This is a genomic window from Paenibacillus campinasensis, from assembly GCF_002272015.1.
In the GTDB taxonomy this organism is placed as follows: Bacteria; Bacillota; Bacilli; order Paenibacillales; family Paenibacillaceae; genus Paenibacillus_AQ; species Paenibacillus_AQ campinasensis.
The window spans coordinates 1-57,671 of the sequence record NZ_NPBY01000038.1 but is presented as its reverse complement, the minus strand read 5'-3'; the positions used below and the strand labels follow the sequence as shown (position 1 = coordinate 57,671).

43 protein-coding genes and 2 CRISPR repeat arrays are annotated in these 57,671 nt (G+C 46.2%); of the genes, 34 read left to right on the top strand and 9 right to left on the bottom strand.

Features of this window, described 5'->3' with window-relative positions:
* Nucleotides 1-243 precede the first annotated feature (243 nt).
* The 8 genes from rlmD to CHH67_RS12175 all read left to right on the top strand — a co-directional run bounded on the left by rlmD (nt 244) and on the right by CHH67_RS12175 (nt 12,753).
* Nucleotides 244-1,629 (top strand): 23S rRNA (uracil(1939)-C(5))-methyltransferase RlmD, encoded by a 1,386-nt coding sequence (rlmD, locus tag CHH67_RS12210; protein ID WP_179292114.1) that lies wholly within the window; start codon nt 244-246, stop codon nt 1,627-1,629.
* A gap of 286 nt (nt 1,630-1,915) precedes the next feature.
* Entirely contained in the window at nt 1,916-3,061 is a 1,146-nt protein-coding gene (locus tag CHH67_RS12205) for an endospore germination permease (protein WP_007131025.1), read from the top strand.
* Nucleotides 3,058-4,590, top strand: a complete 1,533-nt coding sequence (locus tag CHH67_RS12200; RefSeq protein WP_244152739.1) for a spore germination protein — start codon at nt 3,058-3,060, stop codon at nt 4,588-4,590. Before CHH67_RS12205 ends, CHH67_RS12200 begins: the two co-directional genes overlap by 4 nt.
* Nucleotides 4,587-5,723: a Ger(x)C family spore germination protein gene (locus CHH67_RS12195; protein ID WP_007131027.1), complete on the top strand. Its 1,137-nt coding sequence runs from the start codon at nt 4,587-4,589 to the stop codon at nt 5,721-5,723. The genes CHH67_RS12200 and CHH67_RS12195 overlap by 4 nt, the downstream gene beginning before the upstream one ends.
* Before the next feature lie 441 nt (nt 5,724-6,164).
* Nucleotides 6,165-7,856: a DUF262 domain-containing protein gene (locus CHH67_RS12190; RefSeq protein ID WP_095265462.1), complete on the top strand. Its 1,692-nt coding sequence runs from the start codon at nt 6,165-6,167 to the stop codon at nt 7,854-7,856.
* A 165-nt stretch (nt 7,857-8,021) separates the two neighbouring features.
* On the top strand, nt 8,022-9,857 hold the full coding sequence (locus tag CHH67_RS12185; RefSeq protein WP_095265461.1) for a site-specific DNA-methyltransferase: 1,836 nt from the start codon (nt 8,022-8,024) through the stop codon (nt 9,855-9,857).
* The gene (locus tag CHH67_RS12180; RefSeq protein ID WP_218832018.1) at nt 9,854-12,070 is read left to right on the top strand and encodes a DEAD/DEAH box helicase; all 2,217 of its coding nucleotides are present in this window, start codon (nt 9,854-9,856) and stop codon (nt 12,068-12,070) included. Before CHH67_RS12185 ends, CHH67_RS12180 begins: the two co-directional genes overlap by 4 nt.
* 371 nt (nt 12,071-12,441) lie before the next feature.
* Nucleotides 12,442-12,753, top strand: coding sequence for a hypothetical protein (locus CHH67_RS12175; protein ID WP_095265460.1), 312 nt, complete (start codon nt 12,442-12,444; stop codon nt 12,751-12,753).
* Between the two features lie 5 nt (nt 12,754-12,758).
* Here the strand turns inward: CHH67_RS12175 and CHH67_RS12170 are convergent, their stop codons facing one another.
* Nucleotides 12,759-13,043: a helix-turn-helix domain-containing protein gene (locus CHH67_RS12170; protein WP_095265459.1), complete on the bottom strand. Its 285-nt coding sequence runs from the start codon at nt 13,041-13,043 to the stop codon at nt 12,759-12,761.
* Nucleotides 13,044-13,195: 152 nt separating this feature from the next.
* Between CHH67_RS12170 and CHH67_RS12165 the strand changes: the two genes are divergently transcribed.
* The 3 genes from CHH67_RS12165 to CHH67_RS12150 all read left to right on the top strand — a co-directional run bounded on the left by CHH67_RS12165 (nt 13,196) and on the right by CHH67_RS12150 (nt 18,262).
* Complete coding sequence (locus CHH67_RS12165) at nt 13,196-14,725, top strand: stalk domain-containing protein (RefSeq protein WP_179292109.1); 1,530 nt, start codon at nt 13,196-13,198, stop codon at nt 14,723-14,725.
* A 1,594-nt stretch (nt 14,726-16,319) separates the two neighbouring features.
* Nucleotides 16,320-17,240: a hypothetical protein gene (locus CHH67_RS12155; RefSeq protein ID WP_095265456.1), complete on the top strand. Its 921-nt coding sequence runs from the start codon at nt 16,320-16,322 to the stop codon at nt 17,238-17,240.
* Nucleotides 17,237-18,262, top strand: coding sequence for a toprim domain-containing protein (locus tag CHH67_RS12150; protein ID WP_095265455.1), 1,026 nt, complete (start codon nt 17,237-17,239; stop codon nt 18,260-18,262). The genes CHH67_RS12155 and CHH67_RS12150 overlap by 4 nt, the downstream gene beginning before the upstream one ends.
* Nucleotides 18,263-18,305: 43 nt before the next feature.
* Here the strand turns inward: CHH67_RS12150 and CHH67_RS12145 are convergent, their stop codons facing one another.
* Both CHH67_RS12145 and CHH67_RS12140 read right to left on the bottom strand, forming a co-directional pair.
* Complete coding sequence (locus CHH67_RS12145; protein WP_095265454.1) at nt 18,306-19,211, bottom strand: DNA adenine methylase; 906 nt, start codon at nt 19,209-19,211, stop codon at nt 18,306-18,308.
* Nucleotides 19,204-19,944 (bottom strand): hypothetical protein, encoded by a 741-nt coding sequence (locus CHH67_RS12140; protein WP_095265453.1) that lies wholly within the window; start codon nt 19,942-19,944, stop codon nt 19,204-19,206. Before CHH67_RS12140 ends, CHH67_RS12145 begins: the two co-directional genes overlap by 8 nt.
* Before the next feature lie 702 nt (nt 19,945-20,646).
* On the opposite strand from CHH67_RS12140, the gene CHH67_RS12135 reads away from it, so the two are divergent.
* The 4 genes from CHH67_RS12135 to CHH67_RS12120 all read left to right on the top strand — a co-directional run bounded on the left by CHH67_RS12135 (nt 20,647) and on the right by CHH67_RS12120 (nt 25,750).
* The gene (locus CHH67_RS12135; protein WP_095265452.1) at nt 20,647-21,321 is read left to right on the top strand and encodes a hypothetical protein; all 675 of its coding nucleotides are present in this window, start codon (nt 20,647-20,649) and stop codon (nt 21,319-21,321) included.
* A gap of 258 nt (nt 21,322-21,579) precedes the next feature.
* Complete coding sequence (locus CHH67_RS12130; RefSeq protein WP_095265451.1) at nt 21,580-22,401, top strand: hypothetical protein; 822 nt, start codon at nt 21,580-21,582, stop codon at nt 22,399-22,401.
* Nucleotides 22,402-22,971: 570 nt separating this feature from the next.
* Nucleotides 22,972-23,589, top strand: a complete 618-nt coding sequence (locus tag CHH67_RS12125) for a recombinase family protein (RefSeq protein WP_095265450.1) — start codon at nt 22,972-22,974, stop codon at nt 23,587-23,589.
* Nucleotides 23,590-24,217: 628 nt separating this feature from the next.
* Nucleotides 24,218-25,750 carry a recombinase family protein gene (locus CHH67_RS12120; RefSeq protein WP_218832017.1) on the top strand — a complete coding sequence of 511 codons (1,533 nt, stop codon included), beginning with the start codon at nt 24,218-24,220 and terminating at the stop codon, nt 25,748-25,750.
* Between the two features lie 351 nt (nt 25,751-26,101).
* Here CHH67_RS12120 and CHH67_RS12115 read toward each other — a convergent pair whose 3' ends face one another.
* On the bottom strand, nt 26,102-26,851 hold the full coding sequence (locus tag CHH67_RS12115; RefSeq protein ID WP_095265449.1) for a class I SAM-dependent methyltransferase: 750 nt from the start codon (nt 26,849-26,851) through the stop codon (nt 26,102-26,104).
* Nucleotides 26,852-27,252: 401 nt separating this feature from the next.
* On the opposite strand from CHH67_RS12115, the gene CHH67_RS12110 reads away from it, so the two are divergent.
* The 3 genes from CHH67_RS12110 (at nt 27,253) to CHH67_RS12100 (ending at nt 30,638) form a co-directional block, all read left to right on the top strand.
* Nucleotides 27,253-27,822, top strand: a complete 570-nt coding sequence (locus tag CHH67_RS12110) for a GNAT family N-acetyltransferase (RefSeq protein ID WP_176475464.1) — start codon at nt 27,253-27,255, stop codon at nt 27,820-27,822.
* Nucleotides 27,823-28,020: 198 nt separating this feature from the next.
* A complete protein-coding gene (locus tag CHH67_RS27050) occupies nt 28,021-29,817 on the top strand; it encodes a flagellin N-terminal helical domain-containing protein (RefSeq protein ID WP_095265447.1) in 1,797 nt (598 codons plus the stop codon).
* 374 nt (nt 29,818-30,191) lie between these two features.
* Nucleotides 30,192-30,638, top strand: a complete 447-nt coding sequence (locus tag CHH67_RS12100) for a WapI family immunity protein (RefSeq protein WP_095265446.1) — start codon at nt 30,192-30,194, stop codon at nt 30,636-30,638.
* A 57-nt stretch (nt 30,639-30,695) separates the two neighbouring features.
* Here the strand turns inward: CHH67_RS12100 and CHH67_RS12095 are convergent, their stop codons facing one another.
* A complete protein-coding gene (locus tag CHH67_RS12095; protein WP_095265445.1) occupies nt 30,696-31,475 on the bottom strand; it encodes a hypothetical protein in 780 nt (259 codons plus the stop codon).
* Nucleotides 31,476-31,683: 208 nt separating this feature from the next.
* On the opposite strand from CHH67_RS12095, the gene CHH67_RS12090 reads away from it, so the two are divergent.
* Both CHH67_RS12090 and CHH67_RS12085 read left to right on the top strand, forming a co-directional pair.
* Nucleotides 31,684-32,232: a delta-aminolevulinic acid dehydratase gene (locus tag CHH67_RS12090; protein ID WP_095265444.1), complete on the top strand. Its 549-nt coding sequence runs from the start codon at nt 31,684-31,686 to the stop codon at nt 32,230-32,232.
* A gap of 110 nt (nt 32,233-32,342) precedes the next feature.
* Nucleotides 32,343-32,813, top strand: coding sequence for a DinB family protein (locus tag CHH67_RS12085; RefSeq protein ID WP_095265443.1), 471 nt, complete (start codon nt 32,343-32,345; stop codon nt 32,811-32,813).
* A gap of 131 nt (nt 32,814-32,944) precedes the next feature.
* Here CHH67_RS12085 and CHH67_RS12080 read toward each other — a convergent pair whose 3' ends face one another.
* On the bottom strand, nt 32,945-35,803 hold the full coding sequence (locus tag CHH67_RS12080) for a DEAD/DEAH box helicase family protein (protein ID WP_179292108.1): 2,859 nt from the start codon (nt 35,801-35,803) through the stop codon (nt 32,945-32,947).
* Between the two features lie 251 nt (nt 35,804-36,054).
* Nucleotides 36,055-36,963: a CRISPR direct-repeat array (repeat unit 32 nt; unit sequence GTCGCACTCTATACGGGTGCGTGGATTGAAAT).
* Between the two features lie 339 nt (nt 36,964-37,302).
* On the opposite strand from CHH67_RS12080, the gene CHH67_RS12075 reads away from it, so the two are divergent.
* From CHH67_RS12075 to CHH67_RS12035, 9 genes are all read left to right on the top strand, one after another.
* A complete protein-coding gene (locus tag CHH67_RS12075) occupies nt 37,303-39,720 on the top strand; it encodes a CRISPR-associated helicase/endonuclease Cas3 (protein ID WP_095265441.1) in 2,418 nt (805 codons plus the stop codon).
* 241 nt (nt 39,721-39,961) lie between these two features.
* The gene (gene cas5c, locus CHH67_RS12070; protein ID WP_095265440.1) at nt 39,962-40,675 is read left to right on the top strand and encodes a type I-C CRISPR-associated protein Cas5c; all 714 of its coding nucleotides are present in this window, start codon (nt 39,962-39,964) and stop codon (nt 40,673-40,675) included.
* Between the two features lies 1 nt (nt 40,676).
* Nucleotides 40,677-42,560 (top strand): type I-C CRISPR-associated protein Cas8c/Csd1, encoded by a 1,884-nt coding sequence (gene cas8c / locus CHH67_RS12065; RefSeq protein WP_095265439.1) that lies wholly within the window; start codon nt 40,677-40,679, stop codon nt 42,558-42,560.
* Nucleotides 42,557-43,408 (top strand): type I-C CRISPR-associated protein Cas7/Csd2, encoded by an 852-nt coding sequence (gene cas7c, locus CHH67_RS12060; RefSeq protein WP_095265438.1) that lies wholly within the window; start codon nt 42,557-42,559, stop codon nt 43,406-43,408. Before cas8c ends, cas7c begins: the two co-directional genes overlap by 4 nt.
* Complete coding sequence (gene cas4 / locus CHH67_RS12055; RefSeq protein WP_095265437.1) at nt 43,398-44,057, top strand: CRISPR-associated protein Cas4; 660 nt, start codon at nt 43,398-43,400, stop codon at nt 44,055-44,057. The genes cas7c and cas4 overlap by 11 nt, the downstream gene beginning before the upstream one ends.
* Complete coding sequence (gene cas1c, locus CHH67_RS12050; protein WP_095265436.1) at nt 44,054-45,085, top strand: type I-C CRISPR-associated endonuclease Cas1c; 1,032 nt, start codon at nt 44,054-44,056, stop codon at nt 45,083-45,085. The genes cas4 and cas1c overlap by 4 nt, the downstream gene beginning before the upstream one ends.
* Before the next feature lie 10 nt (nt 45,086-45,095).
* Nucleotides 45,096-45,386, top strand: a complete 291-nt coding sequence (cas2, locus tag CHH67_RS12045) for a CRISPR-associated endonuclease Cas2 (RefSeq protein ID WP_095265435.1) — start codon at nt 45,096-45,098, stop codon at nt 45,384-45,386.
* 169 nt (nt 45,387-45,555) lie between these two features.
* A CRISPR array of direct repeats spans nt 45,556-46,874; the repeat unit is 32 nt; unit sequence GTCGCTCTCCATGTGAGAGCGTGGATTGAAAT.
* 532 nt (nt 46,875-47,406) lie between these two features.
* A complete protein-coding gene (locus CHH67_RS12040; protein WP_095265434.1) occupies nt 47,407-49,395 on the top strand; it encodes a flavocytochrome c in 1,989 nt (662 codons plus the stop codon).
* Nucleotides 49,396-49,620: 225 nt separating this feature from the next.
* Nucleotides 49,621-50,127 (top strand): hypothetical protein, encoded by a 507-nt coding sequence (locus CHH67_RS12035; RefSeq protein ID WP_095265433.1) that lies wholly within the window; start codon nt 49,621-49,623, stop codon nt 50,125-50,127.
* Nucleotides 50,128-50,195: 68 nt separating this feature from the next.
* On the opposite strand, the gene CHH67_RS12030 is transcribed toward CHH67_RS12035, so the two are convergent.
* The gene (locus CHH67_RS12030; RefSeq protein ID WP_413773646.1) at nt 50,196-50,783 is read right to left on the bottom strand and encodes a GNAT family N-acetyltransferase; all 588 of its coding nucleotides are present in this window, start codon (nt 50,781-50,783) and stop codon (nt 50,196-50,198) included.
* Between the two features lie 177 nt (nt 50,784-50,960).
* On the opposite strand from CHH67_RS12030, the gene CHH67_RS12025 reads away from it, so the two are divergent.
* Nucleotides 50,961-52,406, top strand: a complete 1,446-nt coding sequence (locus tag CHH67_RS12025; protein WP_095265431.1) for a serine hydrolase domain-containing protein — start codon at nt 50,961-50,963, stop codon at nt 52,404-52,406.
* Between the two features lie 34 nt (nt 52,407-52,440).
* On the opposite strand, the gene CHH67_RS12020 is transcribed toward CHH67_RS12025, so the two are convergent.
* The gene (locus CHH67_RS12020; protein ID WP_095265430.1) at nt 52,441-52,821 is read right to left on the bottom strand and encodes a winged helix-turn-helix transcriptional regulator; all 381 of its coding nucleotides are present in this window, start codon (nt 52,819-52,821) and stop codon (nt 52,441-52,443) included.
* Between the two features lie 280 nt (nt 52,822-53,101).
* Here CHH67_RS12020 and CHH67_RS12015 point away from each other — a divergent pair, with 280 nt between their 5' ends.
* Both CHH67_RS12015 and CHH67_RS12010 read left to right on the top strand, forming a co-directional pair.
* Nucleotides 53,102-53,680 (top strand): NAD(P)H oxidoreductase, encoded by a 579-nt coding sequence (locus CHH67_RS12015; protein ID WP_095265429.1) that lies wholly within the window; start codon nt 53,102-53,104, stop codon nt 53,678-53,680.
* A gap of 362 nt (nt 53,681-54,042) precedes the next feature.
* Nucleotides 54,043-55,212 (top strand): DUF4317 domain-containing protein, encoded by a 1,170-nt coding sequence (locus CHH67_RS12010; protein ID WP_095265428.1) that lies wholly within the window; start codon nt 54,043-54,045, stop codon nt 55,210-55,212.
* A 193-nt stretch (nt 55,213-55,405) separates the two neighbouring features.
* Here the strand turns inward: CHH67_RS12010 and CHH67_RS26745 are convergent, their stop codons facing one another.
* Nucleotides 55,406-55,519, bottom strand: coding sequence for a putative holin-like toxin (locus CHH67_RS26745; RefSeq protein ID WP_244908173.1), 114 nt, complete (start codon nt 55,517-55,519; stop codon nt 55,406-55,408).
* A 157-nt stretch (nt 55,520-55,676) separates the two neighbouring features.
* On the opposite strand from CHH67_RS26745, the gene CHH67_RS12005 reads away from it, so the two are divergent.
* A complete protein-coding gene (locus CHH67_RS12005) occupies nt 55,677-56,246 on the top strand; it encodes an SF0329 family protein (protein WP_095265427.1) in 570 nt (189 codons plus the stop codon).
* 143 nt (nt 56,247-56,389) lie between these two features.
* Nucleotides 56,390-57,550: a cobalamin-independent methionine synthase II family protein gene (locus CHH67_RS12000; protein ID WP_095265426.1), complete on the top strand. Its 1,161-nt coding sequence runs from the start codon at nt 56,390-56,392 to the stop codon at nt 57,548-57,550.
* Nucleotides 57,551-57,671 lie beyond the last annotated feature (121 nt).

The following is a 57,671-nucleotide window of genomic DNA, read 5'->3' as shown; positions in this document are numbered from 1 at the left end:
TCCCCGGGGAGAGCCGGCGCAGCTAGCAGGCGCTCGCAGGGCCTTGGCGCCGCAGCTGCTGGCGCATCATCTGCTAACGCGCGCCAAGGGCGGCATGCCGGAACCGGAGCTGGCTCGCCTCAAGGGCGGCAGGCTTCATCTGGAGTCGGTAAGCGTCAAGGAAGACAGGCCGGGTCTGCCGCAGACTCCCGTCAAGGACGGAACATCGCTTCTACTGCTGCTTCCCGCGGGTATAAAGCGCGTGTGCGCCCGGCTGGACGGGAGCATGCCGATGAGCTTCGCGCAGGCGACGTCATTGTCGTTACGATCAAACGTCTCGGAATCAACGGAGAAGGCGTCGGGTATTTCCGCCGCAAAGCCGTGTTCATTGACGGCGCGATCACGGATGAAGTCGTGAAGGCCGAAGTGAAGGAGGTCCAGCCCAAGTTCATTAAGGCTGCCCTGCTTGAGGTGGAGAAGCGCTCGCCTTACCGGATCGAGCCACCTTGTCCGGTGTTTGGCGTATGTGGAGGCTGCCAGATTCAGCACATCTCCTATGAAGGACAGCTTCAGGCCAAAACGGATATCATTCGCGAGGCGTTCAGCAGGTATACGGGCCGCGAGGATTTTCGCTTCAAGCCTATGCTGGGCATGGAGCATCCGTGGAACTACCGCAATAAAGCCCAGCTGCAGCTGAAGCGGCGTGATCAAGAAGTCATCGCCGGCCTGTATGAAGCCGACAGCCACAGCATCGTCGATATTAGCGGCTGCCCGATCCAGCATCCGAAGGTGAACGAAGCGGTAGAAAAGGTGAAGTCTGTCTTGGAGGAGCTGCGAATCCCTCTATATAAAGAGAACGGAACGAAAGACGGTGTGCGTACCATTGTTGTGCGTCACGGTTTCCAATCCGGCGAGCTTCAGGTGACGCTGGTCACTGCGGGAAGCAAGCTGCCGAGACAGGACGATTTCATCCGGCTGCTGCGGTTGTCGATGCCTGAGGTGAGCGGCATTGCACTGAACATCAATCCGAAGAAAACCTCGCTTATATTCGGAGACCGGACCATGACGCTATGGGGAGCCGAGACGATGGAGGAATCGCTGAGCGATCTGCAGTTCTCCTTGTCGCCGCGCGCCTTCTTCCAGCTTAACCCGCAGCAGACCGTCAAGCTGTATGAGTCCGTGAGGGCAGCCGCTGCTCTGACCGGCAATGAGACGGTGATCGACGCCTACTGCGGAACAGGAACGATCGGCTTGTGGCTTGCGCCATATGCCAAGGAGGTGCGCGGCATCGAGAGCATTCCGGAAGCTGTCGAGGATGCCAAGCAGAACGCGGCCCGCAATGGCCGCGACAATGCCAGCTTCCATGTCGGCCAAGCCGAGGAGCTGCTGCCGCGCTGGGTGAAGGACGGCATGAAGCCGGACGTGATCATCGCCGATCCGCCCCGCACGGGCCTTGACCCGCGCTTCCTGGAGACGGTGCTGCGCACTCGCCCGAAGCGCTTCGTCTACGTCTCCTGCAATCCGTCCACCCTGGCCAAGGACTGCAAGGTGCTGCTGGACGGCGGATATGATGTCGAGTGGGTACAACCGGTGGATATGTTTCCGCAGACGAGTCATGTTGAGTGCTGTGTGTCGCTAGTAAGAAAGTAGTAATTAGGAGCCGCATTTACCTTCTATATTAGGGCCTAAGCGATGTGAACGCTTAGGCCTTTTCTTATGCGGGAGACAATGTGGAGGCAACAGCTAATGAACAAGATTTTCTTCACCCTGATAGTAGGTTCTTCATGTTCTTCCCAAAAAAGACCGAACTTCTTATTAAAAAGCTCTGTCTCGATCTCGTGCATAGCAATTATCGAAGCAGCTTTATGAAGGCATTGGTTGATTAGGGATCCCCTCCAAGAACAGTTACCGAATTTCTAAAATGAGTGATTTTGGGATGAAAATGAAGAAGATGGGAAAAGTAATGGTACTGCTTCCATTTAGTGCTTCACAGGGTAAGGTGAGTTTGATGCCGAAAATTTCAGTTTTACAGTCATACATGATCATAATACTTTCTGTCGGTTTGCTGAACCACGTCATCATCATACCGTTACTGCTCGGTTCATCAGGGCGAGATGCCTGGCTTGTAGTACTTCTTGTATTAATCGCTTCGCCAATTTGGATTGGCATTCTGAGCCATATCCTAAAAAACATGAACGGAATGCACGTTAGGGATTGGTTAAAGCAACAATTCGGAATGGTTCTCTCGGTAACCTTGATTGTTCTATACAGTGTACTTGTATGGCTTATGGGAGTCATTTCCCTTAAGGACACTATAACATGGACAATTGCAACTTATATGCCTCAATCTCCAATGCTTGTTCTCGCAGGAACGACGCTTTTCGGATGCTTCTTCGCGGCATTTAAAGGGCTTCGCACCATTGCAATTTTAAGCGGGATATTGTTGCCTTTTGTTGTTATTCTGGGTGACCTTGTCATGGTTGCAAACTTTCAGTTTAAAGACTACACCATGCTATTTCCTCTTCTCGAAAATGGGTTATCTCCGCTTTGGAAAGGCATACCCTACGCAGCTGGGGGATTGTTGGAGTTGTCGTTGCTGATTTTGTTTCAGCACAAGTTAACGAAAAAACCAGGTTTCAAAAGTTTAATGCTTATTTGCATCATATTATCCGGGCTAACGCTCGGCCCTTTGATGGGCTCGATCGCCATGTATGGCCCTGATGAAGCGGCACACCAACGATACCCCCCTTTCGAACAATGGAGAATGGTTCGACTGGGCGAGTATGTGGAGCATATTGATTTTTTCTCGATTTACCAGTGGTTATCCGGTATGTACATTCGAGTTTCCCTTTCCCTGTTACTCTTAAGCGAATTGTGGGAATTGCAAAAGTATAAGTGGTTGCCTATGTTTCTGGGCGCTTTATTCATGCTGGTTGTTACATTGTTGCCAATCAGCGATATGATTTTTCAAGACCTGCTCAGCCGATATTACTTTCCTTTGTTTTGTGTCTTTACCATTGTGGTCATGTTCGTATATTTCGTGCGAATTTTAATCTCAACACGGAGTAAAAGGAGCAATTGAAATTGATAAAGCTTTTCAGTAATAAATGGGCAAAGGACATAAAATCGTCGACACAACAAGGGGCGCCTGATACACAACCGCTTAATGAACAAACACTTCTTCAACGTTTCCAGATGTGTAGTGATGTAAAGGATCATGTTTACAAATTAAAAACTGGCGACGATCAATCAAGGATCGTTTTACTGTATTGCGATGGGTTATGTGACAACCAACAACTCATTCAGGATGTGGTGCTTCCTCACTTGACTCGGTTTTACGAAAATCACGGTTTTCAAAAGAACAAGGAAGTTCTGGAGTCGTGTCAATTACAGCTTGAGAGCATTTCCTTCGAGGAGTGGGGGCAAAAATCCGAAACGGACATTTTTGAGGGAAAACTGCTTTTGTTTATTCCGACACTAACTTCATTGTTCTCCCTCGACATATCGAAAAAACCGGCACGCCAGCCCGAAGAATCCAATATCGAAGTCTCTATTCGCGGGCCGAAAGACGGTTTTGTTGAGGAACTCGGTGTCAATGTTGCGTTAATTCGGAAACGAATCAAGTCAACAAGCATGGTATACGAAACGAAAACAGTAGGTGTCCGGACAAAAACAACTATTGCAATTCTCTATATGCAAGACATTGTTGATCCGAAAATCGTCCAAGATATCAAGATGAAATTGGATCGTGTTCACATTGACGGAGCAATCAGCGCCACTCAACTGGAAGAGTTAATGGAACCGACCAAAGCTTTGTTTCCTTTGATGGGCTATACGGGAAGACCCGACTTTACCGTTAACTGCATGATGAATGGACGTGTAGCGCTGATTGTGGATGGTACGCCTGCCGCGTTGATCGCACCGGCAAATTTGTTCCTGCTCTTGAAAACGCCGGAAGACATCCACTTTACTGCATTATCGTCTACGTTTGGGCAAGCGCTTCGTTTGCTCGGATTGACCGTATCACTCATGCTGCCCGGTTTTTGGGTTGCCATTCTTTCGTTTCATCAGGATCAGTTGCCCTATTACCTTCTTGCAACAATTGGCATCAACCGATTAGGCATTCCTCTTGGCGTGACAGGGGAAATGTTTCTCGCGCTCATCTTTTTGGAAATATTGCGGGAAGCCGGTATTCGGTTGCCTTCAGCGATAGGATCTACAGTTACGGTAGTGGGAGGGCTTATTTTAGGGGATGCAGCCATACGCGCAGGATTTTTATCCCCTAGCATTGTTGTCATAGGAGCTATTACGCAAGTGTTCGGTTCGACTTTATCCAACCAGTCAATGAGTGGGACAATAAGCATTTTGCGCTTCTTCCTGTTCGCTTTGTCTGCCATCTTGGGGTTCTATGGCTATTTACTTGCTTTGTTTATCGTGATAACTCATTTAGCCTCTTTGCGTTCATTCGGATTGCCTTACCTGGCTCCGGTTTCGCCTCTATATGAAGACTTCGCCAATGCCTTGTTCCGATTACCATGGAGATGGCGGAAAACTCGGCCAGACATGCTAAATACTCAAGATTCTACAAGCCAAGGGGATAAGCAGAAATGAACGCATATAAATTTACCGCAGTTCTTCTGCTTCCCTTCTTTCTCACCGGATGTTGGAGCAAATACGAAGTACAAAACATGAACTATGTAACTGCCGTTGGAATTGATTATGCGGATGGCCAATACATTATTTATGCACAGTTGCTCGATTTCTCCACAGTGGCAAAATTGGAAGGACAACAGAAATCGGAACAGCCTCCGATCTGGATCGGCATAGGAAAAGGTATCTCATTTACAGAAGCGGCGAATGATTTATACAGCACTTCGGAACAAAGGTTAAACTGGGGACAAATCTCAGCAATCTTGTTTAGCGAAAGATTATTGAAGGAACGAAAAGTGGGTGAAGTGTTGGAACTGATCGACCGATATCGTGAGATAAGGTACTTAGCTTGGGTGTTCAGTACGCGCGATCCCCTTGACGAGGTCTTAATTGCGACTCCATTTTTCAGATTATCGCCGAAAGCGTCGATTCTACATAACCCCGAACAGAATTATCGGCAGCGTTCTATCCTCGCTCCGATCCGCCTGCAAAGATTTGTAATGGATTCAAACGAAAAGGCGAGGACAAGCTACATACCAGAATTATCTGTCCGAAAGGATCAGTGGAAGGAAAATCAAAAACCGCATGATCTGCTTAGATATTCAGGCATACAAATATACGATAAGGACAAATATTACGCACGCATGAACCTCGAAGAAATAAAAGGATTGCCATGGCTGAATAAACACACAATCCGACTGCCCGTCAACTTGTTTTCCGATAACAAGCTTGTTGCAGTTCTCGTCGCGGAAAAACCCAAATATGACGTTAAACCAAGGGTTACATATAACAAAGTATATTTCGATGTTTCCGTTAAAGTGGAGGCTGGAGTAAATGAGCTACATGCAGACGTTACGGAGCAGGAACTCACGCAACTGGCCCAAAAAGAAATTGAGCATCAAATTAGGCAGACCTTTCAAACCGCGGTTGAAAAGAGAATAGATATTTATAATCTAGGGGAATCTCTTTTTCGCAGGAATCCGTATGCGTGGAAACGGATTGTATCTGGGACTGTATTAAACAAAGATTCCTTACAAACGATCAACGTTAACGTACAAATCGTGTACCCTGGCAGGTATAAACTTTCCCCTTGAATTTGGTTGTGATTTACTTTTGCGGGTGGTGCCAGCTTCCTAGTACTGCCTTATATGGGGTATTGGGCGACCGGTACCCGTTTCATTCGAGTTATTACCTCCTTGCCCGGTATCAGGAAACTTTACTTATGATAGTTGACACTGCTTATTCAACACATGTTGAGTGCTGTGTGTCGCTCGTATGGAAGTAATGATTAGGAGCCGCATTTACCTTTCATTAAAACTGATAGAGCCTAAGTGGGGTCACCGCTTGGGCTTTTATTATGCACAGATATTATAGAGACAAAATGAAAGGTGTTCAGGAAATGGAAGGGAATTGAGGGGATTTGTCGAACTATGATTTAGTGATTCGATAAAATTGAAGTGGAAATAAAGGAAATGTGATCTACCGTACCGAGTCATTAACTGGTTTATAATGATTAAAGATTGAGAGGTGCTAGAATGAGTAGATTAATAGATAGCAGTATAACTATATATGAGGCATTGCAAAACATTAAAAACGGCAAGTTTGTTATGCCTGCATTTCAAAGACAGTATGTTTGGAGCATGGAGCAAATTGAAAAGTTGTGGGACTCCATTCTGCTTGATTACCCAATTGCCACATTCCTGTTTTGGCACGTGAACGATGACAATGTGACCTGGGATACATACTTCTGTAACTTCCTGTCTGAGGTAACGTTTGATAGCAGAAAACAGGCAGATAGCGTAAATTATGAGTTAACCAGCATTGATGTGAAGATTACCGATACCGCGGTACTGGACGGGCAGCAGAGATTGACTTCTCTGTTTCTTTCCTTGTTAGGAGGTGCCTATATTCGGCAAAAAAATGCAAGGAAGCAAAATGGTGGTGGATTGGTTACAAAGCTATTGATTGAACTGAATAAGAATAAGCTGACTGTTGATGAAGAGGAATATAATAGTAAAAAGTATGACATCAAGTTCAGTGAAAAGGTAGGCAAGCTGAGTCCGACACAGTTTGAAATTAAGAGTATTCTAGACGAGAAGTTCCAGGATGGATCAACCAGAGACCAAGCTATCGATGAAGCCATTGCCAATGTTCCGGCAGACAGTAAACAGTATGCAAGGGATATTCTGAATAAGCTGTATAATAAAATCTTTGTAGAAAAGCTGATTCGTTTTACAGAAATCCAGGACATGAAACAGGATGATGCCCTTGAGATGTTCGTAAGATTTAACAGCGGTGGTAAGGCTCTCCGCAAATCGGAAATTACGATGTCCATCCTTGAGGCATATTGGCCAAGTGCAAAGACGGAGTTCGGAAAACTACTTGTGGACTCTTATGCTGGATTCGGTTCGGATTTTATCATCCGTTCTGCACTTATGCTATACGGTGATGTTGTAAAGTCAAATATTAACAAGCAGATAGCAGAGGAACTGAAGAATAACTGGAGTGCTTTCAGAAAGGCACTAAAGGATATGGAAACCGTGCTGAAAGGCATGAAAATCGAGGTCAGCCGTTTTTCAAGCAGTTGGAACGTACTGTTACCTATAATCTACTTTATTTATTATAACCCGGAATATAATAAAAGCCTTGATGGCATTCGTGCATATTTGGTTAGAGCGGTTCTGTTCACGTATTTCCAATCTGGAACAACTAGCAAACTTCAACAGATGAAGAGTAACATCAACAGCTATGATTATGAAATCACTGTGGATATGCTCAACCAGATAAATGAGCTCAGAGTAACGGACGGCAAAATTGAAGATATACTCAATGCAGAAAAAGGAAGTAGAGTTGCTGGAGAGGCACTATATTATCTGTCTCTTGACTGGATGAACAGGAACTTTAAGTATGAGCAAGATCATCTGCATCCGTATGATAGATTTGATGGTAACAAGCCTGTGTCTGTTTCTATGGAAGAATGGAAAAGGTGGCGTGGAAATCGTAATCGACTACCTAATCTACATTTACTTGAAGGTAGAAGTAACGGTAGCAAAAATAATATGCGACTTGTTGATTATTACAATGATATGAACGATATGCAAAGGGCGGAATTTTGTAATCAGGCAATGATTCCGCAGAGTATTTCACTTGAGATAGAAGACTTTGAAATATTTTATGAAGCAAGAAAAGCAGTGCTTACAGAAAAGATACGTGAGTTGTTAGAGTGATACTTCCGATTCATACTATTGCCACTTTCTGTTTAATAAACTGGCAAGGCTCAAGCTCATGTGAAGCTTGAGCTGTTTCTTGTTATGGTACTTTTGTCATACTTGATACGTGATTATATGTTATCATTAATTTTAGTGCAACGTTGATTGAGGGGAGTAATTTATATGCCGAATTTGTCGCAAATTAAAAGACAGCGCATGCTTGAATTTCTTAATAAAATCAGAGAAGAACACAACGATGATGCTTCGCTAATTGCTATAAACGAGATCGAGACGGAGCTTTTTAATAAAAAGTTCGGTCTTGTTTGGGAAGAGCATGAAGAACGAGTTGACATTGAGATGCTAACGAAGGTACCGGTGTTTTCCGAAGTTGTTGACAGAGAGATTGTATCGGATAAAAATTTGCCTTATAACTTTTTGCTTGAAGGTGATAACTTACATAGCCTGAAGTTGTTGGTGAAGACTCATAAAGGGAATATTGATTTAATATATATTGATCCTCCTTACAATACTGGCAATGAAGACTTTATGTATGAAGACGACTACGTTAACGAGGATGACGGATTTAGGCATTCCAAATGGTTAAGTTTTATGGACGAGCGTCTAAGGTTAGCTCGTGACCTGCTTACAGAAGAAGGAGCATTGTTCATTCAAATCAGCGATATTGAATTAGCACAGCTGAAGCTTCTTTGCGATGACGTTTTTGGGGAGAACAATTTCCTTAATATTATAAGTGTAAATATGAAGAATATCGCTGGTGCATCTGGAGGCGGGGAGGATAAACGATTTAAGAAGAACTGCGAATACATCCTTATATACGCAAAGAACTACTCTGCACTCCCTATTTTTAATGGGGCATATGTATATACAGAAATGTCTGAGTTAATAAAAACTTATATCGAGGAAGGTGTAAGTTGGAAGTATACATCAGTTCTACTCTACGAGGGGGACAAGGAATATATAGGTTCTACTGTAGATGGTGATGGCAATGATATTAAAGTATACCTTAGAAAAAATCCTGTTATCAAATCAATTAAGCAAGTGGCGAAAAGCGAAGGGATCTCTGAACAAGAGGCTTACAAAAAATATGGAACTAAAATTTTTCAAACTACAAACGCACAATCTTCAATAAGAACGAGAGTAATGAGCTATCGTACGGAACAAGGTATATCTGAAGATCTATTATCTATAGAATATGTTCCGAAAACAGGCAGGAACAAGGGTAAAGTTTATGAGCAATTTTACAAAGGTGATAAATGCCGATTATTTGTTTGGTTAAAGGATACGAGCGAAGAGATTGATGGCGTTTTATACAAAAAAGATTTGCAAGGAACATATTGGGACTATACTGGTCAAATGAAGAATTTGACGAAAGAAGGAAACGTTGAGTTTAACAATGGTAAAAAACCATTAGAGCTTGTGAAACGTATTATCAGTTTATACCCATCAAAAGACATTACTGTATTGGACTTTTTTGCTGGTTCCGGCACGACAGGTCATGCTGTTATTTCTCAAAATGCCGAAGACGATGGTACCCGTAAATTTATTCTTTGCACGAATAACGAAGGGAATATCTGCGAGGAAGTCACTTATAAGAGATTATCGAACGTTATTTACGGATATACCACAGATTCAGGGAAGGTATTTGAGCCTAACCCTGTTAATCTAAAATACTATAAGACTGGCTTTATTGAGAAGTATTCCGATGACCTGGATTATAGTGTAAATGATGAGCTTCTAAAACATATCGCTGAGATGGTTCAGCTTGAATATGCAGTTAGCCTAGATGATTCCAAATACATTCTACTCATGTCGGATGAAGAAGCTGATGCATTTATTTTAGACAATAATAAGCTTCAAAAGTGTAAAGGACTTTTTCTTTCCTCTGCTGTCCTACTGACCAGTGAGCAGACTCGGAAGTTAACCGATAGTGGCATCAACACATATATAATTCCCGATTATTACTTTGAATCAGAGTTGTTGGAGGTGGGCGAAAGATGATTATGCTTCCAGATGGACTATTTGATTTTCAAGAACGGTGTTCTATGTTTCTAGTAGATAAAGTGTCCAGTAATAACAGCAAACAGATTATTACTGTAAAAGCACCCACTGGTGCAGGAAAAACTGTGATTCTTATTGACTTCATTGATAAATATCTAAATACGGTTAATTCGAATACTGCTTTTGTTTGGCTTTGCCCAGGGAAAGGCGATCTAGAGGAACAAAGTCGTAAGAAGATGATGAAATTTCTCCCGAGCAAAACAACGAAGAATATGTTCGATGCACTGTTGACTGGTTTCGAAGCAGGATCGACCACCTTTATCAATTGGGAGCTAGTAACAAAAAAAGGTAATAAGGCTATCAGCGATAGTGAGAAGAAAAACCTCTTTGACCGTATTGCTGACGCCCACCGAAAAGGTATTGAGTTTATTGTACTAATTGACGAGGAACATTCTAATGATACAAAGAAGGCAAACTCTATAATAGATAGTTTCTCAGCTAGAAACATTATTCGAGTTTCAGCTACAGCAAGGGAAAATAAACTCATCGAGTTCTATGAAATTGACGAGCTAGATGTGATTGGGTCAGGGCTAATTACAAAGGCTCTCTACATCAACGAGAATGTCGAATACAACGGTGAGTTTGATAATGAACATGGCTACTTAATTGATCTTGCAGATGCAAAGCGCAAGGAGATCGCTGAGGCATACGATAATTTGTCGAAGAGGATTCGACCGCTAGTGATCATTCAGTTCCCAAACTCTTCCACCCTACTTGTGGAAGCAGTTGAGAAGAAGCTCACTGAAATGGGTTATACTTACAATAATAAGATGGTTGCAAAATGGATGAACGGTAATAACGAGAAGATAAATATTGCGGGAATTGAAGAGAAATCGGCAACACCTGTCTTTCTCTTGATGAAACAGGCGATTGCAACCGGATGGGACTGCCCAAGAGCTAAGATACTTGTTAAACTTCGTGAAAATATGAATGAGGATTTTGAAATACAGACCATTGGGCGATTGAGGCGTATGCCTGAGGCGACTCATTATGATATTGATGTACTCGATTTTTGCTACCTGTACACTTTTGATGAGAAGTACAAAGAGAGTATCAAGGAAGCCATGAATCAAGCCTTTGAGACTAAACGAGTATTTCTCAAGGAGAAGTGTTATGACTTTACATTGGAGAAGCAATATCGTGATAAAGACTTTGATGGTCTAGGTGAAAGGGAAACTTTTCAAGAGATCTATAAGTTTCTTGTGAATAAATACGGATTGTCCAACAATAAAAAAGACAATCAACTTCGGCTTGAGAACGTAGGTTATAGATTTGGTGATGCCATTATTAGGAGAATCCGACAAGGCAAGTTTGTTACGAATGAGTCGATTCTCAATGAGGGAGTAGGAACTTACACTACAACTTCCCGCATTGTAAACACACATAAGAATGGTATTGAACTATTGCATTCGATAGACGAAATTAAGTCAGCGATTGGCATGGCAGCTCAAAAGACGAAGGTTGTTATGGAACGATTATTCCGGAATAATAACAGCAGCAAGAATAAGTTGTTGTCACTTGACTCAAAAGAGTATTACGCATTCGTAATAAACAATGTGCAAAAACTCAAGGAGGAATTTAGGGAGGCAACTGCTCAGCTGGCTGTACAGACATCCATGAACATTTCCGTAAAGACTGCAACCTTCTCTATACCAGAGCAAGAGCTATATCGATATGACTCGACTGAAACAGATGTTGAGGAAATCACCACAAATGCTTACAAACTATATTCATCAGCTATGATCGTGGATGGTATTCGTTCAAAGTCAGAGAGGTTGTTTGAACGATATTGCGAAGAGAAGGAAGACATAGATTGGGTCTATAAGAATGGGGATACAGGACAACAGTATTTCTCCATTGTGTATTTAGACACTGTAGGTAAACAGTGGTTGTTTTATCCAGATTATATCGTGAAAAAGAAGACGGGAGAGGTCTGGATTATTGAAACAAAGGGTGGCGAAACAGGCAATAAGAGTAACAATATTGACCGTCAAGTAGCCAACAAGTTTGAGGCTTTCAAAGAATATGCAAGGGTTAAAAAGATTAACTGGGGTTTTGTTCGCGATAAAAATGAGATCCTTAGAATCAACAATACCGTTTATACGGAAAGTATGCAGAGTGAACATTGGAGATCTCTTAAAGAGGTATTTTAATGAACCGCATACAACTTGATATATCGGATATCCCCTTCTATGGTATTTACCTAGAGGGGATTTTTGAAATGCATGTGTATTCAAAGATTCTTGAAATAACGCCAACTGGAAGCTAACATTCAACAAACTTCCAAGGAGGCGTTTTTTCATGTCTAAGCCAATTCATTTGTTTCAACTCGATTTGACCCATCAACTGAGCAACACCTACTCTCCCTCACCCAGCGCCATCTCAGGCTGACAGTCGAACATGGCAACCGCCAGACTTCTCCAGAGCGCCGCACCGAGATCGGCAAAGAAATCGAAGCTATTCGTACCGAACGCGACTCCATAATTGCAAACCTGAGACAAGCGGCAGAATTGCAGGTGGCACGATGAAGAATCAGAATGAAGTGAAATATCAAATACCTGATTGGGCAAAGCCATCTTTCGAAACTCGATTTCATGAACACATACAAGCGGTTAATCAATTGTCGGACGTTAGCGCGGCCAGACTCCAGCAAATCAGCCTACAGGGTAAGTTGCAAGAAGTAATACCGCCGGAATTGTATCCGCTGTTGCTGGAGTATGAGGGGGCAATCAATGAAAGAACTTCACTGGAGCTTCAATACTTGTATTGGATCGGCATTAGGGATGGTCTGAAGCTTTCAGAAGTATACAGGGGATGTATAGCCAATCAAGAGTAGCCATACTATTTGTCAGGGGGTAATTCATTCTTCAAATTCTGGACTTCCCTTTCAACGATCTGAAAAAAGGACGCCACTGAAATTCCCAACCCTTCGCAAAGTTCAAAAATCTTGGTCACGGAGGGTTCATTCCTACCGACTTCGATCATTGAAATATATGAACGATCAACATTACATAAGCCAGCCAAATCTTCTTGAGTCAATTTTTTCCGATTGTGAAGTCCCTGAACAGTCTTAGCAATAGCGCTTTTGATCAGTTGCTGGGGATTATGAATAGAGTCAGAACTCATGCGGATAGCTCCTTTTATACTTTACATCCAGTGTGAAAGGAGCTAACATTATGCACAGATAGAGTATTCAACAAAGAGGAAATAAATGTATATTAAATGAGTGAAAATATTTTATACATACTCGTAAAATGACAAATAATGAGGTGATTCAAATGACGATCAGAAATAAGAAGTTAGCGAGCACAATGGTAAGTTTAGCAATACTGGGGAGTTCATTTGGAGGTGTATCCGCTGTTGCGGCGGAAAGTGTTACGGTTGCAGCTGTTCAGCAATCTCAGTACCAAGAGGTCAACGTCACCATTGACGGCAAACTCCAACAGTACCCTCAATCAGCGATCCTTCACGGAGGAAGCACTCTCGTTCCGTTAAGAGGGGTATTCGAAGCCCTCAACGCAGAAGTGAAGTGGGATAACCCAACGCAAACAGTTACGGCAACCAAAGGCGACACAACCATCGTTCTCACCATCGGCAACACCTACGCCCACATCAACGGTCAGAAGGTTGTCCTAGCCAAGGAAGCGATGGTCATCAACGGCTCAACAATGGTACCACTTCGCTTTGTAGCCGAAGCCCTCGGCGCAAAGGTCGAATGGAACAACACCACTCGCACCGCCATCATCACGCAAGGCAGTATCGATACAACCAACCCTAATAACGTTTCAAGGCTCATTGACATAAGAAACAGCTTAATGCCTATCGACCTAAGAAACGGTACAGAGATCCCTGCTCCTGAGGGAAAGTATAAGGAGATAATAACTGATTTCATCTCCTCCTTACATGAATCCCCTGAAGTCGGGGAGGACGGGAAGGATTTGACGAAAAGCAACCAAGGCGGCTCGGGGGCAATAGCTGCTGCAACACCTGATAACGGGATGGTATTAAAAAATTCAGGTGCTGTTGTTGACTTAAAGGACGATGATTTAGTTCGCACTTCAGGTCTTGATTCTCGAATAATCACGATAAGGGAGGCGAAGGAGACTGGAGTTTCTTTCGAGTTTAACAATAGAGATTTCTATTTCTATATCGGACAGTTTGACCTTAACCCCCTTCCATTATCGGAGTATATAGAGAGACAGGAAATACGGAGTAAAGGTATCGACGCCACCGAAACTAACAGACGACTCTACGGTAGCGCAAACCAGCGGGAGTACGAAACCGTCCTCAAACTAGCTAAAGAAGCTCTAGTCGACATCGATAGCATCGAAGTGCCAAAAGCTATGACGGATTACCTATACCATGGAGCAAGGGGTAAAGAAGGAACAGGACATGGATTTTATAATATGGAACTTAGAGGATTCCACAACCAACTTTCACCCCTGCTGGAAGCAGGAATCTCAGCTGACACTATCGTTCTCGACTACAAACTAAGAAGTTTAGTAGATCAATTGATTAAAAGAGTCCCTGAATCTTCCACACCTCGGAATCCTATCATAAGTGCCTACCAAGCAATGGTAGATGGAATTGGAAAAGGTGAACATTCAATTTTCTTAACAAGTCTTGTCTATGATTTGGCTGGAATCGAAACAAGGATCATTGAGGTTAGCAGTACATACGAAAATGGTGTATATTCATACTTATTTATTAAGCTGGATGACCAATGGATACGCGGCATGACACCAATAGGAAGTGATATTGAAACTTACAAAGAATCCATAGGAGGAAGCTTCAAGATATCCTACTAAATTAAAGATTGTTATTGTAAGCCCTAGACAGAGATTCTCTCTACAACCCTACAAAACCACCTAATCGTATAAACTGATTGGGTGGTTTTATTACTGTGACACGCAATGCATTGTCTAAATTAAACCAAATGTAGAATCTTCCGTACACACCTTCTTCGCCCGCTCTCTGACTGCTCTGCTGGGCTTAGGTATCATGCATCCAGCTGTGGTTGGGGGTTTATGTCTACTGGCGGTTGTGGGGGCTTACAGGGGCTAATTTACTGGGACGGTCATCTATAAGTTTTAAGTCCCGGTCGCCTATTCAGTTTCCTTGCCTGTCTCGCCGTCACAATCGGCTCTGGCATCGTGCATCGGGGTAGCGCCGGGGGTTTATGCCTACGGATGATTGCAGCGGCTTACAGGGGCTAAATTGGCGAGTGACTTACAGGAAATGGGTTTGGTGTGGGGAGCAAGCATTTTAGAGGTGGGGAACTAGATTGGGAGAAGTGCCAGAAACCCTTGCTACAAAGGGGTTTTGGGCATTTTGGACGGGGCGCTATAAAAACAACTATAAGAGTATTAAGTGCGGGTTCTTGCCTTCGGCAATCCCCCTTATTAAAAGACCCAGAAAAATATTAAAACCCCCAAATTCAATGGGAAAGGCTTATTAAGACTTAAAAGCTTAAAAGATTTAAATACAATAACCCATACAAGAACAACAAATAAAGTAACTCCAAATAGACAAAGCGAAAATTTTCCCGCCGCGCCACCACGGTTTTCCCTCGAGCCGCGAGAGTGGTATCTTCGCCCCGAAACCACCGTTTTCCGCGACGCAGTGGGCTTTTTGCCCAGTACTCCGCCAATGCCGGGGAGTGTATTGTCCGCACCGTTTGTGCCCCAAATCTGGGGTGCTCGCTGGTCAGTGGCATCATCCCGCAATCCAATAACTAGCCATCCTATAACCATTCCATAGCCGGTGCATAGCCCCGTCCTAGCCAATCCCCGCACCTAGCTTCTCCTTCCTAATCCGGGGTAACGATCACAATGTTCGAACCATCCCATTGCCATCATAAAGCCACCGTATAACCACCAGATAGCCATTCGAAAGCCGGTCATTCCCTCCTAGATCTGCATCCCTAACGAGTAGGAACCAATCAATCTCTTCCTACTATATATGCCGACTATCCCTAGCGGCGCTGAACAATTCCTTACTTTCCGCAAGAAGCGTCCCTCCTTTTCCGATCTGAACATCAAGATCATTTATATGTGTATGGCTTGCGACGAGTCCGGCATACGTAATTCTCCACCGTATGCGGACAGATCCATCTACCGTTTTACCGATCATGCCCCACGACTACAGCTATCAATCCACCGTTTGAACCACATGTGTCGATGATGCGAGTTAACGTCACGCTGTACAGGTAGTTTCCGCACGGAAAGTTTTTTATTTTCGATGGTTTATTCATTGCATTTGATGAGTTGCAAATTGAGAGGCGCTATATACAGTAGCTTTTGCACCAAGTGAACTTTCCGTTCAAACACAGCAAAAGCGACTCGTTCCTTGAAAACTCAAGAGCAACATGAAATGAAACCTATTCAAAGGAGGAAAATCAACATGGTCGAAAAGGCGCAAGAGAGAAAACCGATGTTTGTTCCGTCCCATCCGAACTTTCGGGACATGCTCCGAACGGTCAAAACGCGAAAGGGGTTAGCAATTCTGCTTCATCCTAGCGAACCGGGGTACGTCTGCCGCGATGGGCATTTGTACAAGGATGGTATTCAGTTGGACGTTGACGCAGTTCGCAAACTTGTTAATTTAAATCGCGAGATTCGAGATCCTTTAATGATGTACGGTATCTTCTCATTCTTCTACTTCAAAGGGGATATTCGAAACCGCAACTACATCGAGTGCCGAAAATCCGACCTTTACCAATTCCTTGAACTGAACAAAGGGGGTAAAGGCTACCCACTCCTAGAGACGCTAAAAAGCTACGAGTCTGTAATGGGCTGGGTTTCCGAGAAAGGGGTTTTCCCGCTGTTAAAGATCGAGCAGCTTCCTGACGGTCGCTTACGGCTCACCAGCGAGTACTTCCACCACGTACTAAATGCTTTGCTCGAAGAGTGCAACCTATCGTCCGAGTATGGCTACAAGTATCGACTGACGAGCATCCCCCTTGCCATCCTTAGCCAGCGAAGCAGGCAAGCGGCGCTGGTTGCCTTGGAGTTTGCTTACCTTTTGGAGACGATGAGCGACGGTAAGGGGCAACGGGAAATCTCGATCCGCGCACTTATGAACCGAGTGCCTAGTTTTGGAAAAGTGCTTCGAGATGAATCGAAGTCCATCTCGTACCGGAATCGTCATATGCGCAACATTCTGAAAAGGGCAGAAACCATATTGAAAAAAGTTAGCGATTTGAAAAGGAGATACCCGAAAATGGAGATTTACATCCCAAAGAAACTATCTGTCAGGGACGGTCAGTCGCTCGTCATATTATGGCGCAGCCCTCCTGCCAAGAAAGAAGGTGAATCGAAATGAACGTCAATCCAAGAGCGCATTGGTTTTATCGAGTTTGTGACATGCTTCAGGCACAGGCTGAAGGTAATCCAGCTTTCCCGCGCATCCCTCATGAAGTCTATCGTTCGCTTGACTCTAACGGTCGTAAGAATATCTTGCGACACCATATTAAGAAATTGCTAGATCTATGCGGAATTAATTATGCGTTTGGCGGGAACCTTCTTTGCTTTAATCACGATGATCGGAGACCCTCGATGGTTTTTAATATGGATCGCGGAAACTTTTATTGCTTTAGCTGTGCGGAAAGAGCTTGGGATATCTTCGAGATTGTGGGCATGCAGTTTCATCTCCGTCATTTTCAGCAGAAGCTCGCTAAAGTCGAGGAGATTTTTGTGGAACCGAAGCAAGAACGATTTCGTCCTTACCAGCCTGTTCAAACAGATCCGCAAGTTGTCGAACTACTCCTGCGGAGGGGTATCACGCGCGAAAGCATGTCGAAGTTCGGACTAAAGGTCTGGCGCTTGGAGGACGGTTCAAAGTATGTTGTTATCCCTTGCAAAGGTCGGTTCTTGGAACGCAAGAAGTTGGTTCAAGGCGCAAAGAATTACCCGATTTCCTATAAGGTTAAAGGGGTAGATTTGGAACTGTTCAACGGCTCTCGTTTAACTAAGCCGGGGGTAGTGTTCATCGTGGAATCCGCGCTTGACGCCATTTTACTTGAACAGGTAGGTTTTTCGTCTGTTGCGCTCAACGGCAAAATGCCCAAGGCTTTATCCAATGCGCTCTACGCAAAGCCGCTTCCTACTGGACTCTCTCTCATAATCCTAATGGATAACGATCCAGCAGGGCGGGATGCCACTCATGTGGTATGCAACGCAATCCAAAAATCCGGAGTTATTTTTCACCGCTTCGACTACGATGCGCCATCCGGCAGTCCACGGGCGTTTTTACACCATTATAAGGATGTTGGCGAAGCGATGGTTGCCGATACGGCGCAAACGGTTACCGCACTCGATGCTTTGGTTCGATGGGCAAAGCCTTAAAACAAAAGCTCTGCATCTTCAACGAGGTGCAGAGCTTTACTTGCTATTTGCATTCACGTACTTGAGCTTCAAGCAAGGGGGGGATGTCGAAGTTGATCCAAATCTGCTCCATTTGATAAAGACCATTCCGGGACATCTTCACACGCAAATTTTTCAGGTATATCTTCTTCCAACCAGCTTCTTCTAGCTGCACGTAACTGGAGTTATCTAAGCCGCTTAACGCTACTTTGCCGAGAGGAAGTTCGAGAAGCAACTCAACCAATAGGTCGTGTTTTTCTTTTTTCCAGTTTACCCTGTAATGCTTCTTACTTGCCATCGCTTCTGGATGATACGGCGGGTCAAGATAAATGAAACTTTTGCTCCAGTCGTAATCGGTCGTAAGAATGTTGAATACATCGTTATTGGTGACATCTATTCCCTTTAAGGTGCTATTAAACTCATGGAGTCTGTAAACACGATTTAAGTAGGTTTGTTGCTCAAGATGCTTTTTGTACACTTCTTGCAGACTCATTTCACTTTGCAGAATGGTAATATAGGCGCTAGCGGCAGCTGTAACAATATCATAGCTATCCTCACCCAATATACCTTTATCACACCGCTGTTTCGCTTCTTCGAAGACATCTTTGCCGATCCTTTTTTGGGCAAGGATTTTCTTTAATTGATAAAGTAGTTCAAAGTTGGAACAACAATAAAAGAGTGTAGCCATCCCGGTATCAATATCGTTGTAGACTCTTTTGTTTAGGTGTGTAAATGGGAGGTTGAGGAGCATACGCGCACCCCCACCGCAAAGCTCGTGGAACTCTTCCAATCCGTAACTTCTGATAGCATAGTCGATGAGGGGTACAATGTGTCCGATGAGTCCGGCTTTCCCTCCAACATAAGGAACGATGCCATCATTGTGTCCGATGTCGGGGTAATAAAAATTGGAATCCATCTTTGTTCTACTCATTTTTGGTATCTCCCCTCCGCAGCATTTGTTCAAGATTTCGTATCTTGATTAAATAGAATCGTTGCTTTCCCAGCGGTATCCATTTGTTGTAGCGTTCTTTCGATGGTTTTATGAGATAACCCAAGTCAACCCACGCTTCGCACAAATTTTGTAACCGATTCTTGTTTTCACTGTTTTGATCCCAATCCAAGAGTTTGTATAAAGTATCCGTGGTTACAGCAACGACATTTTGACCGTACGCTTTGGTGTTTAGAATCATGCCGAGATCATTCGGTTGGAATGTACCCGTACTGAGTAGGGGGTAATGATGGATTTGGCTCTGAATGTTTCCGTGGAGCTTTTCGTATAACTCTACCCCTTCTTCAAACTCAGCGCATGGATTCATCACAGCATAGATACTGGGAACCATAGTGATGCATCGATTCTTTTTCAATTCGTTAATATGCATCAGAAGATGATGGTATTGATTGATGTCCAGACCGCAATGCTGAATTAACTTTAGCTGCTTCTCCTTCGTATTGGTGAGGAGTTCAGATTCCAGTATGGTAATCGTAGGCTGATCCTCCGTCAGCTTGGACTGAAATTGTACGGCGAATACAGGGTTTGGTTCGTTCGGATAGTCGCCGTAGATCAGCTTGATGTTAACTTGTCCTGCAAGTTCTTGTTCGAATGTTTTAACCTCGCTACTAGATATCCCCCGTTTCTCTTGTTCAAACCGTTCTGATTTTTCCACTGCTCAATCATCCTTATCCTGTATATTCCCCCGCACAAGCAATTCCGAAGGCAGCTTCTACGCGAAGGTACAGGATATAGATCCAGTCATCGTTCATCTCCGAAAAAGATCATTCAACTCGATAGAAAAGATGTTAAGTCCATAGCATTATTTGAAAAACATTAGCCCGAAACTTCAGATCCGCAGAATGTAACAATAAACCGCATACTTGTAACATCAACTCATGCATCTATCGGTTGATTTAGCAGGAGGAATGTGAAAAACGGTGGACTTCCGTATGTGTAATTGAGGAATCTGCAACGGTTGATATTTTCAGAGAAATGCCATTTCGATTCAAGATAAGGCAATGGATGAGGAAAATCTTCATGACTCAGACGCCGCTTGGGCATGACGCTCCGTCTAAAATCCAGTCGTTGTTATTACAGGAGAAAGCCATCCAAGCTGTGAACGAGATCGATCATTCGCAAGTACGGTGGGTATGCCTTGAAGCAGAAAACCATCCGTTCTTCTGGTAGCAGTAATCGTGTTTCTCACAGACAACTTGGTTCTGGGGTAATTGGCGATCCGCCTGCCTTTATTAGAAAGGTTTGTGCAGAGTCCGAATCTTAGTTCGTTGCGGAACCAATCTGCGATTCGTAGGACAAGCGAATATATTCAAGTGAATAGTATCATTGCCATAAAAATCTGAAAGGTGGTTTTGCAATGAGAAAGCCCAATGCCCTTGAAGCGTTAGCTTACGCCCTTCATTCTGCTGGTCGAAAAGGAACGCTCACTTCGGAGAAGTTGGATGTGCTGGCGAGACTGGAGGCGCATGTTCTCGGAATCGATTGGCGCAAAGACGGCGCGTTACTACCGGTTGTTAAATTGGCACTAATGGGAAAATCTACACAGGATATCACGGAACAACTGGACATGGATTTGGATGAGGTGGAGCGCATGTTGTTTCGCACAAATCAGCAGTTACATGGGAAGTTTACGGTGGCGCTTGCCCATTACTTTGCCGGAGATTATCCTCCAGCCCTTCATGCCTTGAGTGAGCTGGGGTACTCCGATTTTCGTTTTTTACCCGCCGAGGTTTACCAGCGATATAGCCCTAAACGAGGTCAGATCGATCTAGAAGAGTGCGAGACAGAACTTCGCTTCTTGGCTTCGTTAAGTCTAGCCCGATTGCATCGAGAGACTGAGCCAAAACGCGAGAAGGTAGAACATTTGCTGGCATTATTTCATTCGGTCGATCCGCGGGACAGATCGGAGCGAGCACAGCTTTTCACCGCTCTGGATGAACTGCTGTCTGGTCTTTACGTATCGCCTTCCCACCAAAACGTGAGCAGCACTTGTATTCAATTCACGGGTGATGAGCCTTATAGCCGTCATTGAAGAAGAAAGTAAATTTTGGACATTAGCAGCGGGACGTTGACTGGTACTCGAGGTTCGCTATGCTCCGCACTGTATTCTCTTCGCTCTCGGCAACCCTCTGCTCGGGGTATAGCGAATCTAATTTTTCATTATTTAGACTCTTTGATCCTAATCAGAGTAGAAACATGAGGCTGATCTATATCGATGTGAATGTTGCTCGGATCTAGCATAAGGAAACAAGCATCGAGCGACTGACAACTTTAGGAGGTGCAACAAGCCATGTCAATCCATCTTCATCCTTGTGATTATCGGGGTATTCAACAAGTATCCGTCCAAGGACGGGTCGAAACTCGATTTTCGGATGCCGCCCTTACAAACATGGAGCATATGCAACTTATGGGAAAAATCGATTTGCATGCTCCGCTCCAGTTCATTCCCTTGCGAGTAGCGGCTCAGAAACAGGTTGAGTTTCTACGGGAACAGGGGGAACGCGTTCCCGATAGTTGCGCCAGATTTCAGTTAACCCCTGTTCTAAATCAGTATTTGCTTTGCTCATCGATTGTGGTGGTAGGGAATGCAAGTGGGGAGCTTAGTTGGGTCACGAAATCAGAGGCAGCCTTGCGAGGTTTATTCCCAGAATTGGCATCCGAACAGCAGCAGAAAGGAATTACACGCCAACTAGCGGAAGCGACTCCAAGTTATTCAGAGATCGTGGATGGGCGATTTGCGGTGATTCGTATAACCGCTTCGGAGGAGGGGTATTCGATTGATAAGGTATCCATTTCGGTGGAAGCAAAACTGATTCCCTACTTCATCCTCCATACCTTCCGTGCGAAACTCATCCGTTATCTTCGAAACGAGAAGGTCGTCATCTCTTTCAAGCAAGGCAAGGGAATCCACAAGATCCTTACCACTTTGCGCCCTAAACTTTTGGTTTCGCAGTTCGGAGTGGATTCGAATCGTGCCGACAATTTCTTTCCGAGAGATTGGCACAGGGGCAGAGCGAAACTGGGTTACCTGAGCTTACCGAATATGGAGATTGGGAAGTTTCAATCCATTCCGCTTCATAAAGTCGTTCACATCAGCGATCCAAGATCGTAACCGTTTCTAGCAAGAAGTATACCCTCCGAGCATTGGGGGGTATTATTTTTTGACGTTTTTGGGATACGGATCGTTCCGTTTGAAATAAAAGTGTGTTAATGTTACCCGATAATCTTCGTAGTTAATTTTGCTTTAACAATGATCGCGGCTTCTGTATTTTAGCCAATTTACTTCTGCTTCTTCGGCATTTTTCCGTTTTCACCTAACGAATGTTGAGGAATGTTAATTTTACAGCTTTGCTGTTGCTGGTGAAATCTATTAACGTTTACGGGATGTTCTCCGGTTCATCCTTTTGGGAGTGCTTATGTAGCATCGCCTTCATTTCCCGCTCGATCATCTTGATCCCGAAAACTATAATTTTGGTGGCTTGAAAGTATAGCTGTCTTTCGAGGCTGTCCGGGACTGAAAATCCCCGATTTTCAGTCCCAATTGCTTTCCCAATTCCAAACCCATCACTTCGTCCCTCAAACGATCATTGCGGCACGAGTTATCACCGGCTTTCTGATCACGACGATGTTACTTCCAAGACTGATCTATATTCAGCATCACGGTTAGGGAGGTCATGCGAATATGGAAAACAGTAACGGCAAGACATTCGGTTATGTCCGGGTAAGTACAACTGAGCAGAACCCGGATCGGCAATATGACATGTTGAAGGGAAGATTTTCGCTTGCGGAAGAAGACATTTTCATGGATGCCATGACGGGTGACCGCAATGCGTACCTCAAGCGCGAAAACTTCCAGCATCTCCTACGGCAACTTCGCCCCGGCGATACGGTGGTTGTGGAATCTCTATCACGCCTATCTCGGTCATCGCAGGATTTGCTTGCTCTTTTGTCGGTTTGGCAGGAGAAGGGGATTAATCTGGTCAGTTGTAAAGAGAACATCGACATGAGTACGGTAACGGGCAGACTGGTTGTGGCGATACTTGCTGCCCTTGCAGAGTTCGAGAGGGAGAATCTGCGTGAGCGAATTCGCGAAGGTTTACAGAGTGCTAGACTGCGTGGTCGTGTCGGCGGTCGCCCGAAGACTGACAAGAAGTCGCTCGACAAAGCGATCCGGTTGTACGAAGCCAAGTCTCACCCCATTTCGGAAATTTGTCAAATCTGCGGGGTCACCAAATCGGTGTTGTACCGGGAGCTTAAGAAGCGCCGCGAGAGAACCGAATCAATTTCTGCTGAAACTTGATAGGAAGATTCGATCAGCATCCAACGTTTGGGAGCATCGCTATAACAGGCGAAGCTCCCTTCCCTTTTGGTGAAGCTTCTCGCGGCTTCCCATTTTTATGCTTTGCTTCAAGATCGCCCATCACCGTTTCACAATGGTTCTTTTTGTTCCAAGCCACCAATTTACGTTTTGGCAGGTTCTATAATTTTGAAGGTTAAGGAACGCCTTCCCGAGTGGTTAATGGCGATTGGAGGCTTAGGTGCGAATTTTTTTCGTCGGAAGCACGTTTTCCACGAAAATCTGGCAACGTTGATGTCTTAAATCGTTCGTTCTGCTGTCTTATTTCCGCAAAACTTTTTTAATTTTCATACGAGTTGAGATACTTTTGCGGAGTTGAAATTAGACGCCACTTATATCGGTCACGCAGCACGCAATGTGCGCGAATCCGATACGAGGTGAGAGCAATGCAAAAGAGAAATAACAATTTTAGCAAACTATCTGTGGAGCGGCATTTTTGTTCAACGGGTTCTATCACTTTCGAGGGTATCATCAAAAGTATAATTGAAGAAACAGTGGAAAAGTACGCAAACTCAAGTTATCATGACGAACAGGTAAATGTGGCTATTCCTGTTAGAGGGGGTAGTCAGCATTGAGGGCAGCAATTGTCAGACGTGTCTCAACACTGAAAGAAGTGCAAGAAAATTCATTGCAGAACCAAAAGGATTTCTTCGAAGACTACGTTCAGTCAAAGGGGTGGGATATCGCCGAAATATACACTGAGACTGAAACGGGAACAAAATTTAGCCGCAAAGAGATGAATCGCCTTATTGCCGATGCAAAGGCGAAAAAGTTCGACATTATCTTGGCTAAAGAATTGTCCCGGCTCGCTCGGAATCAGCGGCTGGCGCTGGAGATTAAAGAAGTCATTGAAAAACATGGAATTCATCTAGTCACCTTGGACGGAGCTATTGATACTACCACTGGAAATACTCATATGTTCGGTTTGTTCGCTTGGATATATGAACAAGAGGCACAGCGTACTAGTGAACGGATTAAAATGGCTCTGGAGACCAAGGCAAAAAAGGGGCTTTACAAAGGCTCAAATCCTCCATACGGCTATGTAGTACGGGAAGGAAGGTTGTATGTTAGTGACGATGGCTCTTCTGAGATAGTGGAGCGTATTTTCCAGAGCTACCTTGGGGGGAAAGGCTTTGATGCCATTGCCCGAGAGTTATTTGAAGAAGGGGTTCCGACTCCTTCAATGATTGCGGGTAAGAAAAATCAAACGATTTATTGGCACGGTTCATCAGTTCGTAAAATTCTTGAGAATCCGCATTATACAGGGGATATGGTACAGGGTCGACAAAGTACGATCAGTGTTACAAATAAATCCCGCAAGGAAAAGCCGAAAACGGAGTTTATTGTTGTAAAAAACACGCATGAATCAATCATTTCAGGAGAGGTATTCGAATCCGTGCAGCAATTAATCGCCTTCAATCGAAAGAAGTCCATCGACAACCCTGATGTATGCAGCAGACCGCATCAGAATGTGCATCTCTTTACAGGGGTAATCTTTTGCCCGGATTGCGGTAGCGGCTTTCACTATAAGCGGAACGGCGCATGCTACATATGTGGTCGGAGTGACAAGCTGGGCGATAAAGCTTGTTCCAAACACCGCATAAGGGAAGATGCACTGGTTGCAATTATCAGATGGGACTTGCAAAGACTTTCCAAGCTATTGGATGATCAATCGTTTTATAATACTGTAAAGGATAAGTTCGTTAAGGCAAAGAGCAAACTTGAGAAAGAGCTGAAAGCATGCGCAGGAAAAATTGAAAATATCAAAAACCTGAAGAGTAAGGCTCTTTCAAAGTACCTCGAGGAGTCAATCACCAAATCTGACTATGACGATTACATAGCGGCACAAGATGCAGAAATTCAAAAGTTATTGCATAATAAAGAAAAGCTTGATTCTGCAATTTCTGCATCGGTAGACGTCGATGTGTTGGGCAAAATTAAAGGAATTGTAGCAAGTTCCTTGGAATTTCAAGAGATCAATCGCGAAGTGATCAATCGATTTATTGAGAAAATCGAAGTTACTGCGGACGGGAATGTTAAATTGTATTATCGTTTCGCGGGCACGTCAAAAATTCTTAATGAACTAATGACTGATGTGAATTAATGTAAATAAACCGCTCGTTTATCGGGCGGTAATATTTTAAAGTATTGCGCTACACTCGGCACCCGACACATGTGGAGTGTGTGGTGTTGTTGGTTAGGAATGACAGATAATTGAGGTATACTGACGTGTAAAAAGCAATGAAGCGGGTGAGTCCCGCATTTTATAAGACAGGTTGGAGGACGGCTTTATAAGCCGTCTTTTTTATGTTCCATTAAGAGTCTGATAGTAAAGAAATATCAGGTTCTGCTTTCCCTTTCTCCATGCAGTAAGAAGGACGTCCACTACACTATTACAAGAACAAGAAAGGACACTCGATAATATCGAGCATCCTTACGGCCCCCCTCCCAACCGCTATAGCTTCGCTCTTATTAAGAAACGATGCGAATTGGTCTTAATCCCCTTCTCGGTCTGATTCTCCTTTATAAACTGTTGGAGGATGTGAAAATCAGCCTCAGTCTGTCCAAAGCCAGGAATGATGGGTGTATGCTTTAGTAAAAATATCAGGTCTTCAGCCGTTTGGTAATATTCATTCACGTTATATTCAAACGACTGAATGTCGCTAAACCCGGCTCTACTTAGCGCATCCAGATAGGTTTGTTTTAATGTGCCGGGTGTGGTTCCCCATGCCTGGCCTCTGCCGAACGCTTCTTTAATATTGATTTTATCGTTTTCGCTTACTTGCTGGGTTAGGAATGTACCGCCGTTCACTATAACCTTAGCGACCTCTGTCGCGGAAAATTCTGAATGTCTGCAGGAGACAATATCAAAAAAGCGATGCGGAAATTCCAGATGCTCTGCGTCCATCTTGAAGAAGCGGACGTTCGATTTGCCTGATTTCGCAACATTTCTAGTTGCCTTTTCAATCATGCCAGCTGATCGGTCAATCCCGATGAGCAGCCATGCGGATTCAGCAATGGATAAGATCGCTTCCCCGCCGCCAGTGCCAATGTCCAGCAATATGTCCGATTTCTTGCAGACATTTGTGACTTCTCGGTACAAATCCCAAGGTGCATCTTCCGTTACGCATTTCACTCGGCTGAAATCCCAGCCATTCCTCCTGCCGACTTTATCATAAAACGTTCTGTAATCCGATGGATTCAATTTTACTCCACCTTTCAATGAGGATAAAATAGGGACTGTATCATGCAATGCTTTAGCTTCATGAGATCAAAAGGGCAGACTTCTCCCTTGATGGCTGGTACGCGTTTTGTCCAGCCCGAAAGCTAAATATCTCGAACGATACGGAAAGTCATCCACGACACCTCATTTGAAAGATTGATTCCATTATAGTTCGAAGAGAGCTGCTCACTCAACTCAGTAAAAGCAGTTTGGACAGAGATGTGGCAATGTTACGTGCTGTTTAGGCATACCTCAACATACGTTATCTATATCGATATCATGTTGGCCAAGATGGGTTAAGTGAACCCGCGGAAAGGGAGTGGATCATGATGATTCGTAAACCAACGGCAGATGAGCATGCGGAGTGTATCAAGCTTTTGTATATGTCCGGAAAGAATATCTTCCGTTATTTTTTTATCGTTAGAGAGCCTGAGATTTATAACTGCATCGAGGTGTTCTATACCAAGCCGGATGTCCTGTTCAGCCGTGAGAATATGCTTGTGAAGATCGAGAATGAGAAGGTATGCGGACTACTTCTCTCTGTGCCTACTATAGATATGGAGCAGATGGACAAAAACATGATGAAATACGGGAGAGAGCTGTTTCAGACAGCTGGCTTTACCAATGCCATCAAAATGATGTTTCGTTCCGGACTGCAAAAGTATTTGACCGTCATGAATAAGGAGGACGAATATTATATCTCCAACCTGGCTGTGTTCGAGGAGTGCAGAGGCAGAGGCTTCGGGGTAGAATTGCTAAGGAAAGCGGAGGAGCTGGCCAGAGAAGCGGGATATCATAAGCTGGTATTAACCGTGGAGTTTCAGAATCGTGAGGCGAAGAGGATATATGAAAAGTTCGGGTTACGTCAGACGGATCAAGTCGAGCTCCCGAAGAAATACCACAAGTATGGGCTGGACGGCTTTTATAAGATGGAGAAGGTGCTAAACGAATAGCTTGGGGACCATTGTGACGCCCATGCTAATCGAATTGTTGGAGCAGGATATAAAGTTATTGAGCGTAGCTGAGCGCGATATAAATTCTATTTTATGCAGCTTATATCGTTCGTGTTATCGTCATAATAATTATTCGATGGTATAATCTACTAATAAAGAAAAAGTACAATTGTGTTATATGACTACAGGCGGTGGAAAATGAGAATTTCACATAACCTTCCTGCACTTAATACTTTACATAGGTTAAACCAGAATCATAGATCGACATCCAATTCATTAGCGAAATTATCTTCCGGACGACGTATCAATAAAGCCGCAGATGATGCGGCAGGCTTGGCGATATCCGAAAAGATGAGGTCTCAAATTCGTGGATTGAATCAAGCGGAGAGAAATATTCAGGATGGTATCTCCTTAATTCAAACAGCGGAAGGCGGATTACAAGAAATCACGGATATTATAAAAAGACAGCGAGAATTAATAGTTCGTGGCTTAAATGATACACTTACCGATAACGATCGACAGAAGATTGATCAAGAGCTCCGTCAGCTGACGGAGGAAATTAACAGTATCTCTGAAAAAACGCAGTTTAATACGATAGGTTTGTTGTCGGTCGACCATGTCATATTCGCTGATCGTTCAAGCAGCAATATTGATGTATCAGTGAGTAACCCGTCGCCAGCAACCTCGGTACAGACCATTGTGGAATACAAACCAAAAGGCACCCTCCCGGAAGAAAGGCATTTAGTAAGAAGCACTGACACAACGGATACTAACCATTCTTACTCGAATACAAATAGTACAGCATCCATCGTTTTGCCGGATGGAAGAGAAGGATATAATGAGCGCAACGTTGATATTCTAACAACGACGAAGACAGATACCAATGTCAGTGTGTATGAAACATTGACCCCTACAGACGATCCGGAATTTGAAAAAAACCAAATCATTTACTCGGTAGGAAGGAATGATACTATTTTCGGACCGAAAGGGTTTGGAAATGCCTATGGTTCGCTGCTCGAATATATTGAAGTGAACGGAAATTCGAGAGAATTAATATATACTTCTCGTAGTAACCCGGGTACTGTTCCGGCCTGGGATTTTATGCGGTTTCCCAACACTGATATATCGATTACGAGGTATAGGACAGTAACAGCTGACAATTCCATGGAGATTACTTATGTGATAACTAATGGAGATTCGTCTGATGCCAATATTAAACTTCAGAATATGGTTAACCCTCCTTCGAATTCGACGATTACCGATGGTGGTGGAAATCCTATAGCTTCTGGAACTCAGATTACAACCCCGCCAAGCACGTTTCATATGACGGGTACGGATGCTAATGCTGACATCATATTTAATGATGCGCTTGGGCTCCCGCCAACAGAAATTAGCGTAGACAATCCGACATCAGGACAGCCTAGAATTAATTTTGATTGGGATCTGTCCGTCCCTCAAGGTGGAAGTATAACACTTGGATTCCATTACGGCCCGTTCTCGCTGAATGTTGATGTGTTTGAACGAACGCGAGAAACTGTTGTGACGCAGCAAATTGAAACTACGGTCTTAACGGACATCACAGATATTGACTACACGACTAAAACGCTTGACATCCAAGCCGGGGCTAATGAAGGTGAAGTAATCTCAATCCCTCTATTTAATGTGAGTTCGCAAAAATTGGGGATTGCAGACTTGGGCGTATCTCCACCTGCCATACCAGAGAAAGCATTAGCTCAAGCAGATGGAGCGATTGAAAGGATTTTAAATTATAGAGGGTTGTATGGTGCTATGCAAAATCGTTTGGAACACACGATGAATAATGTGGGAAATGTGGCTCTTAATATGACAGCAGCCGAATCTCGCATACGAGATGCAGACATGGCTAAAGAAATGACAAGTCTGACGAAAACAAACCTGTTAACTCAATCGGCTCAAGCGATGTTGGCACAGGCCAATCAGCATCCCCAAGCGGTCCTCCAGTTATTGAAATCTTAATCTTACATTCGTCCCATATACATAAAGGAGAGGCGATGGGCACTCTTAAGGTCAACCAAGAACTTCTGGTGCACCTATTGTTGTAAGAGCTTATAGATGGCTCTGCCACTAAACCTATTGAAAGTTGAACCCAACTGAGAACCACCGAAGCACGCTTTGCTTGCGCATCCTTGCGCATGCAGAGCGTTTTTTTTATCCTCCGCCACGTACCCTCCTCTACCCTCTTTGGTCACTTTCCGCTCTCTGCCCATCTGCTTCGTTGTTGCTGTCCTAACAACGCCGGTTCGTTGGCAGGAACGCCGGCTGGCATTGTTCAAGGACGCTGCTTTTTTCGTATAATGAATGAAATACGGTCATGAATAGAGGTGGAGACGATGAACGGATTTCGTATAGCAGCAAAACAGGGGCATATTGAGATTCAGCTGGAAGAAGTGTATGGCTTCCCTGAAGCGACCAGCCATTTTGGTGGATATGACGCCAAGGCCAGCGTGGAGATTAAGAGCGGGAAATATTCGGTGAAAGGGGAAATGTACGTCACGACCGGAGAGATCTCCCTCTTCTATGATCAGTTAAAAGCTTGCTATCAGCGCCTGGGCGGTGAAGTGGAGTTTACCAATTATGATGTCAGCCTGGAGATGAAATTGACCTTTAATGCCCAAGGGCAGGTGCTCATCACGGGCAGGTTCAAGGAGCGTCCTGATCAGGACAATGAATTGCTGTTTGAAATGGAGAGCGACCAGAGCTATATGATATCTGCCCTGGAGGATATGGAACAGATTGTGCGGCAGTATGGCGGGATGGAGGGGAAGCGGGGAGGATAGGGATGGACTTGGCTATCCCCGCTTATGGAATGCAGGGGCAGTGCTCCTCCTTGCCTCTCACGGTCTGATAATTTCGATTGGCCGTTTGCTGCGTGATAGATAGACAAACATTGCGATTTGTATGAGAAGTGGGATCAGAGAGAGATCAATGAAAATAAACAATGCGGGAGAAATAATACCCGCTATGATAACCAACCAACGTTTAGCCCCTTGCCTTACATTGTCAGTTTTCAATAGAGAGAGCATGCTGATAATAAACGTTGTTGAAACCAACAGTGTTATTCCCAAGGCTAAATAGTTTAATCTTATCCATAAGTTATCACCCTGACTCCAAACCATAGCAATGATCCAAATCATTATTATGAGTGCAATAGATAAAATTATAGGCCAAAATGGGGCGCACAATCTTCTGATATAGTTGATCATATCCGCGCCTTCTTGGTCATCGATGATGATATCCAACTGGCGTTTGAGCTTGTCCACTTCGTTCACGATTAATGCTTGGAGAGAGCTGAGAACGGCTGAGTCGAACGCCTTGTAGTAATCTCGGATGATGGTGCGCTGCATATCAGATAGGTAAGGTCCGCATTCTCCGATCAAGGTGAACATGTGCTGTCTGCTCTGTTCATTATTCAGATGCAATGTGCTAGCGATGCTTGTCTCAAGTTTCGTAAATAGTCCCAGCTTCAACTGTACAGTTCTGAGTTTGTCCTGCTCCTTGCTGTCAATCATCGATTTGAACTGTTTATACATCCAGACAAGAATTGTACCGATAATTGAAATTAAAAGGGTCTCTGTCGTATTCGCTTTAATGAATGCAGCCAAATCCGCCCACATAGCTATTTCTCGCTCCTTAGTCCTGATTGAAATAGTTCTTTGGAATTATTCGCCAAACGAACGGATTCTCCTCTATAATCTAGCATGATATGTGAGCGGCGTTCTTGAACAGTGCGTGCGCATTGGGATGGCGAAGGAATCCACCATTGAATATTCACAAATATATCTTTTCGGCTTCTGATTCTATAGAAAAGGGGAAGGATCATAGATGGGCAGACCGGAAATGAACGTGGCTCTCGTGTGCGGGCCGGATTGTGATATGGAAACCCAGGCGGTTCGTGCTTCGCTGGAGTATTTTGGAGCCAGAGTATTTACATATTGGGTGGGAAGGCCCCATGATTTGATTTCGGTATTGACGGGTGAAGACCTCTATCCGGATACCGATATGATTCTCCTCAATTTTCATGGTGACGAGGGGAAATTGATCATGCCCGAATTGGACGAAAGTATCTATGAAGACGGGGAACCGCACGGAGATTTTGGACCTGGTGAAATCAAGCGATTTGCCATGCTTCATGGAAAAACTGTGATCGCCAGCGGCTGCACACTGGGAGACCCGGCAACAGCCAAGGCGTTTATGGAGTCCGGGTGCCTAGCTTATATCGGCCCGGATGATTATCCGGATGGGAGCATGGCGCTTATGTTTGTCATTCGCTTCTTCTATGAAATGATTCACCACAAGAAGGATATAAAAGAAGCCTTCCATTTGGCCCGTGCGGTGGACGAGGATATGTCGATGTATCGATTGTATCAATGAACATGGCGCTCATATTTTAGTTCTAAATAGGAACATTTGTTTGCTTTTATATGGGATATTATAGTATGCTAATGATAGGTGGGAGAATATGGATCGCGGAGGCGTTGTGTATGGCTGTTAAGAAGAAGGAAGTATTGGACGAGTTCTCAAGCTTTGTACCTTGGGTCGAGAGTCTTAAGCAATCGGCTGAAGACGTATGGCGGAAGCCGATAGCCGAAGGCAAGTGGTCGCTTCGGGAGATTCTAACCCACATCATGCACTGGGATAAGAATAGCCTGGAAGTGATGGTTCCCCGCATGGACGAGGGGGCGGTGTTGTTATTCGTTGATATCGAGGAGCATAATCGGGAAGCTGAGGTCGTGGCGCAGTCCTACGATTGTCTAGAGAACCTCATTGACGACGTGGTGGAGACGCGCAAGAAGCTGCTTGAATTATTAGAGGAAAGATACGAGGATGACTTGAAACTAACCATCGACAACGAAGAGTATACATATAAGAGATTTGTAGACATCTTCATTCATCATGATGCGCATCATAGACAGCAGGTCGAAGCTTTTTTAAAGCAGGAGAGGCAAGTCTAATGGCATAATGGCCGTATCCTTACCTGGGTTATACATACGATGAACATCTATTCACAACGATATATAGAGCCTTTCACCTCCAGAAGTGGGAGAAAGGCTCTTGTTTATTGTATATGCTTCATGAGGTCAGATTATCTCCACGCACTCAACCGCTCGGTTCTGTGAACGAAGGAGGAGGACATGGACTTCATTCGGGCGTTGAGCAGCAGCTGCCTGCCCTCCAGGTTACGAGTGAACCTCACCTCGGCCTGGCCTACGAGAAGGTTCCATTGCCGGCAGAACAATTCGGCATTCTCCTTGTTGCGTCCAATCCATTGCGGTACTGCATGATAATCCTCCCGGTTAATCGGGCCGAGCTTGGACTTGCGAAGCAGCAGATAACGCGGGTTCTCAATCGGATCGAACAGCTCCCGGACCGCATCCAGAAACAGAGTCTGCTCATAGGTGGTCCCGCCCTCAAGCCAGCAGTATACGTAGCCGTTAGAATCACGGTCTGTCTGTACGGTCACTTCTTTCCGGGTCTTTATCAGGTTTATCTGGGTCAGAGTGAGGAGCAGAGCCTCTCCAACATGCTTCATGTTGTCCTCGACCGTCCCGTTGCGGATAAACAGGCGGATTGCTTTGAATGTATAAGGCAGCGCCGCTAATATACCAATGATGGCTGCAAATGTGATGAAACCGAGAAAGGCTTTGGACGACCCCTGGACCCCACCGTTGATTCCACTTAACAGCCGGGAAAAGGTCACCACTCCGATCAATCCTGCCTGAATAAGCAGCGCTCGCAGCGTGTTTATCCATACAAAAGGCTTCGGCATCACCTCGGCTTCCATCCTGATCTCCTCAACCATTCTTCCATTCTGACCACGGGCTATCGCGCGATCCCAACGCTCTTGTAGGTGCTTACGTTCTCCCGCAAGTGTCAGCATGATGTCGTTCATTCGCTGGATGCTGTCCTCTTGAAAAGGCGGCGGCTCCAGTGCCATTCGGTCTATGCCGTTCTCGATGGCATTTCCTTTATTCGACAGTCCAACAAATGTCTTGAATCTGCGGGCCAGGGTGTTCATATCATAATCGTACTCCTGGCCATGCAGCCGGGGTTCGGTGCAGACCAGGTGCCAGATGGTGGATGTTTTGCCGGGGTTCCCCGGCTGGGTCCGGATCGCTCTTCCTCTCATCTGGTTGGACAGCATGAAGCTGCCGACATAAGAGGCCAGAATCAAGGAGTTAATGCAAGGGGCATCCCAGCCCTCACCCAGCAGCGCAGTTGTTCCGGTCAAGACATGGATCTCCCCGCGGCTGAACAGCTCGGTTATCATGCTGACTGTGAGCTGGTTCGTTTTCCCCTGCAAGCGGAGCACGGCGTAATTAGGGTCATGCGGCAGCTGGTGATGCGTGTATGTTCCCGGAGCGCCTCTCTCTTGCCATATGACATCCAATACCGGCAAAGCACTTGTTGGGAGAATGACGATGGAGCCGGTTAACACACCTAACCTGAGGTCCGGTGTTTGGCCGCGCCTGAGCTTCTCAAATATCGGAATGACGCCCAGTCGATTCAGCGGCTTCTCATCATCTGCGCTTGTAGGAAGATCCGGAAGCCGGATATAGTCGGTCAGCACCACCATCCGCAGCTCTTCATGCAGGTTCTGTCGTTCAAACTGAACAATGTCCTGAATGCTCTGCAGCTTGGAGACACTGCCCACAAGCAGGCGGTCCAGCTTCCGGTTCGATTGCAGATATACCTTCCTTCTCTCCACGGCGCCCATGCGCTGCAGCCACGTCCGAATTTCTTGGATGACTTCCTGGTCTTCTTGTCGCTTGGATATCAGGTTGTCCTGGAATATAACGCCGTTCAGCAGCTCTTCCAGCCATTCCAGAGTCAGACTCGGGATCGATTTCGGGTCTGCGCCCAGAACGTGGAGCAGTGGCTTCCACTGCGAACTTCCCGCTTCTTTTAGAAAAATAACGATACTCGAAAAATAGCCCGGTCGCGATAAAATGGCTTCCATATGGTCGGTGGTCGATCGAACCCACGGGTGCTGCTCTACCATCCGCAGGAACGCGGAATTCTCCAGAAGCTTGCTCCGAACCGCATGGGCTTCTCGCTGGAAAGCATGGATTCGCTTTCGCTCTTCTGCAGCAGGTGAAGAGAAATAAATATAATCCTGATGGGGGCATAGATCCCCTTCACGAACCAGCTCGGGCACGCTAATCTCTAGGTCAATTGGGCCGCACAATTCGATATACTTCTGCCACTCGGCAGGGGACACATCGTAAGGCGGAGTGGCGGTCAATGCAACCAGATTAGGGCGCGTGAGCCGATCGCGGAAAGCCATGGTGCTTCGCCACCACTCAGCACGCAGATGGTGGGCTTCATCGAGCACAAGGGTTTCATAACCAACCTGCCTCAAGACAGCCTCTATATCAACCGCCCTGCCGGATACCGATGAAGCTTCCGCTGGAGAATTCGGCCAGTCCACTGATGCGCTTCCAGCTGTTTCGCCGCCATGTTCGATGGATGAATGGCCGCCTTCTTCAGACATGTCCTCCTCGGGCAGCTGCTCATCGAGGAGTTCATCCATTTCTCCCTCCACACTGTCCACTCCGGTTACGTCATACTCGAACCCGTCCTCGTCTCCAGTTGAGCCGTTCTGCGAAACCAGGCTGTGAAGAGCTTGATACGTGGTGACTGTCAGGAATTTAGGATTGCGCAAATCACCGGAAATCCAATCCGGCGTTTCCTGCTCCTGCATAAACAGCTTCACTAACCGGTCAATCCATTGCTCCTTAATGGTGATCGTCGGTGCTAGAATTAATGTTGGCTTATTCAGCCGCCTTATGATTTCGAGTCCAACCACGGTTTTGCCTGATCCCGGAGGTGCCACAAGATGAAAATGACGATTGCTCAAATAGCGGTCAAGCTGGTCCAGCACCTTCTGCTGATAGCTTCTCCAGGGATAGATAAAAGCGAGATTTGCTGGGAATGATTTCATAATGGCATCCTTTCTATGGTGGGTATGCTGTTTACATTTTACCAGAATGCAGCCTATCATGTTGAGGAATACCAGCTTCCCTGGTGCGAACCCCAAGCGCACATGAAATCCCTGGGAGGTTCGCACCCCGCGTCCCGCAAGGGGTTCAGCCGATTTGGTAGAAAATAGGGGGAGGTTATAGTATGCTAAAAAGGAGGTTCGCACTTTTGAACTTATAAAGCCTTGTACAACAATGGGTTATAAGGTGTGCTGTCGCACTCTATACGGGTGCGTGGATTGAAATGGTGCGTTCGTGTTGAATATCGCTTGTTGGCGCAAGAGTCGCACTCTATACGGGTGCGTGGATTGAAATTGTTTTGCAGGCACAACAATCTCGTAATTCCCGCCGGGTCGCACTCTATACGGGTGCGTGGATTGAAATTCCGCACGCTGAGTACGCTGACTCTACCTCCATGTCGCACTCTATACGGGTGCGTGGATTGAAATGCGTCTCCAATTCGGCCAGCACGCGCGGCATGATAGTCGCACTCTATACGGGTGCGTGGATTGAAATCGTGACGTTAACGTAGAAAGCGCGCATATCCGGCAGGTCGCACTCTATACGGGTGCGTGGATTGAAATGATGCCCTCAACAAGATCGCATGGGAAGATGACAACGTCGCACTCTATACGGGTGCGTGGATTGAAATCTAGCTGTGATATGGCTGCTGTTTATCATCCGTGTCGCACTCTATACGGGTGCGTGGATTGAAATGTTACTCCTGATCCTGCTGCCGGTATTTCAAAGTCAGAGTCGCACTCTATACGGGTGCGTGGATTGAAATGAAGAAATCGAGAGATCGTGATTCATCGAATTTGGGGCGTCGCACTCTATACGGGTGCGTGGATTGAAATATTGCGGACAAAGGTCAGCATTTCATTCAGCGTGTCGCACTCTATACGGGTGCGTGGATTGAAATCTCAAGATCAAATAAATCAAGTTGTACAGGACTCAGTCGCACTCTATACGGGTGCGTGGATTGAAATTGGTGCTGCTGGCATTGCATCAGGTACAGCAGCATGTCGCACTCTATACGGGTGCGTGGATTGAAATATTGTGCAAAGGAAGGATATTGAGCAATTGATGCAGTCGCACTCTATATAAGTGCGTGGATTGAAATTGATAGTATTTGGGTCGAGTGGCATCCGCATTAGTGTTGCACTCTATGTAAGTGCTTGGATTAAAATTACCCGCATTGTCCGAATGAAATCGTGCCTGGTGAACATTTTGTAAGTCGCAAATTCTTATCTCCATGCAACCCAAAAGGTTGCTTTTTTGTGATTTTCGTAAAACTACATTAATAGTAGTGCTAACACGTCAGTTTTTCAGAGAGAATAATTACAAGGTGGCTAAGTCAGAGGGATAGATCTATCTTTTTACCTATTTATTGGTGAAATCTGGCGAATTATATGGTAAAATGTAACTAATTGTTATGTCATTTCGCGAGGAGATGTGCTTAATGTATATTGCACACGTTCGAGAACTCGATAAAGAAATTCAACCAATAAACAAGCACCTGCTTGGAGTACAACGGCTGGCGGAACAGTTCGGGGAAAAGCTGGGCCTGAAACATGTCGCTGGGTTAGCCGGGCTGCTCCATGATCTGGGAAAGTATAGTGATAAGTTCCAAGAATACATAGACATCGTTGCCTTTCACCCTGAATTGCCCCAGCCGAAGCGTGGTGAGGTCGATCATTCTACAGCTGGAGGCAGACTGCTGTTTGATCTACTCCACCATAAAGAAAGTTCCTTCTATGAAAAGTTACTGGCCGAAATCGTCAGCAATGCCATCATCTCGCATCACTCCAACCTCCAAGACTATCTCTCACCTGACATCGAATCCGATTACTTAAGACGAGTGCAAGATAAGACGCTTCCTGAGTACGAATTGGCTATTGACCGTTTTTTTATGGACACCATCTCCAAAGAAGAGTTCATCGACTATATGAATGCTGCTGTGGATGAACTCAAACTGTTCACTGACCATAGTCCGATACAAAGCTTTTTTGTTACAAAATACATCTTCAGCTGTTTAATTGATGCTGATCGAACTGACACGCGATGTTTTGAAGAACAGGATGAGGCTGGAGAGCCCACACAGCATCTTCTTTTGTTTGACGCCTACTACCGTCGTTTAATGGGTCATCTTGCCACTTTCAAAGAAAAAAGTAATGCAAGCGAACCGATCAACGTATTGAGAGCCCAAATGTCGGAACAGTGTGATGTGTTTGCTGTCGAACGCCCATCCGGCATTTATACATTATCCATCCCCACGGGGGGAGGGAAGACACTTGCCAGTCTTCGATATGCGCTTAGACATGCTCTCAAGTACGATAAGCAGCGGATCATTTATGTCGTCCCGTACACCACAATCATCGAGCAAAATGCGGGTGAGGTCCGAAAGATTTTAAAGGATAACGAACATATTTTAGAACACCATTCCAATATTATCGAGGAAGAGCAGGAGGGTAAGGGAGATAGTGATGAAGCAGATGACGGGCTTATTACGAATAAAGAGAAACTTAAGCTTGCTCGCGACAATTGGGACAGTCCGATCATTTTTACAACCCTTGTCCAATTCCTCAATGTTTTTTATGCCAAAGGCAACCGCAATACGCGACGTCTTCATAATTTGAGTCATTCGGTGATTGTCTTTGATGAAGTGCAAAAGGTTCCTATTCACTGTATTTCTCTGTTTAACGAAGCATTGAACTTTCTGAAGCAAGATGCCCATTGCAGCATTCTACTATGTACTGCCACCCAACCGACCTTAGAGAAGGTGCAACACAGCCTCTTAAAGAACCGGGATGGGGAGATTGTGCCGAATCTTTCTGAGGTGTCGAAGGCTTTTAAACGGGTCGAACTTGTGGATAAAACGGATAAGTCTATGACCACTGGAGATTTGGCGGATTGGATTAATGCAGAGATTCATGAGTGGGGAAGCACTCTTGTCATTCTAAATACAAAAAGCGTTGTTAAAGATTTATATGAAAGGCTACAGGGAGGGCCCCTGCCTGTCTATCATCTGAGTACGTCGATGTGCGCGGCACACCGGAAAGAGAAGCTCAAGGAAATTCGAGATTTGCTGGAAGATCAGGTTCCGTTTATCTGTGTAACCACGCAATTAATAGAAGCCGGTGTCGATGTCAGTTTTAAATGTGTCATTCGCTCTCTTGCTGGACTGGACTCTATTGCCCAGGCAGCTGGCCGCTGTAACCGTCATGGAGAAGACGAATCGCAGAATGTATACATTATTGATCATGCGGAGGAAGCACTTTCGAAGCTGAAGGAGATTAAAGTTGGGAAAGATACGTCCAGCAACGTACTCGCAATATTTAAGAAGAAAGCTGACAAATATGAGGGAAGCCTGCTGTCACCAAAAGCGATGACCGAATATTTCCTATACTACTATCATAAAATGGAGGCTAATTTAAATTATTTCGTTTCGGAAGTAGACAAAGAGATGACCAAGCTCTTGATGTCTCTTTCACCGGAAAACGATTATGTGACTCACTATCAAAAGAAACATGGGACAAGCTTTCCTTTGTTGTTAAATGGGAGTTACAAAACGGCAGCGGAGCATTTTCAGGTCATTGATCAAAAAACGACTTCCGTCCTCGTGCCTTATGGAGGAGGTAAAGAACTGATTGCGCAATTGAACAGCGGAGCATGGCTTGAAGATGTTAGCAAGTTTTTGAAACAAGCCCAACAATATACGGTGAACCTGTATTCACATGAGCTGAAGCAATTAAGAGAGAGTAACGCAATTGTAGAGCACTTGGACGGTATGATTTATGAGGTGAAAGAGAACTGGTACAGTGATAATTACGGTGTGGATTTGAAGGGGGAAGGAGGAATGGATGAATTGATAGTTTAAAAACCTGTCTTCATAATAAGACAGGTTTCCAATTTTCCCTATAAATATTTCAATCCGCGCTTTATTAAAGCGAATGATGAAATTATACCAGAAGTCGGTTTTAATTTCATCATTACATTGTGAAGTTCATTTAAAGAGAAAATTGAAATAAAAAAAGTATTGACGACCTAGAAAAAACGCAGTAACCTATGAGTGGGATATTTTTCCTATGAAAATAATCCTAAAGGAGGTGATCCAAACCATGAGAAACGAAGTCCAGTTCGAAGTTTTCGGCGAATACGCTCTTTTCACCGATCCTCTAACCAGAATTGGAGGTGAGAAGTTATCTTACAGTGTGCCTACCTACCAGGCAATTAAAGGCATACTAGAGTCCATATACTGGAAACCCACTATCATGTATATCATCGACGAACTGCGTGTAATGAATCCGATTCAGATGGAATCGAAAGGTGTACGCCCAATTGATTACGGGGGCGGGAACACGCTGGCTAATTATACGTATCTTAAGGATGTCCGTTATCAAGTAAAGGCCCACTTTGTCTTTAACGAACACCGGCCTGATCTCGCCTTTGACCGCAATGAAGGGAAGCATTACAGCATCCTCCAACGTTCGTTGAAAGCGGGTGGACGCAGAGATATTTTCCTCGGTACTAGAGAATGCCAGGGATATGTACAGCCTTGTGAATTTGGTAGTGGAGAGGGTTTTTACGATACGGATGAAAGAACGCAGTATTTAGGAACGATGGTCCATGGGTTCAATTATCCGGATGAAACGGGAAGGAATGAACTTTCGGTAAGACTATGGCCTGTTGAGATGAACAAAGGGTATATCCAGTTTCCAAAGCCGGAGGAGTGCACGATTGTTCGTCCCGTTAGAGAGATGGAGCCCAAATCGTTCAATTCAGATAACATCGAGTCAGCGGAACAACTGCTCCGTGATTTAGGAGGTGAATAAGATGAGTTGGCTGCTCCACCTGTATGAAACCTATGAAGCTAATTTAGATCAAGTTGGTAAAACGGTGAAAAAACGTAGTGACCGGGAATACACGCTGCTCCCTGTGTCACATACGACCCAGAATGCACATATAGAAGTTACGATCGATGAAGACGGTGATTTTCTGAAGGCTAGGGTGCTTGATAAAGAGAGCACTTTAATCCCATGCACCGAGGAGTCAGCGAGTCGATCAGGCTCCAAGGTTGCTCCATACCCGTTACACGACAAGTTGAGTTATGTCGCTGGTGATTTTGTAAAGTATGGCGGTCAGATTAAAAATCCGGATGAGCTGCCTTTTGACAAGTACATCCATAATTTAGAAGAATGGGCCAATTCGCCATATGCCACTGAGAAATTGAAATGTATTTATACGTATTTACGCAAAGGCCGATTAATCGAGGACTTGGTGGCCGAAGAAATCATCAAGCTGGACGAGAACGGTCGATTGATAGAGAAATGGGATAAAAAATACGAAGAGAAGCTCGGGGAAAAGCCACCTATTTTCTCAAGCGGGGCTGCAGATACGTCCAGTGCTTTTATCAGATTTAATGTGTTCACCCCTGATTCACCGGAGGAAGTTTGGAAAGATAAAACGATGTATGATTCCTTCATTGCCTTTTACAATCAGAAGCTGGGGGAACAGGATGTTTGTTTCGTTACCGGAAAAACTCGTCCGAGTACGGAGCGGCATGCGAACAAAATTCGTCATGCGGCTGACAAAGCAAAGTTAATTTCTGCGAATGACAATTCTGGCTTCACTTTTCGCGGACGCTTCAAATCGAGTAAGGAAGCCGTAGCGATCAGTTATGAAGTATCGCAGAAAGCGCATAACGCCTTGAAATGGCTGATTCACCGTCAAGGGAAAACAATCGATGAACGCGTCTTCCTGGTGTGGGGCAACGATAATGGTCCTGTTCCGAATACGGACGAAGATATTGTAGACATGATGCGGCATTCAGGCCGGGAAATCGAACGGGAACCAGATACGGACAAACCGTATGCCGAACAAGTAAAACGAGCAATTGACGGGTTCAGGAATGACCTTACATACCAAGCAGAAGTGAATATTCTCGTTCTGGACTCGGCAACGACGGGCCGAATGGCGGTGCTTTACTATCGCCATATGAATAAAGAGCTGTATTTAAACCGTTTGGAAGAGTGGCACAAGTCTTGTGCCTGGGAGCATCGGTACCGCAGGGATGAAGAGAAGTTTATTTCATTCTATGGAGCGCCAGCAACCAAGGATATTGCTTTTGCAGCTTATGGCCCAAGAGCGAGTGAAAAGATCGTCAAAGGGTTGATGGAACGGGTTATTCCTTGCATCGTTGATGGACGCGCAGTTCCCCGAGACATTGTTAGGAGTGCCTTCCATCGGGCTTCGAATCCGGTTTCGATGGAACGGTGGGAATGGGAGAAGACGCTAAGTATTGCATGCGCATTGATCCGGAAAATGCTGCTGGAACAAAAGGAGGAATGGAATGTGCCGCTAAACACCGAGTCCAAGGATCGAAGTTATCTGTTTGGCCGCTTGCTGGCTGTGGCGGATGTGCTGGAGCGAGGGGCGCTTGGCAAAGACGAGACGAGGTCCACCAACGCGATTCGTTATATGAACTCTTTTGCCCAGAATCCTAGTAGAACCTGGAAAACAATTCAGGCCAGTCTGCAGCCTTATCAGGCCAAACTGGGTACGAAAGCCACCTATTTATCCAAGATGATTGATGAGATCGCCGATCAATTTAAGGATGGCGACTTTAATAATGCTCCTTTAACAGAGCAATATTTGCTGGGATTCTACAGTCAACGCCGTGAACTTTATAAGAAAAAAGAGGAGGATACAAACGAATGAGCATTCTTGATCATAAAATTGATTTTGCTGTTATTTTATCAGTTACAAAAGCCAATCCGAATGGGGACCCTTTGAACGGCAATCGTCCTCGTCAAAATTATGATGGCCACGGAGAGATCTCCGATGTAGCTATCAAACGTAAAATCCGCAACCGCTTGCTGGATATGGGAGAGAAGGTTTTCGTCCAGTCCGATGACAGAAAAGCGGATGAATTCAAAAGTTTGCGTGAACGTGCGGATGCTCATCCGGAGCTGGCGAAAATGCTGAAAGGGAAAAATGCATCAACCGATGAATTTGCCAAACTCGCTTGTCAAGAATGGATTGATGTGCGCAGCTTTGGACAAGTATTTGCTTTCAAAGGTTCCGAGCTGTCTGTAGGCGTCCGTGGTCCTGTGTCCATTCATACTGCAACTAGCGTTCACCCGATCGATATTGTCAGCACGCAGATCACCAAAAGCGTCAACTCCGTAACGGGGGACAAGCGCAGCTCCGATACGATGGGCATGAAGCATCGTGTGGATTTTGGCGTGTACGTGTTCAAGGGCAGTATTAACACCCAACTTGCGGAGAAGACAGGTTTTACAGAAGAAGATGCCGAGAAAATCAAGCAGGCGTTGATTACGCTTTTTGAAAATGACAGTTCTTCTGCTCGCCCAGAAGGCAGTATGGAAGTCCATAAGGTTTACTGGTGGAATCATTCTTCCAAGCTGGGACAATATTCGTCGGCCAAGGTGCATCGTTCCTTAACGGTTCGTTCGGAAACTGTGGACCCCAAAAGCTTTGATGATTATACAATTGAACTTGAGGAACTCGATGGTTTGAATGTCGAGGTTATTGATGGTCGTTAATGACGAGGACCGCTATTTGATGTTGTCAGGGCTCCAGCATTTCCAATTCTGCAAACGTCAGTGGGCCCTGATTCATATCGAGCAGCAGTGGGAAGAGAATGCTAGAACGATTGAAGGTCAGCACTTGCATCATAGAGCGGATCAACCTTTTATCAAAGAAAAGCGTAGAGACAAGTTGATTGTTCGCGCAATGCCGATTCAGTCCAAGGAACTGCAGCTTAGTGGAATTTGTGACGTGGTTGAATTTATCCAGGACCCGGATGGCGTAGAGCTGGCGGGAGTGAAGGGTACTTATAAGGTCTACCCGGTTGAATATAAGCGGGGGAAGCCGAAAAAAGGAGACGAAGACGTCATTCAGCTAGCAGCCCAAGCGATGTGCCTGGAAGAGATGATGCTGTGCCGTGTGGACACAGGGTACATATTCTACAACGAGATCAAGCATCGCATCGAAGTTCCGATTAGTGACATGCTGCGGGACCAAGTAAGACAAATGGCAACGGAAATGCATCATTACTACGATAAACGTCACACGCCGAAGGTAAAGACAGGTCCATTCTGCAAAAATTGCTCCTTACAGCATATCTGTGTGCCTAATCTAATGCATAAACGCTCCGTCCAAAGCTACATCGAGGGGAGGCTGAGGGAATGAGGAAGCTGCTTAATACGTTGTATGTCACTCAGCCTGACACCTACTTGGCACTTGATGGTGACAATGTGTTATTGCTTAAAGGTGATGAGAAGCTGGGCCGGTTGCCGCTTCATAACTTGGAGGCCATCGTCAGCTTTGGATACACGGGGGCTAGTCCTGCGCTAATGGGGTATTGCGCTGAGCGGAATATTTCCATCACTTTCTTGACACAAAGTGGCAGATTCTTGGCAAGAGTGATCGGTGAGAGCCGGGGAAACGTCATTTTGCGAAAGACGCAGTACCGAATTTCTGATCATGAAGAGCAAGCAACGAAGATCGCACGAAACTTCATTACAGGGAAAGTTTATAACCATAAGTGGATCCTGGAGCGTATGACGCGGGAATATCCGCTGCGAATTGATGTTGAACAATTTAAAACCGTGTCGGGTCAGCTCTCGGACATTATGCGGGAAGTCCGTAACAGTAATAACCTGGAAAGTCTGCGAGGCTGGGAAGGTCAAGCGGCGGTTTACTATAACCGTGTGTTTGATCAGATGATATTGCAGCAGAAAGAAGAGTTCTTCTTTCATGGGAGATCCAGGAGGCCGCCTAAGGATAAAGTGAATGCCATGTTGTCTTTCGCTTACACGCTCTTGGCTAAAGATACAGCTGCGGCACTGGAGACCGTGGGCCTCGACGCTTATGTCGGCTTTATGCACCAAGACCGTCCTGGCCGCGCTTCACTGGCTTTGGATCTAATGGAAGAGCTGCGAGGGATTTATGCAGACCGATTTGTGCTATCGCTGATCAATCGAAAAGAAGTGACAGCCAGCGATTTTGTTACAAAAGAAAACGGAGCTGTACTGATGACGGACGAGGCGCGTAAATCGTTTCTGAAAGCATGGCAAACCAAGAAACAAGAAAGTATTACACATCCCTATCTGGGTGAGAAAATCTCTTGGGGGCTGGTTCCCTACGTTCAGGCCTTATTATTGGCTCGTTTCTTGCGCGGTGATTTAGATGAGTATCCGCCATTCTTATGGAAGTAGGTGAGCCCTAATGCTTGTACTCATTACTTATGATGTTCAAACGTCTGGGGCAGGAGGTGCTGCAAGGCTGCGTAAAGTGTCCAAGGCGTGCCAGAATTACGGGCAGCGGGTGCAGAACTCCGTGTTTGAGTGCATTGTGGATGCAGCCCAGTTCACTGCTCTGAAATTGGAGTTGACCCAGTTAATTGATGAAGAAAAAGATAGCTTGCGCTTCTATCGGTTAGGCAATAACTACAAAACCAAAGTAGAGCACATTGGGGCCAAGCCGGCGATAGATTTAGAAGAGCCGCTTATCTTCTAGTGGTGCGAACCCCAAGCGCACATCAAATCCCTGGGAGGTTCGCACCCCGCGTCATTAAAGGGTTTGTAGAGATTTTGGCTGAAATTAATGAAAAAATTCGTGCTCGCAAAGTAGGTTCGCACTTTTAGGCATGCGAAGCCTTGTGGCTCAAGGCTTCGCAAGGCCCGCTGTCGCTCTCCATGTGAGAGCGTGGATTGAAATATCGCGTTACCAAGCTGCTCGATATTCGTATTGGAGTCGCTCTCCATGTGAGAGCGTGGATTGAAATCAGTCTCCTGTAAACACACCCGCGATAAAATCAACGTCGCTCTCCATGTGAGAGCGTGGATTGAAATCATCCAATTTCAATTTGACGAATCACCCTAACGCGTCGCTCTCCATGTGAGAGCGTGGATTGAAATCCCGTACCGGATCGCATACGGATTCTCAACGCCAATCGTCGCTCTCCATGTGAGAGCGTGGATTGAAATAAGCAGCTTCAACGGGTCCTCAACGTCCTGCTCCGTAATCGTCGCTCTCCATGTGAGAGCGTGGATTGAAATTTAGAAAAGTAACTCCGCAAGTCTCGCACACGCAGGTCGCTCTCCATGTGAGAGCGTGGATTGAAATGATCTCCACATAAAAAGGGACGACACCGGAAAAGGTCGCTCTCCATGTGAGAGCGTGGATTGAAATATTTTCAGCCGCTCAAATCCGGACCGGTCGAACTTGTCGCTCTCCATGTGAGAGCGTGGATTGAAATGCAAAGATGTGGTGAGAGGATGATATGATGACTGCACGTCGCTCTCCATGTGAGAGCGTGGATTGAAATTTTTGTGGTAATCGCATCGAACGTTACCTTTGTGCCTGTCGCTCTCCATGTGAGAGCGTGGATTGAAATAAAGTTAGGGCCCTTTTGCTCGGTTACTTTACGCTCGTCGCTCTCCATGTGAGAGCGTGGATTGAAATCTTTTGGGTCTAGTGGTTGTACGTTGTAAATCGGTGGTCGCTCTCCATGTGAGAGCGTGGATTGAAATTTCGCTTTATGAAGCAATTGAAAATTACAATAAGTGTCGCTCTCCATGTGAGAGCGTGGATTGAAATATTTAAATAAAATCAACATTACTATTATCAAATAAGGTCGCTCTCCATGTGAGAGCGTGGATTGAAATTCAACACTGGCAATCAAGCCGCCCTCTCCATCTAAGTCGCTCTCCATGTGAGAGCGTGGATTGAAATCTGATCAAAAGGGGGCGGTGGGAAACTACTTTTTGTCGCTCTCCATGTGAGAGCGTGGATTGAAATTGTCCGATTGTCGGTAAACGGACGGTTTGATGCTTCGGTCGCTCTCCATGTGAGAGCGTGGATTGAAATTCTGCATTTTGGGCAATAGTAAGATTCCCCGAGCATAGTCGCTCTCCATGTGAGAGCGTGGATTGAAATCTGATTAGCTTAGGGACGGTAAAAAATGGTTTAGGTCGCTCTCCATGTGAGAGCGTGAATTGAAATTTGAAAGCCAATTATACTCACAAAGTCCAAGAGATTGTCGCTCTCCGTGTGAGCCCATGGATTATTTGGCTCCAACCTAATCACCAGTGCTTGAAATCATAACAGGCTTGAAGCGAAGGGGAAGAGGGAGACTGGAGAAGCAAAGCGCTCGCCTTTGTCCCCGGATTTCAACCGCTGAGGCGGTAGTAATCAAGAAATCTGGGGGTGGGCAGCGATCGGAAGTCCCCTCATTCCCCGTAGCGGCATACTTCACTGAAAATCAAGCACTGATCTCTGATTTGAGCTCTTTATTTTGATGAAAATGGATGAGCGGTTGCACGCCATGCGAGACGTGGTCTTGTGTATATCGCCCATGGACCTGCTAACAGCGTATTGCCATTACCGTTAACACTAAGGTAGTGAAAAATAGCACATGGCTTACAAAACAAAGCGTGTATAATCATCAGGTAAGCGAATTTGCTTTCGGCAAACTCGTGATTTTTTTCACTTATATTGTGAAAAAAATAACAAACTACGAGAAGGAGTAGGTAGCATGAGACATCTTAGGGGCAAGTACGGAAGAAAAAGTTTTTTAGTAGCACTCGTATTTATTTTGATTATGAGTATGATCGGGTGCAGCGGCTCGGACAAGGAAGAGGTCGCTGAAACGGCGGATCCCCAGGGGATTTACACGCCGGGGACTTATACGGGGGAAGCGCAAGGCCTACATAGTACGATTAAGGTAGAGGTGACGGTTGATGCCAGCAAGATTCTATCGGTCAAAGTGCTGGAGCAGCAGGATACGGAGGGAGTCAGCGATGCGGTCTTTGATATCATTCCGCAGAAAATAGTAGAAGGACAGAGTTTGAAGGTTGAGGTGGTGTCCGGCGCCTCCGTGTCCAGCGAAGGTCTGATCGAGGCGATTGCCGATGCTTTGGCGAAGGCCGGCGCCGATATCGATGAATTAAAGAACAGGGAACCGATTAAATCGGCTGCTAAGGAAGCGATTTCCAAGGACACCGAGGTTGTTGTGATCGGCGGAGGTGGAGCGGGTCTGGCTGCTGCGGTCTCGGCTGCGGAGAACGGAGCCAAGGTTATTCTGATCGAAAAATCACCTTCGCTCGGCGGGAACACCCTTCGTTCGGGAGGCGAATTCAACTCCTATGATCCGGTCAGACAGCCTAATGTTGAGATGACCAAAGCGCTGACCAATGAGCTCGAGGAAATTCTTGCCTTCGACGAGCAAGAATTCGGCGATTATGCGGATACGCTGAGAACACTCAAGGGACAGATTGAGGAATACTTTAAGAGCGGGGATACGAGCAAGTTATTCGATTCCCCAGAGCTGCATGCGATTCATACCTATATCGGCGGCAAACGAACCGATCTGGAGGGCAAAGAAATCTCCGGTAAATTCGAACTGGTCGATACCCTCACGTCCAACAGCTATAGCACGATTGAGTGGCTGGAGAGCCATGGCGTGAAGTTCCAGGACGGCATCGGTACGGTTTTGGGTGCCCTGTGGCCTAGAACTCACCATAACGTCGAACCACTCGGAATGGGCTACATTAACAATATGGAAAAAAGAGCGACAGATCTCGGCGCGGAAATCATGTTGAATACGAAAGCGACCCGACTGATTGTCGAAAATGGCAGAGTTACGGGCGTGACTGCCGAGCAATCGGACGGCACTCCGGTCACCCTAATGGCTTCGAAGGGCGTCGTTATGGCGACTGGCGGTTTTGGTGCGAACACGGAAATGGTTCTGGAATACAATAACTACTGGCCTGAACTGGATGCCAATATTCTGACAACCAACACGACGAATGCTACAGGCGACGGTATTGTTATGGGTAAGGAAGTCGGAGCGAGCCTGTGGGGCATGGGCTTTATCCAGCTGATGCCGAGCGGTCAGCCGGGAACAGGGGCCTTGTCCGGCGGCGTGTGGGGGAGTGCGGAAACCCAGATTTTCGTAAACAAGGAAGGCAAGCGATACGTGAACGAGTACGCGGAAAGAGACGTGCTAGCTGCCGCTGCTCTGGAGCAGACGGATCAAACCTTCTTCATCATCAGCGATAATACTTCGCTGGGTAACCCCGATCTGAATGGGAAGACAGGCTGGGGCGATAACTATCAAGACCTGATCAAGAACAAGAATATATTCGTCGCTGATACCCTGGAGGAATTGGCCGAGCAGATGGGGGTTCCGGTGGATACCTTTGTGGCCGAGATGAAGAAGTATAACACCTATGTAGACAACCAATTCGATCCAGAATTCGGTAAGAAGAATTTTGGGAATAAGCTGGAAACCGCTCCGTTCTTTGCAACACCAAGGACTCCATCGGTGCACCATACCATGGGAGGCCTTGAGATTAACGAAAAGGCCCAGGTATTGAATACCGAAGGCAGCCCGATTGAAGGCCTGTTCGCAGCTGGTGAGGTAGCTGGCGGTGTTCATGCAGGCAACCGGCTTGGCGGCAACGCGATTACGGATATTTTCACCTTCGGGCGAATTGCCGGAGCTAGTGCAGCGGGCAATTAATTCGAGTACGCACGGATAACAACCATACAAGCCTCTGCTTCTTCTGCCACCTTTACTGTGGAGAGAAGCAGGGGCTTCTTCCTGTTTATCTGAATATGGCTTAGGCAGAACGTATCACCGAACCGCAAATTTGAAATGCGGCCCAAACCCAGCTATAGTGGATGAATATACACCTATATAACCTGACTCGCCTTGATAAGATGATTCAGACAGGAGAGAGTGGAAATGAAATATTTTCGATATGATTTATTTATAGCGCAGAATACGGATAACGTTCCTGAGGAAGAACGGCAAGAAGTGGACAGGCAGTGGCAGCACAACCGCGAAGCCTACAGTGCTATTCTGAAGACGCTTTCTTCCCGGCTGCCCGTGGATGTGTATGCCCATTTTAACTCGTGGGGATTTCATGATTACCGTCTGACCAAGATGGATATTGAACATCGGAGCCTGCATGATATGAGCGTGCATTTCACGCTCTCCAGTGATATTGATAACGAAGAGAATGAGGAATTGTGGTGCCTCTGCTTCGATAAGGTGTCCTATATTCAGTACCAGCATCTCAACTATGATAACGATCAGTGTGTGATGCATCCGGAAATCGACGACTGGTTATACGAGGAGATTATGCCGGTTAACGAGTCGATGCTATCGTTCGAGGTGCTGTTCTCATCCGGCGGGAATGTGGTGCTGCATTTCCCGGATCAATCGGTATCGATCAAGCGGGTGAAATAAAGATACTCCCTGCGCTGCAAAAGAGGGGAGGGCTCCCCTCTTCATCCCAGCGCGGTATGCATATTCTCCTAGAATTCAACTCCGCGTACTTTGGAGAATACCATCGTATCTCTCAGCGCGCCTTGGACGTCCAGCATATCTTGCCGGAGAATGCCGTCTAAGGTGAAGCCTGCCCGCTCCGCGACACGGCGGCTTCGCGTATTGCGCGAATCGCACCGGATCTCGATCCGGCTCGCTTGCAGTTCGCGGATGGCAAAGTGGGTTATGGCATGTACGGCTTCGGTGATATAGCCTTGTTGTTGACAAGAAGTGCGCACCCAATACCCGATCTCAAAGCTCCGCGACTTCCAATTCATGCGGTGAAGCCCGCTGCTGCCGATGAGCTGTCCTGTGTCCTTATGCACGAGATGCAGCCTCATGTCCTTGCGCTCCAAAAAATGCACCCTCGCTCGCCGAATGCTAAGTTCGGATTCCTCGATGGTCGGAACGGTCTGCGCCCAGGGCATCCATGGTCGTAATTCCTCGACACTTTCACGGACCGCCTCGTTGACCGCCGCACCATCTCCCCATAGCGGGGCACGAATCAACAGTCGTTCGCTCTCAAAACTTTCAGGGAAGTCCAGCAATAAAGGATCGATCGGAAGAGTACGCATCATCTCAACTCCATGAAAATATTTCCAATCACTATACCATGCCGTTTATCCACTTTTCAATGAAAATTTTTCAGCGCGGCCGGGTGGTTGTTCCGGACGGGGAGTTTCGGTCAATTCATGTACTATCCTTCTATGAGGATTGAAATGGCATAAAGAAGTAAAAGGCAGGAGGCGTCCATATTGGCACTAATCACAGATATCCCTGAGAATCATCGACTGTCCTCGCAAGCGCTCATCGAATTTGTGAACCGCTTGGAGCAGCTGCAATTGGAGGTGAACAGCTTTGTGCTGCTGCAGGATGGCAAGGCTACCGCTCAATTCTGGCGGCCGCCGTATCGGCGGGATACCCCGCAATTATTATTTTCCCTTAGCAAAAGCTTCACCGCCATCGCCGTAGGCATCGCATCCGATGAGGGATTCCTGAACCTGGACGATCCTGTGATCTCTTTCTTCCCCGACCAGTGTCCGGATGTCATCTCACCGAATCTCGCCAAGATGACCGTGCATCACCTGTTGTCCATGAACGCAGGGCACCATGATAACATCTATGATCAAGTGGCGAAGGAGCAGGACTGGGTAACCGCCTATCTGGCTCTGGATGTCGAGCATGAACCGGGGACTCACTACCGCTACAGCACGCACTCAACCTATATGCTGTCGGCGATCATTAAGCAGGCGACCGGCCAGGATATGATGGATTATCTGATGCCCAGACTATTCGAACCGCTCGGAATCCAGCATCCAGTCTGGGAGACTTGCCCTCTCGGCATCACGGCCGGCGGCATGGGACTTAGCATGACAACCGAAGATATCGCCAAATTTGGTCTGATGCTTGCGAACCGAGGTGTCTACGCGGGTAAAAGGGTAGTTTCCGAGCGGTTTCTGGAGCTGGCGACCACCGAACAAAGCGACAATCGTGCCGGGGCAGTGCGCATCGATTCCGCCCAGGGCTATGGCTACCAGTTTCATATATGCCGGCGCGGGTGTTACCGGGGGGATGGCGGGTTTGGTCAGTTATGTTTTGTAGCGCCTAAGGAAAATATCGTCATAGCCGCCACCTCCAGCTTCAAGAGCATGCAGCCGCTCCAGACCCTTCTGGATCTGATCTATGCGTATATTATCGATCGCTTGGACAGCGGCGTAACCTATAACCCGCAAACGCATGCCGAGCTGCAGCAACGGCTGGCCCATCTCCGCAGCCGGGTCCCTGCGCCTCAGCCGGTCCCCGTCCGCTTGCCCCTTGTGCATGCCAGCCGCTACCTAATGGACGATAACCCGCGTGGATTGCGAACCGTTGCCTTCTATCTCAAGGAAGCGCAGCAGCTGGAGCTTGTCATGACTTATGCAGATGAGCCGGATCATGTGCTGCCTTTTGATTATTCAGGGCCGATGCATACACAGGATGTCTTTCATAAAGATTTGGCCTTGCATCGGCAGGAGGTTGTAACCTACGCCGTCTGGCAGAATGAGAACACACTTCAGTTAACCTTGTTCTATATTGAGACACCTTATGTGGTGACGTATATGATGACTTTCCTGGATGGGGGCGGGATGGATCTGGAGTTTCATATCAATGTATCGATGAATATCGCGGGATACAGGGTGAGGGGACGATTGGCGAATTAGGCTACAGGAGGAGAGATCCGGATGAGCGCGCGGCTCATGAGTCATGGAACTCCTCCAGCACCTTGGATTTATCTCCATATATTTTATCCAGATGATCTTCACCCCAATAGCATAGATGGTCCAGCGCGGGCTTCAATCCCCAGCCGTAGGGCGTTAACTCATACTCCACTTTCGGAGGGACTTCATTATACACCTGGCGTGTAATGATCTCATCCTTCTCCAGACCTCTGAGCTGCGTGGTCAGCATTTTCTGAGTAATTCCGGGAATTAACCGGCGCAGCTCGGACGTCCGTTTCCGTCCTGTCATCAAATGATATATAATGAGCGGCTTCCACTTTCCACCCATGACTTCTAAAGCGGCTTCCACGCCGATTTGATACTTCTTCTGAACGGAATCATCCATCTGTTCACGCATTCGCTTAAACCTCCGTTAAAAGGCTGAGTTGGGCTCGGAACAACCCGCCGAATCCATGGGATCCATACGCTCCTTAGGTCAGGTCCCTTAGGTCAAGGTCGTCCCTTTGTCGCTGCAAGGGGAATTACCGCAGGGCACCTCCATGTTCCTAGGGCACCTGCATCTCCCTATAGCACTTCAAAGTGCGTTCTTCCAGCCCCGTTTCTTACTGTTTATAATAGCATCAGCCAGGGATCATGGCTAGAAATGAGCGATTGCGAAAGGTAGTGGGGATACCATCATGAACGTGTTAACTGTCGTTTCACATCCGAGGCAGGATTCCTTGACCTTCAAGGTGGCTGATCGGTTCGTACAAGGTCTTGCTGAGGCGGGTCATGAGGCGGAGGTGCTGGATTTGCACAGGATTGGTTTTGATCCGGTTCTGCAAGGCGCAGATGAGCCCGATTGGACCGCTTCGGAACAGATCTTCTCTCCTGAAGTAGAGAAGGAAATCAACCGGATGAAGGCGCATGATGCGCTGGCGTTTGTTTTTCCAGTCTGGTGGTGGCATTTGCCGGCGATGTTAAAGGGATATATTGACCGCGTCTGGAACAATGGGTTTGCTTACGGGGCCAACCACCTTCATCATGAGCATGTGTTGTGGATCGGTCTGGCAGGCGTATCGAAGGAGCAGATGCAAAAGCGCAACTATGATGAAATGATCACCCATCTGCTGAATGTGGGCATTGCCGATTATTGCGGTGTGTCCAATTCCAAGGTGGAACTCCTATACGAGACCCTGGATTCCAAGCCTGAGCACTATGACATGCTGCTGAATCAGGCTTACCGCCTGGGGCTTAATTATGGTAAGGATCATTAAGTAACACGGCGGGTCAGCGAGGATGTTGGGGTTCGCTTTGGCGGAAAGAAGAAGAGGGGGGCGCTATGACCCGGTATCCAGTCCCCCCATCATATCATTCCACGGCCATACACAGGCGGTGGAATTTTGTGCTACCCTCAAATGGTGTCATTTTTTCACAAATGAAATCTTTGGCATACGCTCTATGACAGTTCTATGAACTGGCTGCTACAAGAGGGCTATACTGACTGGTTAAATATAGTAATCAAATGAGAGAGCTTGTTGAATCGGCAGGCAAGTCGTTCAGCTTCGCTAGCGAAGGGGGTGTATATCGTATATACTGGTAGAGCCAATTTAACTTTCTAGGAGTTGTCTGACACACTATGATCAAGAAGGAAGTCGCACATATACGCAAGCAATTTAAGCTCGATAACGATCTGCTGAAGATCGACGACATTCTGAACGTATACATTATGAAGGAAACGAATGAAATCTATCACTGGGAGCGGCAGCCGTTCGAATTGTTGGACCGGGAGAAGCAGGAGCTGTACATGGGCAATTTCAAAAAGCTGCTGACCGGTGAACTGGATCATAAGCTGTTCGAATTGAAGTTTCAGGCGGATACGGGGGAACCGACGCGGGTGATGCTCCACCAAGGGCTGTCGACAGGAGATCCGGAAGAGTGGCAGGACCTGATGCTGATGTTAGTGGACAAAATGATGGAGGATACCAAGTATGAACGGGATACGGTTGTAACGTTCGTTCGCGGAACTTACTACCGTCCGACCAAGGCCCGGAATGAGGAAGCCGAGGAGACCGGCAAGGATGAGGTGTTCGGGCATCCATTCATCCTGTGCAGCGTCAATTCCACCGAGAAGCACCGGAAGACGCTCCTGTTCGATTATGTAGAGAAGGAATTCAAGTACAATGTCATCGTGGATCCGATTATTAAATTGAGTACACCGGAGCAGGGGTTCTTCTACCCCAGCGTGACGGACAATTATTCCGATGTGAATCGCATTCTGTACTGCACGGGCAAATCGAATGATCCGAACCCGCATTTCATCGAGCAGGTATTGAATGCCGAAAGGTCTATGACCGCCATGGAGGAGCGGGGCGTCTTCGAGGAGATCGTGAAGGAAGTGGCGGGCGAACAGCTCGACGCCGCTACGCTCGCCCATGTATATGAGGAAATCAACGCTGTCATTGAAAGCAACCAAGAGGCGGAAGAGCCGCCGAGGCTGGATTATAAAGATGTGGAGCGCGTGCTGACCGTCAGCGGTGTGGAGGACGTGACACCGGAAAAGGTGGAGCGAGCGTTCGAGACGGTGGTGGATGACCGGAATTATGAACTGAAGGCGAGCAGTGTGATTCCTAAATTTTCGTCCAAGTCGATTAAGATTAATACGAAGGTCGCCACGATCTCGCTCAGCCCGCAGGATTTAAGGTATGTGAAGCAGGTGAACTACCAGGGGAAACGCTGCATTCTGATTGAGGTCGATGAGGATGCCGTCATTGAAGGTTTTACGCTGACGACGGAGACGCTGTTATAGGGGCGTTCGTCGCACCGGAATGGATCTCGGACTTTTCTGCAGTTACAATGCGGGGTAATTTTATGGTACAATATGTATATAATAAAGTGGAGCGAGGATGCTGCTAACATCCCCACTCCTGACAACAGCCGCTTTTAAGGGCGGTAGGCTGTACAAGGTTCAGAAATAGGTCGTCACCTTTGCCTAGGGCGGCCTATTTCTTTTTGTTTTGGTTCAATGCCAAGACAATCGTGACGACCAATCCGATAAGCGTGACAAGCAGCGAACCGAATTGCATCATTAATGTCAAAGCATCCTTAACCTCCACAGGCATCACCTCCCTTCCGGGAGACTAGCCGACCGCCCATAACAGCCATTCTGTTGTATGGTTAATTATACCATATCGGAAGAACAGCGCCTATGATGCCGCGTTCGCAATTTGGTTGAACTTTATGCAAAGGAAATATTGTTACATAGGAGGATCCATGTCCTGGAGCAAATTAAAGCAGCAGCTGGAGAGCTTTCTCTCTCCCTCGTTAAATGGAAGGGTCGAGTACCGGGCAACCAGTTATCGTTATCTGCCGGATAAACCCGGCATTTGTTATCTGGCCGTCGATAAGAAGAATGTGCTCAATATGAGTGATACAGCAGGCCCTATACGTTGGTATCAGACCGAGCAGGAAATCAAGAATGACCCGAATATCCAGGTTCCTGTCACCCCAGATGAAATCGAAGCGGTCCGAAAGGATACGAAAGGAACCGTTCCCGAGGATCGTCTGCAGGTGATTGCAAGAAACCGCAAAATAACCGAACTTGCCAAGGAGCTTCTGTCCGCCCAGACCGCATTAAGCAAATCCAACTTTACCGTAGCAGCGACGGCGTATTTAGCGACTTCGATAGAGGAAAGCCTGGAGAGCCGTGACATCCTGTTGAATATTCTAGCTTTGATGGACAGGCGTGTTGGCAAAAAGCGAATGCTGAACATGGCGGAGACAATGAAGCTAAAGCATCCCGCTGTGCAGTACTTTTATGAGCTGCGGCGGAGTATGCTGTGAGCCATATACTTCTCTGGATACGGAGAACTCCGTATCCTTTTTGTTATAGTTTTTACCTATAGCTAGTTATGATTTATTGGTATGCCTTCTAACGCAGCTCCTCATGATATGATTCTCGATATACAATACATGGGGGGATTTACATGACGGATAAGTTTCAAATCGTGGGAAGTTTGCTGCGTCCGGAAGAACTGCTGAAATATAAAACACAGATTGAACATCGTGACGATATACGATACCCGTTTTATGAGGATTTTGAAGGGTATGCCGAGTGTGAGACAGAGGCGATCAAGCAGGTCGTTAAGAAAGAGATCGAGCACAACCTGTCGGTGGTTACAGACGGCGAGTTCTCCAAGTCGATGTGGCATCTGGATTTTGTATGGGGCTTTGCTGGAGTTGAGCGTTATATCGCCGACCACGGCTACTATTTCCGGGATGTGGACGGAACCTCGAAATATGAGACACGCAAGGATATTGGGCTGCGCATTACGGGCCCGCTGAGCGGCAAGAACCATCATTTCATCAAGCTGTTCAAGCAGCTGCAGGATTTCGCAGGCGATCACCAAACGAAACTTTGTGTGCCGTCCCCTTCGCATATCTACGGTGAGCTGTCCTGGTCGGATAACATTGGCGGCACCGATGCTGTGTATCAGAACAAGCAGGAGCTCAAAGCGGGCCTGGTGAAGGCCTATAAGGAATTTGTGTCAGAATTCGCTGCGGCAGGCGGCAAGATCCTGCAATTCGATGATTGCTTGTGGGAGCTGTTTGCAGACGACAACCCGAACTCTCCGTTTACCGGGGAGCATGTTAACCAAGAGGAAGTACAGGGTCTGGCCACGGAATTCATTGATATTAACAATACTTTGATTGACTTCGGACATAGCCTGGGCTTGAAAATGTGGACGCACAACTGCCGGGGGAACTACGATTCCCGCAACATGGGCGGTGGATCCTATGCGAAAATTGCCAACCTGTTCCTGAAGCAATTGAAATATGACCGCTTCTTCCTGGAGTGGGATGATGATCGTGCAGGTTCAATTGAGGCACTGGAGGTGTTCAAGGACAGACCGGAAACCGAAATTGTTCTAGGCCTGCTGTCCTCCAAAACAAGCACGCTGGATGATGAGGAACGCGTCATCCGTCTGCTTAACGAAGCCTCCAAAATCCTTGATAAGGATCGACTGCTGCTCTCGCATCAATGCGGCTTTGCATCCTGCGATGGCGGTAATGAGCTAAGCGAAGCCCAGCAATGGGCGAAGATCGATCAGGGTCAAAAGATTGCCAAGCAATACTGGAACAAGTAAGTTCGGATAACCATCCGCATCATTGAGCTAATAAAGGGATGACTCAGAGGGCCTATCATGGCCCTTGCGAGGCATCCTTTTTTTGTATACAGCGCCTCTGCCCGGTTCAAGGCAGAAACCT

Bases quoted from the DNA above. Each gene is read 5' to 3' on its own strand.
- cas4 (WP_095265437.1), top strand. From the start codon at position 43,398: ATGGTCGTTAATGACGAGGACCGCTATTTGATGTTGTCAGGGCTCCAG.
- CHH67_RS12020 (WP_095265430.1), bottom strand. From the start codon at position 52,821: ATGCGTGAACAGATGGATGATTCCGTTCAGAAGAAGTATCAAATCGGC.
- CHH67_RS12080 (WP_179292108.1), bottom strand. From the start codon at position 35,803: ATGAAATCATTCCCAGCAAATCTCGCTTTTATCTATCCCTGGAGAAGC.
- CHH67_RS12175 (WP_095265460.1), top strand. From the start codon at position 12,442: ATGAAGAATCAGAATGAAGTGAAATATCAAATACCTGATTGGGCAAAG.
- CHH67_RS12205 (WP_007131025.1), top strand. From the start codon at position 1,916: ATGAAAATGAAGAAGATGGGAAAAGTAATGGTACTGCTTCCATTTAGT.
- CHH67_RS12000 (WP_095265426.1), top strand. From the start codon at position 56,390: ATGACGGATAAGTTTCAAATCGTGGGAAGTTTGCTGCGTCCGGAAGAA.
- CHH67_RS12005 (WP_095265427.1), top strand. From the start codon at position 55,677: ATGTCCTGGAGCAAATTAAAGCAGCAGCTGGAGAGCTTTCTCTCTCCC.
- CHH67_RS12155 (WP_095265456.1), top strand. From the start codon at position 16,320: ATGGTCGAAAAGGCGCAAGAGAGAAAACCGATGTTTGTTCCGTCCCAT.
- CHH67_RS12085 (WP_095265443.1), top strand. From the start codon at position 32,343: ATGGCTGTTAAGAAGAAGGAAGTATTGGACGAGTTCTCAAGCTTTGTA.
- CHH67_RS12095 (WP_095265445.1), bottom strand. From the start codon at position 31,475: ATGTGGGCGGATTTGGCTGCATTCATTAAAGCGAATACGACAGAGACC.
- CHH67_RS12180 (WP_218832018.1), top strand. From the start codon at position 9,854: ATGATTATGCTTCCAGATGGACTATTTGATTTTCAAGAACGGTGTTCT.
- cas8c (WP_095265439.1), top strand. From the start codon at position 40,677: ATGAGTTGGCTGCTCCACCTGTATGAAACCTATGAAGCTAATTTAGAT.
- CHH67_RS12035 (WP_095265433.1), top strand. From the start codon at position 49,621: ATGAAATATTTTCGATATGATTTATTTATAGCGCAGAATACGGATAAC.
- cas1c (WP_095265436.1), top strand. From the start codon at position 44,054: ATGAGGAAGCTGCTTAATACGTTGTATGTCACTCAGCCTGACACCTAC.
- CHH67_RS12075 (WP_095265441.1), top strand. From the start codon at position 37,303: ATGTATATTGCACACGTTCGAGAACTCGATAAAGAAATTCAACCAATA.
- CHH67_RS12190 (WP_095265462.1), top strand. From the start codon at position 6,165: ATGAGTAGATTAATAGATAGCAGTATAACTATATATGAGGCATTGCAA.
- CHH67_RS12090 (WP_095265444.1), top strand. From the start codon at position 31,684: ATGGGCAGACCGGAAATGAACGTGGCTCTCGTGTGCGGGCCGGATTGT.
- CHH67_RS12030 (WP_413773646.1), bottom strand. From the start codon at position 50,783: ATGATGCGTACTCTTCCGATCGATCCTTTATTGCTGGACTTCCCTGAA.
- CHH67_RS12100 (WP_095265446.1), top strand. From the start codon at position 30,192: ATGAACGGATTTCGTATAGCAGCAAAACAGGGGCATATTGAGATTCAG.
- CHH67_RS12125 (WP_095265450.1), top strand. From the start codon at position 22,972: ATGGAAAACAGTAACGGCAAGACATTCGGTTATGTCCGGGTAAGTACA.
- CHH67_RS12185 (WP_095265461.1), top strand. From the start codon at position 8,022: ATGCCGAATTTGTCGCAAATTAAAAGACAGCGCATGCTTGAATTTCTT.
- CHH67_RS12135 (WP_095265452.1), top strand. From the start codon at position 20,647: ATGAGAAAGCCCAATGCCCTTGAAGCGTTAGCTTACGCCCTTCATTCT.
- cas7c (WP_095265438.1), top strand. From the start codon at position 42,557: ATGAGCATTCTTGATCATAAAATTGATTTTGCTGTTATTTTATCAGTT.
- cas2 (WP_095265435.1), top strand. From the start codon at position 45,096: ATGCTTGTACTCATTACTTATGATGTTCAAACGTCTGGGGCAGGAGGT.
- CHH67_RS12010 (WP_095265428.1), top strand. From the start codon at position 54,043: ATGATCAAGAAGGAAGTCGCACATATACGCAAGCAATTTAAGCTCGAT.
- CHH67_RS12145 (WP_095265454.1), bottom strand. From the start codon at position 19,211: ATGAGTAGAACAAAGATGGATTCCAATTTTTATTACCCCGACATCGGA.
- CHH67_RS12040 (WP_095265434.1), top strand. From the start codon at position 47,407: ATGAGACATCTTAGGGGCAAGTACGGAAGAAAAAGTTTTTTAGTAGCA.
- CHH67_RS27050 (WP_095265447.1), top strand. From the start codon at position 28,021: ATGAGAATTTCACATAACCTTCCTGCACTTAATACTTTACATAGGTTA.
- CHH67_RS12150 (WP_095265455.1), top strand. From the start codon at position 17,237: ATGAACGTCAATCCAAGAGCGCATTGGTTTTATCGAGTTTGTGACATG.
- CHH67_RS12195 (WP_007131027.1), top strand. From the start codon at position 4,587: ATGAACGCATATAAATTTACCGCAGTTCTTCTGCTTCCCTTCTTTCTC.
- CHH67_RS12170 (WP_095265459.1), bottom strand. From the start codon at position 13,043: ATGAGTTCTGACTCTATTCATAATCCCCAGCAACTGATCAAAAGCGCT.
- CHH67_RS12015 (WP_095265429.1), top strand. From the start codon at position 53,102: ATGAACGTGTTAACTGTCGTTTCACATCCGAGGCAGGATTCCTTGACC.
- CHH67_RS12165 (WP_179292109.1), top strand. From the start codon at position 13,196: ATGACGATCAGAAATAAGAAGTTAGCGAGCACAATGGTAAGTTTAGCA.
- CHH67_RS12130 (WP_095265451.1), top strand. From the start codon at position 21,580: ATGTCAATCCATCTTCATCCTTGTGATTATCGGGGTATTCAACAAGTA.
- cas5c (WP_095265440.1), top strand. From the start codon at position 39,962: ATGAGAAACGAAGTCCAGTTCGAAGTTTTCGGCGAATACGCTCTTTTC.
- CHH67_RS12110 (WP_176475464.1), top strand. From the start codon at position 27,253: ATGTCCGGAAAGAATATCTTCCGTTATTTTTTTATCGTTAGAGAGCCT.